This window comes from Legionella qingyii (assembly GCF_003184185.1).
In genome coordinates this window covers 133-57,803 of sequence record NZ_QHJG01000024.1, presented here as the reverse complement: position 1 = coordinate 57,803, position 57,671 = coordinate 133, and the positions used below count along the sequence as shown (strand labels likewise).

Below are 57,671 nucleotides of genomic sequence, written 5' to 3'. Positions count from 1 at the left end.
TTGAAAGTTGAGCTCAGGAAAGAAAAAGGAGTAGAGGATAGGGTTCGGAAAGCGCTCAACGAACTTAAACTCGAAAGTACAGTCGTTTAAATGACCGATCTGCAGGACATCAAGGTAAATTAACAAGTAAAAGAAAACTTATAGAACAATGCTAACTTAGCTCCGTGAGTTCGCTACGAAGTTATAGACAGTAGCTGCTCCTCGGTAAGTAAAATAGGTAACGCATATGTTCAAGTAGTACCTTGCGAACTCGTTAGCGTCTGAACCGAACTCAATTCAGTAAAAACTTATGTAGAGATTTGTTAAAACAAAATCATGATAATTCTATAAGTAGTTCTCTTAACTATAATGAATAGTATTCACGAAATTGAACTACGTGTTATAGCTCACGTCCTTGAAGTACGGTATCTACGAATAGGGGGCGATTTACTTGAAAAAAACTATTTTCAGGTCTACGAAATGGCCCACGAGAAGCATTTATGTGAAACCAAAGACTTTATAGATGCGGTGCTAGTGAATTTATAAGATTTTTTGCACGGTGTCTTATGTTACTTCCGAATATTACAGGTGATATTCATAATTATGATTAATTAAATGGTAAAAAATAGAGGTAGAGAGGGCGACGATTATGTCCTCGTGGACGTAAGTAACTACTTACACGATCAAAAGATGCAACAAATAGGAGAACATGTGGATTTACAAGTTTACGTCTTTCGAGTGGTAAGCGCAAATTTCATTTGCGCTGTTTAGGACCAAACAACACCCGTTAATTAAGCCTCCTTAGTTTTTGGGCCGGAAAAAATACTTCATCCGGTAATACCTAAAGTTAGGCTATGAGACGAGAAACAAGACCACAATTTATCCATCATGGGGTCCTAGATAGTTAAACAAATCTCGGAACCAACTGTAGCTCATCAAGAGGGCGTAGTTTTCGAAAAACTTATAGACGCACACGTCTTTGAAATCTTTATCCACATCGGACATTCTGAGATAGCGAAAGTTTAACTATATAAGGTAAACTATCGTACCCTTACATCAAACCTAACAAAACAAAAAATGAAAGAGAAAGTAGGTAATTTAAAAAATCCTCGACCAATTCAGGTAAAAACAATCACCTTTTAAAGCATTATAGTTTTTGTATTTAGTATTTTAGCTCTCGAAATTCAGCTCGTAAAAATCTATTTTTAACTAATAATATTAGTCGGGTTCGGTCTAGCTCAGCAAAACGATCACAAGGAGAAGATGAACTTTTTATAAAGAATCCGTAAATCTCGGGAATTTTTATTTGATATATTAATTAATATCAAGCTTAACGGATCTAATAATACTCCACCTCCTGATTCTCGGGTGATGTATAGTCAGCAAAAGTCCGGTTAGTAATTAAAATTATAGCTTTACCAAATTATTTCGCTACTGAAGGCCCTTCCTTTTCGCACGAACAAACTAAGATAAAAGTAATCCTAACTAACATATCAACTACCGTAAACATTTTAGTCGTTTTAAATTTAAGCACACGTCTTTATCCGACAAATCGTCCAGCCTTAGGTGTTTCGAACGTACCGAATTTAACCGAAGGGACTTTAGTTATAGTACACGGAATGTAAGAAGGTGTTAGGTTAACCTTGCGGGGTCAGGTATTAATTAAGTCACTTACAAACTAATTATATTAAAAAAAGGCATTTACCACTTCAGTATATAAAAGAGATATATTCACTCCTCATATAAGTCAAAAGACATGGGTACAATGCTTTGAAAATCTAGAGTAAATACGTAGTAAACAACATAGGCAAAGTTACTCAAGGTTGAGTAGATTAAGCTACAGATGACTGAGTTAAAAAACCTTCGCGCTACATTAAAAAAATCGTCTTCATAAATGAAGTGACTGTAGAACTACACGGTTTAATTATACAAACCTCTCGAATAGGTAAGAAAAAAGTTTGGCAACCTTTAGTAGACGGTTTCGGACATCTACAAAAACATATTACACTTGAACAAACGCTCATCGTAGTAGAAACTCATGGCGAAATCGCCATCATTCATGACGGTAATTACATGAACCCCTTTGTTCGGTATGAAAATTAGAAACTCTATCGCTTTAATTCAGACCTATTAACCGTACCTAAAGACGTTTTTACCTAAGACGACCTTATTTGTAGTACCGCGGTAGTCATCAAAGTAACCCTTACTACATAAAAAGACGATACAGAAATTATACAAAAACTTATAGGACTGCTTTAACGACAACGTTGCTAAAGAAAAGCTGACTTGGACGTAGACATGATTAGTCAGCAACCATCCAAAGGTTTCCTTTAAATCGTAGTTATTGTTGTAATGGACATCCAAGTCCGTTTTTATTTTACGTTAGCCGTGCAAAGACTAACGAATTACATATGACGTAACGTTTTACTAACCCTCCTTAGTATAATGATTATTCACAACGGTCAACATGAAGTGGTTTTCGAGGAGCGCGAAAAAATAGCTGATTATGTAGAACGTTTGATTGATGTACTAAGCTATTAAGTCACTAAAAGAAAACGCGAAGTAGTTACTAGCAATTGGCAAAGTGATGTAGCTATTTCCATCTTCTTCAAAAAAGTTTCGGAAGTCAATTAAATACTAATTGAACAACCCAATTTGGTACCTCTACTAACGCTTAAAGAAGCCATTCGTCGACATTTACCCTCCAGTCCCTCGATCGTACAACAAACTTTGATACTGAGTAAACGAGGGCTTGTAGCCAGTAAACGAAAACCTGGCATAGTACCTAATCAACAACGCAGTAATTAACAGGAACCCGTTAAAACAGTGAATGTAGGTTCACGTGAACCACGTCAACGTACCATTTCCGGAGTTCTCAGAAAAGTAAATTGACAGATGAGTCAAAAAAAACGACTGAAACCAAATTGTTTTCGGTTTAATTCTAATTTTTAACTTCCCGATTTTGTGTACGATGCGGGAGTTCATTCCATTAACTTCTATTTTTAACGTAAGTAATCAGGTTTTCAACTGACTCAAATTAGCCAACTAGTATAACTATGTGACCAAAATTAACGGGTATTAGTCAGTCCACGTTTATTGGTTGTCTCTCGTCTAGGAGACGATTTACACGTCTTAACAGTTTTGATTTAAATTAATAAACGAAAGGACCAAGCTCGGTAACCCGTGAGACCCGACAAAGTTATCCTTATAAGAGAGGGAAACTCAAAAAGAACATATTTTGCGAAACATTTCGTATGGATGAACGACATCGTTGGAGATGGCATCGTCGATCTCAATTTCCTCGCCTACTTTAAAAGAACTACGATTGATCTGACCGTCTACCTTAACGTATCCTTTTTCGCCGCGCAGGTCACGCTACATACTCCGATAACAGTGATTCAAGCGTGTTATGTAGTTGTAGCTATATGGTTAAATGAGGTCCTCGTGAGAGTAGTCTCCTATTTTCCCGCGACCGGACCTTAACCAACGCGAAATGAAAAAAATTAAATTCTCCCTAACAGACCAATAGTCCCGGATAATTCCTTCGTAACTATAGTAGACGTCCTATCCTACAATATAATAGGAAATTACATTACTCACGCAATTTAACTAGAGGTATAACTATAACGTTACGTCTGCCGAGCTAAACATTTATTTAGTTTCTCATAAAAAGTTTTTGTATTTAATCTATTAATAGACGAAGTAAACGTCTTAGACAACACAACGAAAACTAATACTTTAATGGTCGAGGATTAAGACCAAACTAAACGTCGTACCGGACTACACTAGGCTAAGAGTCGCTAAGTAGATACCGAAGTAGAACTGATATATCTCTTCTACGGAGAAAATTTGAGTACTTTAATGGTCTCCGTGAAAAATCAAGATTAAGTCCATACCTAAATAAAAAAACGTTTCCTTATTACGCATAGTGTCGAAGACCACGAACTTATCCATTCTATTGTGGAAAAACATTAACCCGTCGTCATTGCGAAACAAGTATTGACATTGAAAAAACTTACAACGAAAAAGAAAATAAGTTCCTTCAACGACGATACGAGGTCACTAGGACATCCAACAGTACTCTATTTCATAGCGTTTAAAGTGTTAGTATTCTAAATTGACCTAAAACGCCATTTCACTTGCGCAATTGAACGCGCGTTGTTTTATTTCTGTCTTTTCATTCTCACCAAGAGTATCACGTCGAGGAAGACTTAGATTACGTCTTTAGTCATAAAATAGGTCGGGTTTCGTACTCACTGCTGAAACCAATACTGAGTCACAACAAACTAGTAGTCAAAAAAGAAATAGCATTTTGGTTTGGCTAGGACGTCGTCAAACCCTTGACGTTAAATTTTTTGGTAGGCGTGTTCTTAGGTTTATCTAAAATCGTTCGGAATTTGATGACAACTCATTTATTGGCAATGTCATTGACCGACTTCTATTTCCACTACTCTACTGTAGTCATGGATAGTGACTTAATTTTCCATACCCATTCCTCCCCGCTAAAAATCACGGTTTATTCTCGAGAAGCAACATCTATACGTACAGTGGGTGTGCAACAACGAAATGTCGTAGAGGACATATAGGATTATTGGTTGAGTTCGACCGAAGTTTTTACGGCGGCAATTCCTCGTATAGTCGCTCTCCCCAAGGAAGTGAACTTCCTCGATTACGCTGTTAAAAGAATTAAAACGAAAAATTTACGTACATAGCAAACAGTATCCAACCCAAGCTCTCTTAGGTCGCGTAATGTAAAGGCGGTAACCTTACGCATATCTCTTAGTCCCTCAGTTAAAAAAATACTAAATATTTTAGATTATTGACTAAACGTCATGTTGGGCGGCGTAGAAGTAGGGTGTATATAAACGACATTAGTGTTACCTGATGTATCATTAAAAGTCCTAATCCTTCACGAACTCGTTATAAAACCTACTTTAGTCAAAAGGTTATTAGTGGGAGCCGTAGAAGAGCCACTAGTAAACAAGGTACTTGTTTTCGTTATGGATTTAACGGTATAGGTACTCTGACACTTTCCCGTATTCAATTACATCGCCTACGTTCATTTTTATGACGCTGATTCTATGCAAATTTTAGGTAAAAATAGTGCGGAGCCAAGGTCAACTTAGCTATACATAGATATCGTATAAAAAATTACTATTTGATTACAAAATCCTAGTAACGATTGATGGACATTCCAATATTTAACTACGTATTGACTCACTTCTGTGTCTTAGAACCTCTGTTACTGAAGAACCAAACTTAATACCTACCTTTACTTACTCATAACTACTCTATTTTCCTGTTTAACGACTTGACTTCCTATTTTATTCCTTCATACTAATAGTGATAATACAGGACCTACTCGGTAATCAAGGACTACGGCTTATGCTATCTACAAAAGCACGTAATGTGCTAAATCTTCACTTCATGGGACTTAATAATTGCCGCCTAAGTGGATGAGTTGCTCAACCTCCATGAGGACATCTACGTAAATACGGTCATTGAGTAGCCGTTGGGTACAACAGAAATAGCTTGCATAAATGACTTCTTCTCGACGTTCGTAAATAATTTGCTCAATGGCTTTTCAACCTACTTGGTTAGGTCGTTAACCAAAAATGAACACTTGGATTCAATCTACCTAATCGGCAATTAGAGTGGATGCTTTTACCTTGAAATCAAAGACGACGTTGTGCACCCCTACCCTGATGTCCACTTTTGTAATGACGGTTATAATTTTGTTAGCGACGCCAAGGAAACTAAAATTCTCATGGCTTAGGTGGTGCGGAATAGCTTTAGGCACCGCTTCACATATACGGTTTTCGTCCAAAACTGCTCATGTTATTTTTTCGATTTCTTCGCCCCCTTTTTCAAAAACGATTAGGAGCATTACGGCGTCGACCCTCAAATGCCGTTAATTTAGGACGTCACTGCCGTTCATCTGGAAACCGATAAATGACGATACCCTATCCCCGAACGCTTCCCATGTCAAATGGTTTGTGAGTAACCCTCGTTAACGTTAATGAGTTTCTTAAACCAAAGTCCCAGAGAAATCTATGGGTTTTTCTCCAACCGTAATTTCCCACAAACCTTATAATGGTACTATAAAATCGGTTCGCACGAGTTGAAGGGAAGCTTTAACTACCTCAACAAATATTCCAACTGTCATAAAGAAACGTTGTTGTTGACCCAAAATAGAGTTCCCGTGGAGCGAAACGAACACGGGTATTTAAAGGACGATGTCTTCTTTACTGACTTGAAAATCGACAACTAAAAGTTCATCCTTCTTGCCCGCGAAATTGAGGTCACCGTGCAAACCGTGGCCAATTACAACGGCCGCAATGACATTCATTACGCTGCAACGTATTATACCTACTTTAGTAATCTTTCCTGTAAGCATAGCCACTATAACAGTAATAAGCTGCACGACCACTACAATAAGGTCTTCATCAAAGACAACAAGAGCTTGCTGCAGGACGTGTATGGTCCCTCTAAGTAAATGGATTTTGTACAGGACAAACACCTAGACTTCATCACGCACTCCTTCCACTTCGTCAACGAGCAACACAACCACCAAATAAAACGTTCCGGGTTAATTTTTCTTACTACACCGTGAAACGAAGAGCATTCCGGTACATATATCTCCCTAATCCCAGACACGAATAACTTGTCAACCAACTACTCCCTTAACAGGCAGTAAACGGACTAGACATATCCGAACTACAACGATGAAACCGTTTAGAAGGCGCCTACCCTCTTTTCAGTCGTTTTTTGAATAACCTGCGAAATCTTGTTTCATTCTTTTGTTGCAAATCAGCAAAAGAAATACGCGAACCTTAAGCACTCTAACCACTCAGCTCACGTGCCTACAACCGTCTCGTAATACCTCTATAACTGAGCTAGAGATTTCGTTGTCTTCTTCTCGACTACCCAAACGTTCTATACCCTGGACATCCACGAAAATTACACCAGGTAAAAAAGCGGGTTCTAGTATTGACGTTTCAATAACTCCTAAATAATCGTGAACCTTAAGTAACCGGTTTCCAACTCTTTTTCTTTCAATTATTTCTTGTAGAAAATAAGCCTTTTTGAGATCACAATTGGCCCTGAAACTCATCATACCCCGCGCTTCTTCGGTTTTGTTTTAACAATCGAAATCCGCGATTTCATTCACCGTCGCAGAGTAGCTTTTGTCTAATACACCAACGACCTTCACTTCGACCGAGGTTTGACCTATTTCGTTTACTAGACCCCTAGCGACACAACCTACTTCCTGTTAAAGACCTTGACAACCCATCAATCATTCCCGGACTTTAAAGAGAAAAGGGTACCTCTTCCAAGGCGATAACAGTAAAATTATTTCGTATCCGACTTCGGAAAAAGATTATTTCTCTTCCCTATCCCAACTCCAATCTAAGGGCAGACGCGCCCTTACTGTTTAATAAATTGAATTACCGCCAATTTTTCAGTAAACCAAAACCTACTCCCGTAACTAATACTGCGAGTAAAGTGAGAGAGTATAATTCTCTTCTAAAAAAACCATGATTAACCAGCAAGGAACTCCGCCGAAATCTATTCCTATAAAAAAACTTAGCATATGTCGCTTATCAAGACTAACAAGACGAAAATTTTTTAAAATCGAAGCGAATACGAACCAGGACCCAAAATTTATTAGGTATAGGAGTTCTCGTTAGCTTTCTTTTATAAATAATAAGTAGTAAAAGACTCGTTGGATTTTGAGACCTAGGTCGCGAGAGAATAAGTAGTTTACTCAGATAAAAACAACGAGTTTATATACTTGGAAACAACGTCATACTAATAAATGTTTCCGGTATAGTTAATTAAGGTAATTATCGGTGTGTTTACGGGGTCAATTCTATGGAACTACGTGTTCCTTTAGGTAATAGACTTTTGTCAGTCGTTTGTGGACGAAAATCGCAAATATGTCATTTATAATTTTTTCCTTAAATAATGGTTGGAGTAGGCCGCAAACGATTCCTGTTATTTCCACGCATGGAAATAGTAGTACATTGAGGACTTATAAATCTACTGCTTCCATAATTAGTTAATAGTCTAAAATTCGTATGACCGTGTGCTCTTAACTAACAACTACTAATATAAATGGTTTATTTCGCGAACCGGTTAGGAGTTAATTCAAGGGGATAAATACCAAATTACTTACTGATATAACATCCAAAACGACTTATACCTGTCTGTAATGGATTTCTATTATTTATGTAACTAGACGCATTTATAGGAGATTTTCCAGAATTTTTTTATCTACTAATAAGCAAACTCTAGTGTAATTTCCCTCTTATGTGGGTTAAAGATAAAACCAACCGATACTCAAAAAAAAGTGGTCAAGGTACCCTTCGACTAAAAAAAATAAGAGTTGGCCCGTACAACCTGTTATTGTAATGAAATTCAACCAAAGGCCATCCATGACCAGGAAAATACAATTAATTTTTGTTAGGGTTAGCTTCGTACCATAATGTTTTTTTAGGTTTAAAAGCGCTTCTCATAATAGGTTCATATCCAAGACTACTTCTATCCTTTAATCCTATAAACCTATTACGTCCGTTTGCAAATGGAAATTAACTTTTTCGTCAAAAATGAGAACTTTTTCTTAGATAAGGAGCTACCTTATTTAAGAACGTTCCAATGATACTATTAAGCCATCACCCACGCCTGTCAAAACTAGTCCGATAGGTATGCTTAGCTATACCTTTACGACTTGATAGTGGGCTCTACGTTTTTTTTGTATACATAGAGTGCCTTCTTAATGTTGGATGATGTATGATATACCCGAAATTATACGATCTGTTTCATCATCCACCTAGGTCACTCGCACGCGCGTTCAATTCTTCTCGTTAAAGTTAGCGCCATTTGATACTACTTTTATATCGTTAAAAAGTGTTACCGGCTCCATAACGACGAGTTCCTGGCTAAGGAGGGCCTTAAAAACCGATATTCCTGCCATTTCTACCTTAATTAGGAATACAAATACTTACCTTCTTACCTCTCCATCTTGCTGCGGGGTATTCGCTGCGGTTTTTTGAATACCAACTTCGACCGATAGGACTACCTCAACTAGGCCGATGACCTTTAGTAAATTAAAATGTAATACTACACTGCTGTAGTCCACGGGGAGTCCTGTTTAGTAATAAACTAACCTACGCATTTGTTAAACGGGTCTATCCGTAACTAAACTTACATGCACGTTGGAATATATTAGCAAAAGTCCTTTTTTACGCGTGACCGCTATGTGTTTAGAAATCAACCCCCACCCACCGTCTAATAGGTCTAGGACTTTTGAAAAATAAAGTTAACATACCACGGTTACCGTTCCACTTCAAATCACCACTTTTACGACGTTTAATAGTTTTAGGACTTAAACTAGCGGAGAAATTAAATTACTTTTTATCCTTTTTACTACTTGTTTCTGTCGTCTAATAACTACTCTACGAAGTCTAACAAGCTTCACTACGTGGTACCTAAACCCCCTATGTAGGACTTCTCGAACAAAATAGGGTCCTGACCCAAAGTGTGCAATTTGGGTTATGATACGAAAGACGTTGAAATTTTATATAACGACAGTTACACGGCCTTGCGTTATTTAACTCTAATTAGACCTTGGTTGGACATAAAACCGGTAACCCATACAACAAACACGAATTAGATTAGGATCAAGAAGGAAACCATCAACGTATAATGTTCTTTCTCTCTTTTGGTCGTCTTTCCTTCGAATATAGTACTAGTTTATAAATAAGGCAGCTAACCGAATAAGCTAAGGATAAGAAGAACCTTAATTAGAGTAATGGAAATAAAATAAAAAATACCACTTATGTGGACTACTGTAACGCGCCTACGTAAATCCCGTCTTTGTACAGCTCGTCGTTCACTAGCTACTAACCTTTTGTCGTGTACCAATATTAAATGGGAATAAAATATTACTTGTTTTTTGTCCCTAGGTGTTTTATGTTCGCTGTAACAAAAAAGTTTTTAGTTACTTTGAGAAATGAAAACTGAAACCACAGAGACTAAGACCTGCTCTATAGTCACTCCTATAATGGATATCTTACACCGGGTCAGAAAGTTAACGTAAGGGTCAAAATAATGACCTATAACAACGATTATAATAACACCGATACCGGTACCGAAAAAAATCTCCTTGAATGGAACTAAATTGACCGCACCACGACACATAATAAAATTACAGCTATAGGTCAAATAAAATATAATAACCACCGGTTATAGAAAAACCCTTTAATAACGCAGAACACGGGTAAAGTCCCATGCTGCCACCAAAACTTCGTAACTTCAAACAATAAAACGGTTAATGGCAACGTCAAGAATCGCCAAATCCTCGGCCACCAGCAACCATAGCGTGCAACAAAAACCTCCTTTACGTGTTTCTGATACAATTTTGCCGGTCTCGATTCCCCGATAGACTCGTTTTTCACTACAAATTTGTACATAACTTTTTACGTTACGAAGGTTATAATTGGCCGTAGCATCACGAGTAAGGAAGTAATAAATACCCGTCAAATTAGGACCTCAGGAAGAAACCCCACGGTCCGAACCCATCAATATGCTAACTACGCTAAGTTGTTGTTCTAAAACGATAACACTCCCGATACCACAAGAACCCAAGTTAAGAAATGTAACAACCGAACCATAATTGACTATAGAGAATGTACCACCGGCTAGGGGCTCACTCCAATAGAATTTTTTACAGACCCATCCCCGCCTCAAGCCTAACTCGTTAAATAAGTTTAGGTATTTAGGGCGTAAAGTGACACAACGTGGGTCCAATGCTTTAACTACTCTAATCAACTCTTCTTTTTTACTGAAAACTCAAAGATACCTGACTATTTACGAAAGAGTGGAATAACCGGAATTCGTATAACCAATAAAATAGTTCGAACGCATTCGTCGTATATTCTGCAAGGAAAAGGTATTAAAACGTATTTGGGTATCGACAATCACGTCCGTAATAGAATAATAAAAAATAATAATAACCCCAAAACCTAAGCTAAGTACAATGGAGACATGCATTACTTAGTCTTGGCCGTTGATGACACAACCTGGCCTAAAACCGAGGTTAGCTAGTCTAAAGGCTTTTTTGGATAAGCCGGGGTAATCGGAATTGCGTCAAATAGTCACTTAGGTGGAATCACTTACCACAACAATTTGTTTGAATAGGTAGTAATTAAATAGGACGCGTTACCCATTTTTGGCTTCGTCTTTTTTTATTCCAATATTTCTCATGTTAACCTTGACGTAACTTTACGTCATATAATTGTCGTGAAAAATAACCTTACCGCGACTAAAAATAAGCAAAATCGTCCGCTAATTTTGGAGTAAAACGAAATTCACGATGTTCGAATTCATGGTATTAATGACAACGACAGGAATGTAAAAAACAACACGAACCTATACTCGAAAGCTCTCATAAAGTACATAACCCATGTCCTGTTTAACCCGTTCTATAAAAAATGAAATGTTAATTTTCATAGGCGTGCCCAAACCAGTAACCAGAAAATTGGTGGAATAAATACAACGGAAACCGAAATAAAAACCCCCAACAACGCCCCATAAAACCACCAAAACGTCTACTAGACTAGGTCATACGAATGTGATGAAATTCAAGCTATGGGCCGCAAAATAATTAATGGCGGAGTCAAAATAGAAACGTTCACATATAGCGGTTAGTGGGGCTCGTCAAATGCTGAAACCGAGTCTCGCGTCTACGTGCAAACAATCGCGAAACAAAGTAAAATCCCCACTGCTCAACCTGATCGAATACAGCCGAAAACGCACGTCTCTGAAACTTCAACGCACTTCACCTAATACACGTTCGCCGTGCACGGAATCCCAGATTAACCAAATGGTAATAAGCGTTTGTAAATAATGGTTTACACTACGTATAACACCATTAATGGGACCAAAACCTAAAATCAAAAGATCAGTACCGACTCCGTAATGAAAGAATACATCCCCATCCGCAAAGAGGGTACTGGTAATCAACCCCTTTGTACTAATTGTCACGTGCAAAACTCAATCGTGCGTTAGGGCACTAAACCACCGGATACGACCGCCGCAAACAAAAATACAAAAACAATCAAAATCGTTAATTGAATAAGCGTCTACGCCAGTCCCTACGAAAACTGGGTGTAGTTAGTGTATAAACTATATTTTTCATCGGCCCATAGGTTACAATATCCGAGAACAAATAGCACTACTACGTCCATACGTTTTGAGAACTAAATCCAATTTCAAGTAGTTAATTCGAATTACTCAATTAAAGGAATACGTTGTTGCAAAACAGGTAAATGCACAAGTGTGACTTAAAAGAAACCAACTACCAAACCAAGCCCAATTCGGTAATTACTTCCGAAACGGAAGAGCTCCTTACACACGGCAACGCTATTGACTAGTAACGTTAAACAAACGTCGTCACTTCGTAATATTTTCACGTCAACTACGCCCTTAATTCGGATAATAACCTTCACTAAATGGCACAGTACTGGGACTTGTCGGTCTCGCTCAAAGAAGATATCAAGAAGATACGGAATTAAGCCTTCCCATATTTTTAAATTGGACAGAACAAAGATTTCGCATGGTCCTTCCCGTCATAGTTCCCGTTGGATCTCATGTTTTATTCACCTAAGTTCTTATAAGTCGCCCCGAATAACGAAATAGTCCACCTGCAAAACCACTATAACCTGTCCGAAATAATCGGTTACTACTACGAAACCGGTTTTCGGCTCGTAATATAACCGTTAGTGACAAAGGGTTAGCAAAAATAAACCTTTAAGTTGCATGTCCTGCTGGGCTACTTAGGGCAATATTACTTTTTAATTAAAGTAATCGCCTACTCAACTTTAATGGCAATCAGCGATGGTTACTACATGCAAAAGAACTAGTTCTTCTAAAACTTCGTGTACTTCGAGCACAAACGTAAGTACTTCCGATAAGTAATCGTCTAGGGTCTTCTTGCGTTTTCATATCACGTGTTGTCATGAATGCGAGTCGACTACTTTACCAGCGAAATAAAAGACTAAATGGGAGACGTTATCTTTTATGACAACTTTAGTCATTCGCGACGTGTCATTTTGACTTGAACCCATTATTAATAGATGGATTAAAGGGATATGGCCTACCTAGATGACAACTCCTCATAAATAGAGTAAATAGTGTTCACCCAAACCTTCTCGCAAATGACGTTTATAAATTTTTGTTTAGTGGACTTCTCGACGTCCGTAGAGCTCTTCGTATACTATTTGCGAACGTTTAGCTCAATTTGCAATAATTATTGTACCCCAAACGACCAATGAAGGAATAGCACCGACTAAAATAAGTTACCCGGTTTTTATTACCGCACGGACAACCTGGACCTGCTCCTAGCCCTCGGCCTAGTGACCAACGGATACGCGATTTTTAATGACTAAACCTAGGGAATCTCATACTTAATGAAAAGCTTGCAAAAAACTTAGGTCTTGCCCATAGGTACGGACTGAAACTATAGCTAAAAACATACCTCCCAGCGCTAGCTCAGTAACTAATACACCGCCTCTTTATGCCCTCTGTTTCACAAAGTGTTTAATAATGGAAACCGTGGTACCGACGTTTTCGCCACCATGCACTACACCCAGCACAGAATCCTGTAGGAATACCTAAACATCTGTTTGATCGATTTAATTAAGGAAAACTTTAACCTTAGTGTAATTCGTTCCGAAATCTTGTCCTTCTTCTCGAGTTTGCAGCAATATGGCTCCTTCTTCTTCAGTTTCTTGACTAACTAAATCGGAATTTCGAGCTCCCTTAATGGGCATTACGTCCTTTTGTACGACCTCCCCATCACTAACGTGGTAGTGTCGAATGTCTAAAATGACGATAAATAACACTTCTCCCGAGGTTAGTTTAACAATCGGTTAAACTATTTCTACTGCAACTCCGTCGTCCAAACCAGTTTAAACTGAAGAACCCTGACGCGTGGGATTGCTAATAACTAACCCGTAATCGGTGTCATTTATTCTTTTACCGACGCCTTCCCGATGGTGGTCAACTATAGTCAGTTTATGGGTGTCTACTACTTCGTTGAAAACTAAATAATTTTCGCACATTCTGTTGTCGCCACAAAGTCGACCTTAGGGCGCCATACTTCCTCAATTAACCAGCGAATGTTGGTCTAACGAAACTTCTGTAATAGCGAAACCACCGAAATAAGTCTGGTCCTGGAAATGTTAGACCTTACCACCTACTAAAATAACTAGCATTCGTACCCGCACGACGTCAACTGATAGGTGTAGGACTAAACCTTGGATAAAATTTTGGTTGAATACCGCAATAGAACATGGTTCTCGTCCACTACGTTTAACGAGTCCATAACCGTTTGATATGAAATCCCCGACGACTAAATAATGCAGCGCGGTACCCTTTCTTTTTCGGTCTTCTTTACCGTTTTGTTGCTCTTTAAAAATGACTCCCTCGTTGACGGGCTCCGCAACTACTTTTTCAACGTTGAGTATAAAAGCTAAATTACCTTTTTAAACGGCCGATACCAAAATTATTTAGCGTAAGCCGTCGAATACGGAACCAGCGAATAGTTTGACGAACCAATTTCCGTGTAATGGGCCGCCGTAAATACCGTCGTCATTACAGTAGTCTATACCTATTATGTCTATTTCATCAGTGGAAATAACTACTTACACGCGTATACTTTAACTTCCACGACGGAGGAAGTTAGTTAGTGAGGTACATAGTAAAATGATGGCGGCTACTACGATGGTAATAAATACCAGAACCACGCTATTTTCCGCACCCTCTTAGGCGTTAACTAACGTAATGGCTTCTCGCCTCACGGTTTCCTTATATATGACTGAATAAATCAAAAACGGTTGCAGAGCTAGACGCATTTCAGTTAGCTGCACATAACCTTCGTTGGTAATTTTCACCACGAAAACTACTAACCTTACACCTTGCGCGGTATAACTGACGAAGAAACCTTTTTCGCAATTTTCACCGCCTTTTCCTCGTAGTTTTAGTTAGGTCACCGGTCAAACTAAACAAAAGTAATAACCTTCTGCTCTCGTTACTACTATTTATACATGGTACGTTTGGTACCAGACTCCGAGTTGCGGACCTTCCCCTCGCCCTTCATAATCCAAAAATAGATTGGCCTGTAGGTCGTCTAGTTATAGCAGCACTCAAACCACTAAAATAGCAAAGTTAGTCAGTCGATTTAGGAAGATACGTGTTTTTTCGGTATTATACACGCGTTTATCATCCTTAAGCATTCTAACACTGGTTCGCACCATTCTTCAACCATTAAGACCCATACCTACTAAGATGCCGCGCTGAACTACAACAACATAAACCTCTCGAAAAACTCAGAAGACGACGCTTGAACCGCTGACCTCTATACGAGCACTAGCTTCCGCTTCATCGCGTACTACTAATATTACCGCCGCACTTTTACTGACGTTTGAGAGAGATGCTACAGGGATGTCGCGCGTGATTTAAACGAGCTACAGACCTCAACGCGAACGTACGGCCCTCGGTTCCCTAAAATCGAAGCTAATTCAGGGACAATTCGCGAGTACAACCAGTAACGAGCCACGTCAAAAGTATGTCGTTACTAATACGTTTTCGCGTCAACTCAGACCGTGGCGTTACCGTTCATTACGGGTCACTACTTAATGAACTCGAAAACTCGTTAGAGAACCCACTACTCGTTCACCACTACTTCATAATCATAAAGCGTCGTTCCTCGAACCCCCCCATACACTCTCTCGTTCGGGCCCAAGGCGAAAAAACGGCAAGGGCCCTATAAGTAAAAAATCAGGCGATTGTTAAATAGGTAAAAACGGCGTGTTTATTTTAGTAATACTGAATTCGGTAATTCACGTACCCAGTACTTTGAGTGCACTGTTATTAATATTGGATGGAGATTTAGTCCTACTACTAAAAGTTATAAACGATAGGTACGGTCTCGTAACTGTTTCCGGTAACAAAGTATTTTTAACAATTTTCTATTTGATGCGAATTACTGAGCCAATAGACGCGACTGAAGGGTTAAAAATAAATTAACTCCGTAATTTAAAAATTAAACAAGACGTAAATTACGTCGGGGATACGGAAGTGTACGAAGCGTTACAAACGACGAATTCAGTGATCAGTAAAATAAAGGAATGAGTGAATGAAGTAAATACGACGCAAAGCCACGAGATTTTAGGGTGGTAAAACCGAGTTAGATCGCTTAACAGTTATCTGAGACTATTAATGAGTTACATAGATCTTTGGCCGACAAGACGAGGAACCAAGGATATGACTGAGCATCCATTAACAAGTAGAATATACCTACGTCACCAGATTGCTACTATGGAGATAGCTCATCTATCAATATCTCGCTGTACGGCAGAAGGAACGTCAGTTATCAGTCTTTTAACGTACGCCTCCCATCCATTAACTATAGGTTAACTAAATTGCGAAGAAAGTAAACGTCGTAAGGGAGCCGTAATCAGGCATTTGAATTAACTTATTTAAGTAGTAGTAGGTCTCGGCGTACCCGCCATCACTCCCGATGAACTAACTGCCATTTACCATCAACATATGCGGCGTACTCAAGTTACTAACTCCCTACTCGGTAGCGTATTGGATCGGCATGCGGTCGATTAGGTATATAAAAACTTTTCCACGCACACTAATGATTTAACCCTACTACCCGCTCGGTAGGTTACGAAAAAAGCAAATTAACCCTGCGTCGTATAAGTATTATTCGAAGTAGTTGATGGTTATTCCACGAAAGACCTTATAAAAGATTGTCCGCAAAATAAAGAAAGCCCGATTATTCATACGGACATCCTAATAAGCCTAAGCGATCTTTTTAATATCGACAAACCCCCCATGTACGAACTTAGTTAAATAGATGCAACTGTACGGTTAAACTTAGTTGGGGTTACCATACTTGGCCCTATAAATTTCATAAACGAACTTAGCGTATCCACGATTTACGTATAAGCACCCACTACTACACAAACAGTAATACATTACGCTTTGTCAAATTATCTTAGCACATATATATTAGACTTGGTAATGAATGTTTTTCGACTAGGCATAGCTAAAGCTCAAATACGCGGTCAAATCCTTAATCCCCTACTAAGTACCCTCTCCCTATGCAACGGTCTCATACTCTCCTGTAAAGAAAATTTCGCCGGTTTCGATTTCCTGATGTCGGATTTCCTAAAAGCAACGACCGGTAAAACTATTATAGCACCAGTGATTAGGAAAAAAGGGCTCGATTAAGAAGATACCTAAACGGACCAAATATTCCCTAATTTCTAACATACGGACCTACTCCATTAACGACTTTCAATTGGCAGTATTAAAAGGGATTGATTTTTAAAAATAGTATAATAGGTTCGAAATCGTAAGACAGTGCTCGGATAATCCAATTTTTAGTAAATTAATTAGTGGCCTACTACTTGTAGGCCATACTCTAATAAAAAATCTTTTTAAGTAAACCCTACGGTTCAGTAGTTTCCGTGCTAACCCCTAATTTAGCCTAAGACAATCTATGACCGCTAGTTACCCTGTACTTACCAAAACCGCATGGGTTTTAGCTTATGGAAACCGAGGTTAAGGAACTAGTAGTAATTTACATACTGGTACTCCTAGTTATTGACATCCGCAAGGTAAATGAGGATCTACAAGCTTACACTACCCTAGGTTTTCAAGTAATAAACTAGGTCTTAGAAAAAGAAAGAATCGTCTTCTACGAACAGGAAAATTACCCGGTTTTTATTCAACACGGGTACTTCACGCGAATATTACAAGATGAACTAGTTCTTTAAGTAGACTTACTTGACGAAATAGACCATGCGTTGTCAGGCTGGCTACAGGTCCCCGTGGCTGTCCTCGAAGGGGACTAAAACGTATTTGTTCACGTTGCGGGAATTTATAGCATAAAGACGGATCAAGTTAATTCAGCCATGTAGATAAATCATTTATCCGACCGTATATCTCATCACGAGGTTATCGGGTCGGACGGTCCGGTGGTTCAAGTCTTGGCTACATTCGTTATCCCCGTCTATTCCCATTTTTTCCATGCTTTTTAAGTTCACGAAAACGTCGTTATATTCCCTACCGTCAATTACGGTACGGATATCATCGATGCGGTTCTAAGGTACGAAAAACTCTTATTGACGAACCATGAAGTATTTGTAACTCCAAAAGCTTTTTTCAACAAAACGGTTATTTATGTCGTTTGAGTAGTTCACTTAGTATGTCGAAGCAAAATTCTTTTTCTTTAGGAGCCTTATCATTTAGTCCTTTTTTATTACGTCATGGTTATTACCGAGGCTGTCCCCGTGGTTAACGTTACGGTTTATATAGTGGATAGGTTGGTTTTTTTGGCGCGTAGTGCGGTACCTCTGCACACGGTAGGAGCATAAGATATATACGCGATAAACATAGGGTTATTCTCCATATTAGTCCCTCGGTCTTGTTTCGTTTATATTCTAGTTCTTAATAGGGCCCTTATGAACATTAAAGAGAATTTTGGGCTGCCCAATTATTAACTGGATGTCAACGTGGAAATCGCTTTATTCGTATGTAGCAAACAGGGGAAACTAAAGGATTAATAAAACAAACATAAAGAAGATCTGAACATAGGCCGCAGTAAAATTCGTGTAATTTCTAATTATTGTTAGATTACCCTATCTATATCTAGTAAAACCAGGCGAATCTCTGAAAATATCAAACATACGTCACTACGTCTAGAACTTAAAAATAAAGGTCCCGCGATTGGACACGGACGTTTGGTTGGTGTCCTATTACCTTATACTTAACAGTTTTCCCTAAAAGGGAATGACTTCATGACCATAGAAATCATGACGATTGATGAAACTGAGATCGAAATAATGTCGTTGTCAGCGTCTCGTTTGTTAATAATTTAGTTGACCAAAAAGCTTGTGTTCCGAGAGTTAAAGAACTGGTTTAACTCCTTTGCAACCATCGGTCTCAAAGTTTTGAAGGAGGTTAAGGGCGAAGTATAGTAAACCTTTATGTTGTTTTTGTAGTGGTCCATGACTAAGTAGAACGTACCAAACTTGTTGATCCTTGGTATTGAGCATTTGCGTTAGGGTATCCAGTATAATCTACTTTTTTGTCTACCCCGAGTCAAACTGGCTCCATAATTATTCAGAAAAAAACCGTTCGCACTAATACTGACTTAATTAGGTTGAAATAAATCTTTCATTCGTAGTTATAGAACTCTGTCTTTTTTAAAATCGTTACGCAAAACTAAACGTTACCCACTCACTAAACGACTCACTATCATAATCTGCTCGTCCAAAATGCGGTACAAATCCCAACCTAGCGGACGTTTGATAACTAGCTGCTTTAGTAGTGTTGTTCTAAGCACGTAACTTATAATCATTAATAGGCTTAGTTAAGTAAGTTTATTTAGCGTACTTACTTGTAAAACGTTTTTATCAATTTTAAGTTTTAAGTTGTCCTTATAACCATGTCTTAAGCCACTATAAAGTATTTTCCGCAGGTTATGACTAACGTCTAACACTTGTACGACTCTATGTTCTTTATAAGCTATAGCTTGGTGTTTCACTCGTAAATGAATAATGAGAGTTGTTCGGAGACATAAAAAGGATATTGTGGAGTGGAATACAACCACTCATAGAACTCCTCTTTACCAAGTAATTCTTGTTACGTTTAGTACTCCTATGCAATGTAATAGTCAACCAGGTATGTCTTCTTTATTGAGGCAATTAAGTAAAGTACGTATGGGCTTTAGCTGCGCATTTTCTCTTCGTCAAAGAGCTTTAATCATACCCGAACCTACTCTTGTTTTGCGTACTCGAATCCCAAAACCACGCGCCTAGTACTCAGCATGCTACCTTTGTTTATTTCCAAAATAAAATAATCATTGGAACGAATAATAACCACACTAGTCAAATGACCATAACTGAAGTTACGTCGTACATAACGAGATAATATTCCGTTAATTATTTGTTCTTTACAATGTAGTCTTGAAAATAGTTAATCTCCTACATTGAAACGTTAATTACGTAGTTGTAGTTCGTAAGTTAGTCCTAACAAACCAAGTGAGTCTAAGACGTTTAGTCCGCTATGTAGTAAACGAAGTAGTTTTTCCCACAAGAAACTACTCACCCAATTGGGTCATGTGCATAATGTAACTCCTAAACCCCCTCAAAGGTACAAACCATCAAGCCATATTTCCTGCTTTTAGACGTTGTGTAGTAGTTGCTTAATGCCATCATGGGTACCTTCTACCCCGAGGACGGAGCGATAACGTTCATGCGAAATAGTCACGCCCTTCTCACTAGGGAACAGAACGTTTCCTCGCGTGTTAAAGAAATCCTCACTCATCAACCGCCATAAATGGTAGATAAATAATTTTAAAAAAATATAACTTATAAATACCTTAAAAAAACAAACACTCAAGGTATTTATAATAAATTTTAGTTAAAGAATAATTATCTTAAAAAACGAACGGTTATCAAAAGTTATTCTTGAATTACCAATTTAAGACGATATGAAACAACGTTTTATAAGGTATTGCACATTTTTAACAGGCGATACTTTTGCTTTTAATAGAGATAATGTGAAAAAAATCGGAACTAACGGAATTCATCAAACCGTACCACCAAAACCGGCCGTTTTGTCGGGAGTTTCTACAAGTCTGTCCGACTAAAACTTGCAAACGGACCAACCTTTAGTCGTCTAAATTTGTTTAGGAATGACTGAAAAGTCTGTAGTACGGCACGAAAATAGTTCGTTTTGGGCCTCCGTCAACAGCCCTGCCTAGTATATCTAAATGTTCATTTCCTAACCGTTGGCCGAACATTTCGACGAAATTTTTAAAGAGGATGTAGTCTTGTCCTTTATTTTGTTAAAAAACTTTTTACCAAATGAGGCCATCTCAAGTGACTATAACCCCTTTTTGGACCTAATAAATGGCCAATAATACAGGGATGTTAATTTCCTTCAATATTTTTTAGGTTTCTTAAAGTACAAGGAGACATACTTTGTGGTCTACTAGAACACTGAAGACTAAACCCAGATAAAAAATTGCTGGATTTTTCAGCGGCATAACATCCGGCCAATCTCCCATTTTTCGACCAAGGAATAATATGAGCACTTCTTTAATTATTACCTCGTGAATTTCCATTTCGTGCACAAAACCATACCTAATTATCGGGATATCTAGCAAACAAAAACCTTTAAGTTCCGAGCCCTCACTAACTTGAACTTCTACCGTCGTTAGAAATATATCCAATACTGAGGGTTTTACCTTTTGGAATATGACGTTAACGGCCTCATAACTAATTTTTTCCCCACTACTGATTTCTATTACGGAGGTACGTCCGTTATTTCGCAATAAACCTTCGAGTAGGGTTCGTCTACCTATTTTATTAATTAGTTTTATTTAGGAAACAAAAAAAGGTATTCTACAGAATACCCCAACGAAATCCAAGTGTTCCACACCGTAATTGAGGACCAATAAGCGAACGATAACTATTTGTTACCCATGGATACCCTCGAGGAGAAACCAATTGATGATGTGCGGGACTATCGTTGTTGGGTTTGCTTTTATTCGGGTACGTTGCGAACTACTAGCGAGTTCTATGTCCACCTCGTTATGCGCCATTTCATGCGCCCCTACAGAAAACCCCCCCCCCGCTATTTCGTTGAAATTAGCGGCCTGTATACTTCTTAGTACCGGTAATGACCTAAGAGGACGGGTTCGTTCGCTATAGAGCAAATCTTTTTTTATTCAACTAAAGACCTATTAATGGGAGTGGGGATCGGGAGAGGGCTATTACCCTCTCCCCTTATGAAAAGAACTCTTTGAATTCATAAAGGAAAGAGAAACAACCCTCTCCCCCACCTCGCATAAAAGAAATATTGAATGCATAAAGGGAAGAGGGGACACCCCTCTTCCACAGGTATTCCCGCCTACGCCCTACGCTATTCTAATTGACAATACCAATAAAAAATAGACGACATCTAACAAGGTTTAAAGGAACGTTGCCACCATATTGTGATAAATTGCGAAGTCATAACGATAAGTTACCGACTTGGCGTAGCAGAGAATTTCGTAGTCGGTTCGAATACTTAAACATAGGTAAAAAAGATATATTAAGTTATTATAGAAGATTTGTATTTGACAATTCTTCCAAACGCACCTAATTATTCTAAACAAAATGCCCAACCGGTAGTTGAAAAAAACGAGAAGCGAGACGCTCATTACAAACAAAGGTCTACATTCGGTCCATCGCAAAAAATTTACGACCTTCTGAAACTCGAGAAAAAGATATTCCTTAAAACATCTTTGCTCGTAATTTGAGTATTAGAAATGACAGCTAACAATGCCCTCGCTATCATATAACTACCCGTCGGTCCATCAGTATGTGAAAAACAAAGAAAACGGGTCAGGGAAGTCGCTCCATACCCATCGCTTTTATAAATCCAAGACAGTAATGTCCCCGATTTTGGCATAGTCGTACTAGCTATAGTCGTTACATAAATAGACGCGAGTATGATAAGTTCGAAAATACTCATATTCATACTAAAGGATCTCGTTTTGGAACTAACGCCTTACAAAGGTCTTCTAGGGTAAGTGAAAAGCCTTACCGTGGAGGTTAACGTTTAGGTCATCGCCCCTGAACTAACAGTTGTTCACGAAACTGATATCGGTATTTAGCCCGAACCCAAGAAAAGTTCGAACGGCCACAACGTCGTGGTCTCGGTTGTTTCCCATTTAGTAGTTAACATTAGCGTTAAAGAAAAAGAAGACGTTTTGTACCTCTTAAGTCATACGTTTTGTTTTCCCAATGTCGCGAGGTAGCTTCATTGTACTATAGGGGATTAAATAAAAATAATAAATTTTTATTGATATCATCTGTTAATAATTTTTTCATATTAAAAAATTATTAAAGAATAAATAGTTCTCTTAACAATCACTATTTGACTTTTTAAAAAATTAGTTTCGTGGTCCCGTCTTAATTTACTTTACAAGTGTCTGAGATCTTAATGTTGTGATTTTAGGAATAGGTCAGGCTCAACTAACAATAAGATTAAAAACAAAACAAAAAGCATTAGGAAGTTTATAACTGAGCCTTTACACTGAGCCTTTAACCCTACCATTAACGAAACGTTGAAGGACTTATTGTCTTAGGCAAGCAAGGTTGTAAAGTAACTCTTACTCAAGTCGAGCAAGGCTTCTTATTAAGCGTAGAAAACGTCACAGATATTTTACAGCTGCAACGTTTCATACGGTTACCATTACTAATAAAAAAGGAAAATTTCGGTACCGGTAAAAATAAAAGACCTAAACATTAACCAACAAGAAATAATCACCTATCCGCCTGTACTACAGCATATTTCCACACTCAGATATAAAAGGAAGACCAAGTTATTTTTCTGACTTTAAAAATCGTACAGGTAGTTAAGGCCGTTATTCGGTCTTCTTATGGACCCGCGCTATTTTGTATAGTGCTAGTCGTTAGCTTAAGCGACTTGGCTCGTTATTGAAGTATTATAGAAATTATGGTCCTGGAGGTAGACTAACTATAAACTATAACATTCTTTGCGGATTACGAACTGTACATAGAAGAACTCCATTAGCGTATTCGGTCGAAAATAGTGCTCTGTTAGCCGCTAGTTTTGCAAGATGACTATTTTGAAAATATAGAAGTTTAACTTCTTAAAGTGTTAGCCGACACCCGTCAGGTATCGAAAAACGCTCATCGCTCGTGTTGGTAAGTAAAAGTGTTGATAGAGCATTTAGGTAAACAACCACACGTTAGTACGGTTATCCATTAAATTTTTACACACACCACCCACAGAGAACTTCACCAAGTGTGGTAACTAAGACTACTATATCTTTTCGTCAAAAAAGAACACGTGGTCGTTATCTTTAGGCCTTTAGGAGTAGAAGAACTGAGTACGGATTACCTAAATAAACTATTAAAGCATTTTATCTCCGTTAAAAAACAAGACAATTACCAAATTTAAATTAACAAAAAAGTTTAAGTCAATTACCGGGGCAGTACTCAACTTACCGAGGGTGCGTTAGAGACGGTTAGGGACGTTCATTTAGTTTCCCGACCGAGCAACGATAAACTTTTGCCCGAACCTAAGCACGTGCTTAAACAACCAATAGTCCCTCGTTTAATAGTTTTTTTAATATATGGTGTAGTGGTCATATCCAAACGAGTTATTCACCATTTCTATTACTTTACCCCGCTCGAGGACGAACTAAATTGGTCAGAACTACTATTCATTTAAAGTTAGGGGGGACTCTGTAAAAGAGTTCGTAAGGGTGGTTTTACGGTAAGTAATTCTGTATTTCTTAAACTAAAAAAAAATGGTAAGTAGCAAGGTAACTAACCAACAACATAACCTAAATGAAAAACAACTACAAAAATTTAGGTTTAGGTCTCGCCTATTATAGGATTTATTTCATGAATTGGAGTATAAAAGACCCAATAAAAGCTAACGTCTTTATCAAAAAACGAAATTTGGGTGATTTAGCCGTTGAAGTCGAACCGAGTCCAAATCAAAAAAAGCAACTAAAAAATAGTTGTCCCGGTCGAGGTCTCCACTCACTTAGTCGTATTTGCGAGGACTATTTAACTATGGAATAACCCCTATAAAAATTAAGATATGGGATTTTACCTATTAAAGTTAAAATAGGAAAATTCCCATATTTTTACCGAACGCTTTTGGGGTTCCAGCTCCGTTTTTTACAAAAATGACTCCCTCAAATCTATCTGATTTACTGGCTTAATTTTTGTAAAAAATTGCTTCTCTAACCCCAAAAAAGCATTCAGGACTATTTAAACTTAGCTATGGAATGGCCCCTATCTAAGTAACTCATTGCTGCAAGATTTTGCGAGTTAACCAAATTCATTAGATATGATTATGTTAAGCGAACTGTGCCTTACAAAAACAAAAAGGATCTCATACAACTATAAAGTAAATTAAGGCGGATGAAAGGCGAAATACAAGACCTAGCTATGTCTCTGTGTGATTTAAACCTAAGACGCGTATTTCGTGCCTTACATCCACCGTGTATTGTTTTAAACTCCCAATTCCTGAATTTAGCTCGGATTTAAGAAGACTTAGACTTAGTAGAAGAAGCAGTATTGAGGTTAAGAGGGTTCCTAGCGGTTATCTTTTACGATGACGATTAAAAAGTATAACAAGAGCTTGATTTCTTACACGCATTAGTTTTATAAACGTTAAATTACAAGATAGTGATAGTCTAACTAGGGTAAAGTAACGCTCGTGTAATAGTACCTTAAGAAACTCCCTCAATACATCTAAGTGACGATTAAATATCAGAAGTTATAGTTTAAATGTTAGTAACTTATTTTATACAACATCGTATTTAAAACAAAAATTAACGTCTTATAAATGGACATTGACTATTTATAAAAACTCATTTGTAACTGATAGAAAATATTTTCTTGGTCATTTCAATCTTTCTTCTAATAATTAAAATAAAACATAAAGAAGTAAAAGAAAATTATTTAGTTTTAACAAAAACAATAGCGCCTCTTAAAGTAATATTCGACTAAGCTATACATTGTTTAGAAAGAATTTAAGAAATGATTAGCTAAATATCTATGGATAGTAAAAAGGTTATCTACCCAACTATTTTTTTGCGAAACTTATTTGGTACTTGTGTGGTTTTGTTGTTCTATTTTTTGTCAGTATAATATGTTTTTATTATAATTCACTCATAATTCACTAGGTACCACCCCGAACATTTTACCAAGTTAATAAAAGAGTTTTACAAAATATATATACTTATACCACAGATAAATAAAAGTTCATTAGGGAAACAAAAAGACCCATCAGAAAAAAAAGATTTTAACTAAAATTTTGAGAATTAAGTCTAAATTTTTGTCCTTATTTAAAAAATAGACAGTATACGTATATTTATATCGAAAAAAAATTTAAATAGAAACATTATATTTATGTTTGAACTATAAGTATACACGATACATGGGTAAATATCTAATACGTCCGGCAACTGAGTAGCTAAAAGAACTAAAATCATAGATTTGATATTGCTCTGGAACTCGCTTAAAGTATTATTGGTACAAAACAACGTTAATATCTAACTACCGTTCAGGTATCTCCGTACAAAAAAACAACCCGATGTTTTAAATGGTTAGATCTGTAACCAAACACTTAAAGATATGGCTGAAGGTAACCGTGGAGATTTAGCGGAAAAAATATGATAGACGTTCAGAAAAGTACAAAACAAGTCATTTCAGGAGAAGAAGCCAACGTCTTAAGCCACAGGAAAGATAATTAAGCTATTTTATAGGTCGTATTAAAAAACATTATTTTTTAACAAAATTTGGTGAATAGCCTAGTTCTTATTAGAGTGACCTTCAGCAGAGATAAAATACCAAATGTGTTTTCAGGGTGAGTCTAACATATAGCAATTGAAATTTACGATATACTACTTAAGGCCCTGGTATAAAAAAATTTATAAATACTTTATGACACAGGAGTAAGTAGGGGACACAGTGTTGTGTTTTATAAAAAAATAACACTCCATCGTCGTCCTATGTTAATCAGTATAGTATTAGACCTCGTTGTTGACACGGCCATAATTATTCAAAAAGTATAAACATGAATTTCGGGTTCATTAAATGTACTTTTAGTCGGTGAAAAAAACGTAGAAGTTGATAATTCCACATCACTAGGTATAAAGGATCACATTCTGTTGAAACAAATAAAGACGGGTATGTTAGAGGAGCAAATTTAGATAATTATTTAACTTTTAGGATCTCTTATTTATAATAAGCCTAGTTTACAAAAAAAATCGAAATTCTTAAGAAGGGTCGTTCTTGGTATTACTAAACCGGTTGAATTCCAAAAATTTCTTAGTGTTCCTATTGCTGTACGAGGTTCACGTTCGCGAAAAAATATCTTTAGGTACTAGTCTATTCTTTTAACGAACGAACGTTCACATAAGTATAAAGCTCTATTTTATGGATTATTTTTTGTTATTCAACTAACTCCGAAATATTTTTTCCCCGAAAAATAATGGCTCGAAAAGTCTCCTTATTTATCCTATCATGGTTTAGGATTAACGAGTATCGAATCAACTAATTCGTTTCATATTTTGTTCAGATCCGTAAAAACTAATATCCCTTTATCATCTCATCGAAGTCATACTCATCTTAGAACAAAAAGATTTGGTCCTAGATTTTACCCACCTTAAGATATTTCTATTAGAAATTATCTTTTCCTAAGAAATTCCGTTAGAAATTTATATCCCCCCCTACTTAAACTACGTCTTTTAAGACATTGGAGATTTTACCGATCGGTAAATCTCGCTCTTTTCAGAAACACCATTTAAAAAAATATTAGTGAGGGATCAGCGGCAAATTAATTAAGTGAGAACAATGTGAGTTTCACGCGTTAATAACGTAGTTGAGACCAAAAGAGATATTCGAGTTTTGATAGAAATTTTTTACACAGTTTTAACCACATTTAAACAAATATGTGGCATGTTAAACATCCCGAAAAAGAATTCCAGTAAAGTTGCGATCAATATTAGGGTTTAACCGGATTGGGACGCGCACGACGCAATTTGTTAAGTCTCACTACCCAGAACAGGTAAGATATTACGACAGGTTTAAAACATTGTTATCTGCGAAATTGTTCTATTAGTCTAACTTAAGGTATTGCCTTTCTCCGTGAGGGTTATGGAGGGTATCTATAACAAGGCGGCTCACTATTCAGGTTGGTTAGACATTTATGTATCCCGTAATCAGGTATTAAATTTGTCATCAATTAATTAAAAGCGGTTGAATGGGGTCTTAGTCGTAAATACGTCATTTACAGTAAAAATCAGAAAAAATTTGACACTTATGCTAAATTAAAAAAATATAACTAATTTTAAGGAAATAATCAAAGTACGACCAATGGACAACTTACTGGTTTCGGAAAATGCCGATATCCGTAAAATATACACAAACGTTCAAAATGTTAAAATTCTTATAGTAAGGACGAAAGTCCAAGCTGTTATTCCCAACCTCCCAATTTTCCCGGAGGTATTAATGTCCTTATGCTTTAATCAACGGAACCGAGTCATTACGTAAAATAAAAAACTAAGACATTTAGGAATTCCTACCCGTTGTATTGAAAGCGAGGAAATGCCATTTAAATCAAATATATCTCTATAAGAAGTTTAAAAAAATAGAGATGTACAATTCTTCGCCGGTCAAAAGTGAAGTCCAACCGGTAAGAGAAATATTTCCGCCTGGAATAGGGTTAATACGCGAGGAGATTAGTCAGTCCTGAATGCTTTTTGGGGTTAGAGAAACAATTTTTTACAAAAATTAAGCCAGTAAATCAGATAGATTTGAGGGAGTAATTTTTGTAAAAAACGGAGCTGGAACTCTAAAAAGCATTCAGGACAGTCACAAATGAGCGCTTAACTTGTGAGAATCTCGTAAAGGCCGTAGAGATATAGGACGTAGATAAGAGGAAGGCTCTCACAGCCTTCTTTTTAGTTTCCCCCGCAAATGTAAGAGCCCTAGAAACAAAAGTTATATTTCCTATAAAACTTACATAAATATCAAATAATCTGCAACTATGGGACCGTTAACGAACTATCCTGATAGTTACCCCTGTTAGACAAGTTAAAGTAACTAATGAAGCTATATAAGTAATTAAAAAAGGCAATTAAGAAATAATTTCGCCTAGAATAATCTTTTAACTTAAAGTTTTTAGGACAGTTTTTGTAGTTAGTATAAAAACCCATAAACCGGAAACGAACCCTTTTCTAATTAATGTTATTAAACGAAAAGATGCGATCCTAGTCCTAATTCCGAGAGATTTTGTCCCCTCTCGCCACACAAAAGTTTATTCGGCGGTAGGGTTATTGTCCACAAAAAATAGCACCAGTATCCCTTTGGTCCTCCATTTGACGGCGAACGATTTTGTACGTCACCTCATTAAAGACAAGCTAGTAATGGAACTAAGCTTTTCCAAAACTGAAAAGGACAACGTTATAGCCAACGCCATTCTTAATCTGCGTATCTGCTCAATAAATGAAAAAATTTTAGTTACATAAAAAGATTATCAACAACGTTTCCAAACCACTCCATTTTCGTTCAGGTTAGCCGATTTAAGGTTATCAGTCACGCGCCCATCTTTTTCCTGCCTAAAGGCTTATTCCGATTTATTCTTCGCTCAAATAGTAAGTCTTTTCCCCTTCTTTTTTCTCGTTTAAGCAAGGTATAACGAAGTTCTCAACGTTATCCGAGTAGAAACCGAGGTTGATTCCGATAACGTAATTATCGTGGATATCTTTGGGGACTTTGTTATAGATCACTTTTAACTCCGAGAAGTATCTCTGCAAAATTCCGCGGTTTGAGTATTCGAGGATCACGTGGCGGAGGAACGTCGTGGTAGGGACAAACAAAGTACTATAGGTAAGAATTATAGCTAACTTAGATTAGGAATTCATATCTAATAAAAGTAATTGAGCTTTAACGTCGTTCAAGTATCACATTTAATACAAAGATTAATCTCTAGGTGTACCCCTTAGAAAGCTAAGAAGTATAGTGGCTAGTGATATTGGCGACCAAAACGTAGTCAGACTCATAACCACGGTAGGTATGGATCTTTTAGTAGTATCCTTTTTCGCATCCTTAAATTTATTGATCAAACACCTACTAGATATAAAAATAGCTTTGAGTTGCGTACGTACCGGAGTCTTATGTGTAACTACGTCCCACGTAGAAAACATCGTGGTGTAACTAACTATTACATTAGGTGGCTTAAAAGTTGTAACAATTTCATCATAAACTCATCAACAACGTAAACAACAAATAAAAACTTTTGGCCCAATGGATCACTTAGTTTCTTTAGGAATGGTTACTTCCGTCTAAGAAACGCGTAGTTGTACGGGCTTTGTTATCGTCTCCAGTCTAGCGCGCGTTACCAACTTAGATGTCGCAAAGCTAATATTTTTCCACGAACACGAGGGTAATTATAACTTAACGACCGAACACCACTTGAATCTAATATTCTGTTGCTAAGTCTCGAACTCGGGGGTAGGCCACTTTTCTGATTACAAACTCACAAGCCAAGTTTTCATGGACTGGTCTATGGAAATAAGTTAAGCGAATTTAGTTAAAATTACCTTGCTAACTATCGCCTTCTTATCATAAATGATTCGAGTAACTATATCAAACATTTTATAGGTAATTTAGCTAATGGTTTAGAAGGTCCTCGTAGTTGAGCGTAATTATGTAAACGACTTAATATATGGTGGTCTGACCTGGTAAGTCTTAACAAGGTAGCATCTCGCGTAAGCCCTCTCAAATAACAAAGTGGACGTCGTGCTGTTTGTTACCAAAAGTATAAAAATTACTGTGGTAGATCCGGCGGGCGTACAGGTATGAGCACTGGGCGAACAACTTAGCATATCCCCTATCGTTATTTTAGTTGAGGACAACCCAATTATTGGCAAAGTAGTGACCACGACATTAATTTGAGTTGGAATAGTTTTTCGCAAGGTAAACATCAGCAAAGCCCTAATAAATGTAGTCCAACAAAACCTCAGTCCCATAAGAAAAGACATCCGTATAGGTTCCGTAAAGGTTTTCTTTATATTTGAGATGGTCTTCATTCTACACCTTACGTCCGAACTCGATAAGGAGGACTTGACCCTTAATTAAGACTGTTACTTTATGGCATCAGAAAGGGTAAGTATAACCGTAGTAATTATAGTTGTTCACACGGGTGAACTAAAGGTAGTAATTTAAAGTGCATTCGTACAAACAAACAACATCCTAGTTATGGGTTTTGATGCTATATGCATAAGAATAAAAGTTACGAACATAACAAGCAAAAACTATTCAGTTTCGCTTGGCTGTAAGGCGGCGGGAATGTACTCAAAACACGCTTTCGTGTCAATGAATATCGGTTATTTGGTCAGTTTGGCTTGTAATTTCGCAAGTAAGACAAGTAAAACCTATAAAAGTAACATATGGAATAAATAAACCTTTATAAATTACGTATTACGCGTAATTAATCAAACTTTAAAATAAAATGTGCAGAAAAACGTCATTAACATGAGTCATTTAGTTTAATTACTCGTATTCCATATATCGTATAATAAGAATTTATGCTTTTAGGGACCTTCATTCGTTCCAATTTATTTGAGATTCTAATGCGACAATAACAAACTGTCATTCCTATGAAGCACTTTTTTTATACCTCCTCTATTCAGGTTAAGAAGCCACCATTACGCCGATAGTATAATGAGTACTAAGTAGATATAAATATCTACCCTCAGCTTTTACTTTAATTCATTTTTTGACACAAAATACGACCGAATAAACAACCACTATAACGGAAAATAACCAAAAATAAAACCATTAAAAATATGAAAGGAGGGTAAAAAATATAATAAATGGTACCAAGGAACCTACCTACAAACCAATCAACTAGGGTCGTTAGGACTATCGTGAGTTCTTGTGCATAATGATTTTCTGTTTATAAAGTTTGAAGAATGAACCTATATACAGGGAAACGTTACGACGAAACATTAAATACGGCGAATAAACCAACGTGTACAAGGAAATTGTCGTTATCTCAAATAACCCAAATCGAATAGTTATCCCGAGAATTGGCCACCTTAACCTTAATGAGAACGAGTACTCGAGTACGTATTTTTGAGGTACTATCTGGTTGAGAATTCATTTTAAAATAATCAGTGACATACAATACCAGTAAAAAAATAACTTGTACAGGCGCCAGTAGTACAAGTGCACCGGTGTGGGTTTCTAGGACGCTGTAGAGCTAATCCTCTTTCAAACATAGTGAAAAATGGTTCTTGTTAATAGCCGAGCAAAGCAAGACGAGACTTGGATCTCGCATTCGCAAATTTAGCAGATCCCATAGGTACCATGGTAAATTGGTTAGTTAAGACCACCTAATAGTCATACGGCTAATAAGACCGTTGACGAGAAAAAATAAAACCGCCTACCTACCAGGAAGAAAAGAAATAATAAGTCAGAAACTGGCGGAAATAAAACGACCTTTAGTAGTTGATATAGCTTGTAATACCAGACCTTGCATTTTTTGAGCGGTTACCTCGGATACTCTTGCAAAGTTAAGTTGTGAGAACCTTACGCTCAGTAACCGAATCGTTATACGAAGATAAAGTGGACGTTTCTGTAAGACTAGTAGTACAAGTGCCTCGTGCAGGAATAGTCAATAATTCCGTATAGCTCTGTTCAGGGGTTGAAGGAAGTCCAATAAATCCTTACTATTAGGATCGAGAAAAGGGAAGTGAGACCGCCTTCCATTACCTATTCGCTCATGAGCGAGTAGCGAGCTTTTTAATCACTTAAAATAGAATACCCCAAATAGTTCTTATTGCGGACTCGGAATCCGAGTTTGAGACCTTAAATATTATTAATTAAACTTATTTGCGCTTTGTTTAAAACCTAGTTACCTCATAAGTAATCTATCTCTAAGTATTTTGAGGTTTAAGAAAAAAAGAACGAGCTCTAGCTATTAAACAAAGGGAAGAAAAGAATAATTACACGGGTAAAAAAATGTATCTAGGACTGCTTCTCGCTATATAGATTATTACAGTACTAGATACAAAACTTAAACGAGAGAATTAACAAGCTAACAACTGTATACAGCGAGATTCAAGGCATAGTGAGTCAGGTTACTGCCTAATTTATCGGTACAAGGTTAACTAACTGGAGAACATATAATCGTCGTTAAGCTTGTTGTACTGGTGATGGACCCCGTGCTAACTAACTTATAGGGAGCCACGAAAGTTACCGAAGTTCAGATTTTTACTCTAATGGTAAACCTTCGTACTAAAGTTCTCATAGTGGTTCTCGTTTAACTAAAAAATGATTATGAAGTTCGTCAACAAATGACGACAGTATTAATTCATTAAGTGGATGTTGGACGACAAATTATGGGCAAAGTAACGCTAGAAATATTGAAACTATAAGAAGGCCTTGTACTGCTGCCATTTTAGGAAGACACATTGGAGACTCACTATCAGGAAGGTTACATAGGTACTCTAAGGTTAGTTTCCCCAATGGTCGTTGGCGTAGTAGCTACCGAAAAGCTATGTTAACTCAGTGCGCTCGGTGTATTTTCAGACTAAATCATGCTGGAAGATAAAAATTTGTTAGTTATGGGTAAACACGTTCACAAAGTTGTACAACTTAACGGGCATTTAGAAAACTCAATTTATCTATTCATGGTACAAGCAGAAGAAGCTACTCTAAGTAAAGAGGAAGTGCGACTCCGCTAACAAGTTTATCTTTTCATAACCCAAGATGTACACATAATGGGGTAAGTAGAAGACACGGAAGAAATTATAATATAAAGGTGGCTGTACTTAACCACGTACGAGGAACTAAGCCCAGCGCCACTAATTTTATCGGCCTATTCTCTGTTGCAGGGCTTACCCGGTATGTATTGCGCGGTACGTGTTTATGAAGATTAAGTTATAGACCTGTTAAAAGAGCTTAACGGACCTAAAGAAAGTTTCTGTTGAGAGCTCTATTTTATTAAGCGAGTTCTGGTTATCTAACGGTTTTAAAATGCCGCCGTCTCAAGTAGTGTAATCTAACATGACTGTTTACTTAGCCGACTAACCCGGTAAAAAGAGATTGGTAGTATTACTCCGGGCCCAGACAGTACTAATTTCGTAGACCTGGCCGAAGTTAGTGACCTCGTTCTAGTAGTTCCATTCACAAATAAAATAACAACCCTCGTTACTATAATGAACGCTGTTTTTTATCAAACGGAACCCGCACTCGAAGTGATTACGGGTTGTGGTTAAATAGTACCCTCTTAAGCAATAAAGACCGAGCATCTGATATTGCTCCAACAGGACGCATCTGTCGTAGACGAGGTATCCGTTTGCGAGCAGCGTATGCGAAATTTCTTGGACGTCCTCTATTATTAAGACCTCTAAAGTATAATTGACAAATTGGGAATATTTTTATTTAGTTACTTGTAAAACAAACCATTCACCGGTTCTTCGCAGAATTCTTCTATTAAGGTAGAACAAACTGAAAGACCGGTATTTTCTTGTCGTCCCTAATGTAACGGTAGTACAAGTACAGGTAGAAAAGTATATTTAATATGTAATAGGTGTATCATGGATAATGGTTATGGTTGTGGTGTTGATTCCACTTCTCTTTTGAATTATTTAAGGTTGAACAAAAACTTAAACATAAATTTACCTCTTTTTTGTGTTCAACGTGTTTTTCAACATAATATCGTTCTTGGGGATGACGATACATATTCTAAAAACCTCCGTCCCGTCTTCTCCGTTGGTTTATTTTGCTCTTGTCGCAGTTTTCTTCACTCCGTTGTTTTGGTTATCATATCCTAACTATACACGGTATCCTGCGCGGACATAGACGTAGATTTTATTCAAGTACAAAACTGTAAAATTTAACGAGGGTAGTTTATCTGCTGACTTTTTTGTTTTTAGGTTTGTTATAGGTCTTTTACGGTTTTGTTTGGCTCTGTTCATTTAAAACAGAACCACTACCCCCATTATGGTACGTGTAATTAAACTTAATATTACCGATTGTAGGTCTATTCAGGATGCCACTGTACATTAGGTACCCACCGTTGATTTCATTTTTTACTACTATTTTTACGTGAAAATCAGGTACATACCGGAAGATTTATATTTACGGCTTTGAGTATTGAAAGGTAACGTTATTTTGTTTCTGGGTTTTGTTCTCAATGGGTGTAGGTAGCCCAGTGAAAGAGACTCCTCGATGAGAGCGCTCGCTCGTAGCGTTCTGGTATTCATTTCGACGACCAATTATCATCATTGCAAAGTCAATTCTGTTTCCCGTCTGATTTTTCAAGGAACCGTACGCCGGGTGGCTTTCATACCCATACTTCTTGCCGTATATGACGTTTATTCCTCCGTTTATTATACGTTAGGCAGTATTACATATAGGTTTTCGGCTTATGTAAAAATCTCGGTAGTTTTACTAATAGTAGCTATACTCACAGAGCAAGACGGCGCACTGACGCTTCGACCCTTACAAACAGCGATGACCTAGGACAATTGTACAGTGCTCATCACCAGCCTTAACGCCAGCTCCGGACTTATAGAAAATAATCGCATAATGAGTAGTAATCGAAGGATGTTATCTAGCAACTATAAATTAAAGTAAGCGAAGGTGAAGTAAACGTCACTATACTATTAGGCACAGCATTAATTTTCTAGAGTAATAGTCTCTATCCTGTTACGACGGTTCCGGATTATCCTGCTCGGTGGTTTATACGGTATGGTACCGTTTTGATTTTTACTTGCGTTTCTATGGATATTATTTAGGGTGACTGCACAAGAATCCGTATACCTATAGGACCATCCAATTTTAGAGAAATAACCAAAATAGATTAGATAAATAAAGAAAGACAAAAACAAGGGTTTTTAATAGTTATAGTGATTGTTGCCCCTATACACGCTTCAATATTCCTCGTCCCCCTCTCCGACATAAGGTAAGATTCCACGCTGGTAGGGTACCTAGAGGTCTTTATAGTGCTATGAAGAGAAACAAAAATTACGAGTGATACTAGACATTATGGACTTTCTATTGAGGGTTACGTTACTAAGGACGTGGTTACCGGCGATGTTAATTTATTCCAACTTTTGGACACCTTCGTAGTATTACTATGTTTGCTGCTCAGTAAGGGTAGGGTGGGTCCTATATCTCCCCCCATTTACGCTGTTTTTTCGGTTGCTCGGTTGTGGTTTTTCGCGTAAATGGGTCACTAAGTAAATCCCACTTTGGTTTGTAAAACCCCTTGGTCATGCGGTTCGGTCGTTTTATTGGTTTGTGTTGCGGTGGTTACTAACACAATACTTTTACTGGCTGATTTTTTCATGACAACACTTGAACTTTTAGTTACGGACCTTGTCGTTCGTACTGCGGTCAGTAAGGTGGTTAGCATTTCCAATGTTTTTTAGGGTAATCGGTCATGTAACCCCATCATTTAGATTAGGCAGGAGCTATGTAACACTTGTCGGTTAATTTCTGAAAGTGTGGCCATCCCTGCCTCTATTAGTAACATTCCTAAGGTTTTTGTCGTAAGTGCAAACGTGGACGTGGGTAGCATTTTTTCACTACTCGGGTTTGTTACTTCCGGTTTTTTCATTAGTGACGTCATCGGGTCTGGTAGCAAAATATTGGTTTATTACGAAAAGCTCTTTTGCAACGTTGTTAGAGACTTATTTGTGGTTTACGCCCATTTTGATTATGTATCTGAAGACCTACTGGGGTTTAGGTATGATTTAACTGTATATCGTAAACTAGGGGTGGTCGAGGTCACCATTTCTTTACGTATAGTTCCATAGACAGATTTGGTTCATTACGGTTACGTTGTCAGTCATGTCCCTTTTATTCGTACTGATCTTAACTTCTTGTTTTTCGTCAGGTACATTTTTAGCCATAAAAGTAATTCCTGTAAGGTCCCGTTGCGTAAAATTCCTAACAGTGCTTTTTTAAATAAGGGCTGTATTCCGATGGCTACGGCCTTTAAACCTATCGGGTTTACATTATTAGGTAAGGTTGACAACCTGACATACGTTCAAGTCTTTTCCCTCCTATACGATCGGTTGGCCGTACTCGCTTTAGTGGCTAGTTATTCCTGTGTAACTGATTATCTCGTGAGTGACGTTTTTCGGTTTTTGATTCACTCAAATTTTTTCCTTTACGTTGCAGTGCTCGGGGTTAAACATCACCATAATGCTTCAATTTATTGCTTTTGTATTCACCGTAACGGTGCTTCTTATAGTAATATCAGGGTACTCGTCATTTATAAACTAGTTTTACGAGCCCTTACTCTATCGGTATCCTTAGTGGTCTTCGGTATCGAACGACTCGGGAGTAGTATTGGCGTAGCTATTTAGGAGATTGTTCGTAATGATCGCGTTGTTTTTCTATGTAAAAGGGATACGCAAATACTAGATGACACTAATGGGTAAGTACGGTTTCTATTGAGGTAAAAAACTTTATTCACTAAGGAGGATTGTGCCGTTGTGGCTGTTATTACTACTTGCAGTCGTAACTTTTATATTATTAAACGACCGACTACCCAAGTATTTCTATTCCCTTTTGGAGAACCTCTAATGATTCAAAAGGATTATTACAAACATCGTACTGCTAAAGGAAAAACATAATTGAACCCATGTATTTGAATGCCTCTTAAACGAGATACGAAAAAATACTAGAAACAAACCGTAGTACATTACGTATTAATACGACAGTTTATTAGGTCGTAGATGTGATGGCTTTATGGACCGCCCTAGTAATTACCTAAAACCATGGTCGACGAGGGTTTTATGACTACTCCAGTTAACCAGTACACTGACAAACTAACTTAGTTGGGTGAACCATTTTAGGAGAACTCTTCATTGAAGCCACAATTTCAAGTAAAGACGTTTTGGCTATGGGCACATCAAACAACGTTCGGGAGCTATTAAAGGACCTCATAGACGTTATTCTACGTTGACACATCAGTAAGGACAGTAACGTATTTAAACAGGGGGTTCGACACCTTACTGCTTCCTTAAGTATCCACTACGTCGACATTAAAATTTTAACTGTCCCCATAGTCATCCTTAAAATTCTATTAATTCCCACCGATAAACTATGAGGCCCATTTATTTGTTGGTGAAGGTTAGTTCACTCTGTTGGAGTTGATTCTGACCGAAAAAAACACTTAGTTAACCGAATATCCCTAGATTTGATACTCACCAAAAGGTTCAATGACATGGATTCTAATTCTATTATTACGTACCTTAACAGGTGGTCTGATAAAGGTTTTATCATGACACCAAGGTAAGCCCACATATAAAGGATAATGAAGGGAGCGCTATGGCGGTAGGTTTGGTCGTACGGTACTTTTATTGGCCTTAATGCTGTTAGTCGTACTCAAATTAACTTTTCTAGTAATCTAAATTAAGTCAACGACGTTAAACGGGAAATCCACGATTACGAGGCCTTAACGTTGGCAAATTTTATTCATTTTAGTAATATTCATCTTGTTGTGAATGTCCGGAGTAATAGGTAAATGGACCTTTAGGTATGAGCCGAAATACTTAACCAACATAGTATGAAAATTAAGAGGATAAAAATCTAAGCGTCCGCCAAAAAAATATAAAGATCCCAAGATTATTCTATAAATGACATAATAAAACTACACACCTTTTAGGAGCTAATACGCCGGAGGAATTTCCAGTAGGTGTTAAACAAAAGTTTTAGTATATTAAACGTCAAGAACTTTTATAGATTATGTATTGCGTTGAATTTTAATATAAGTACTTTCATAAGCGGTATAAATCAAAAATCACGGAATACTCGAACGCCATTCAATATTTTTCCTTAAGAACCTAGATTTACCACTCCATATACATGGTAATATAACACATTATTATGAGAACTCTAAAAACTCCATACCTATTGTCATGACGTTATATTTCGTGGTTGTCTTACTCTGGTAAGTCGAAAATCTAGTTTCTTTCCCTGTAGCCCTACACATACTACGTTTATATATTATTAACTTTATTTTATTAATTTCTGTTACTTGCCATTTTAATGCCGATATCGATATGGTTGTTATGGAGGGCGTTTTTATATACGGTTCTGTCTGTAGTAATCGGGTATTTTGTCGTGATATTCAAATGGTAAGGCTATTATAGCCAAAACAACAAATAGAAATGGTCCTAATTTTGTATCGTAAACGAGGGTGGTCTAAGCCGCATTTATTACCTTTCGTGTTCACTTTTTCGTAGCGAGATAGGCTATTTCATGCGCAACTTTTTACCTCTCACTAACTATAAGTCATGCTCAGTCACCTGCGGTATAGGTTAGTTAACCTCTTTTTCTCCGTTTGGGTACCACTTGGAATAATACCGGCATCCTGGTGTAAGCTATGTATAAATTACTCCCATTGTAGCGTTACCAAGGTTCGTGAAGCCTTTAAAATCACGGAAACTTGTTACGGGGTACACGGCGTAGTACACGGGTTTGTTTATTGTAACGACATCGATGTGGACTTTAGTGTGGCGGCTAATCGACATTAAGGTCTACTCTTAATTTTTTCTGGTTCCTGTCAGGTTTGTTTTTGTCACAGTTTAGTTTTTTTATGGTCTTATTGCAGAACTGGACACTAACGAATATTGTGAGTCATCCATACTACCTAGCCCGATTACTACTAAAATAAGGGAAATGAACAAAGGTACTAAATAGACTTACTCGCAAAAAGTATTCTATGATGGAAATATCTTAAGGCTGATTTTAACTGCCTTAAAGGTTCAACTATTTTGGTATTTAACTTGAAGAATGAATTTCTAGGTCTCTTAGTCTGGAATAGCACTTGTTAAAAATCATTTTATCAATATCTAAACGTAATTTTTTTATCACTAGTCTTTTAGGCTATTAACGGCCATATTTCGGCTTACTACGTCGGATATTAGAAAAAAATCCATAAAATTAATTTAAAAAAATCTACTGTAACTAGATGTAGTACCTTTTCATTTATTGACAATGTATAACTCACATTTATCACACTAAAGTTTAACTTAACTATAATAAGCAGTATAAAACTTCGCTGGCAGCAAGTATAGCCGTTATTCGACATTAACAAGGTTAACATCTTTAACTTAAAAGAATACTAGCTAGCGTTATTAAAATAAAAGAAATTTCACCCTCTCTTCCGCCGAATACCAAAGACGACACTCGGAATTTATTAATGGCTACAGAACTGCTCTGTACCCGTCATCTTTCCAACGAACGTAAAGACTACCCGAATTAGCCATCCTGTTTAGTTATTCTTTTCGCCGTTCGGCAACGAGACGGCACTAACTTTTATTTATTCTAGGATGTAAATCAACGACTGAGTAATTTATGTTTTATACAAAAACGTCTCCCCCCGAATTTACGTCATTAAGGTCCTTTAATAGTATTCCTTAAAGTGTTTATTGTGATAGTCTATTACGATGACGACTTTTTTCCATTACAGCACACATTTAACGAAGTTTTGGTTCCTGAAGTGGTCTTTTTATTTTAGGAGCTTAATTAAGTAAAGGTAGGCGTAGATGAACTATACAAAAATTTAAAGGTGCGACTTAGCGTATATACAAAGCTTTCCATAAAACTCCTTCTATATTCCGAAGTAAAAAAAAATCTACCATCACGACAAAATGACGTGCTAATTAAACTAAGTAGGTAGCACTTAAAAAAAGAAGCCACTACGTTTTTCCTCTCTTCCACGTTACAAGTGTACAACCTACCAATAACAGCTTCAAATAGTATAGCCTTGATAGTATGTCTGTTCGTTCCAGATTTAAGGTATAATATTTAGCGTTTACGTAAAATATTATGTTTAAAAAAGGTACTACATCTAGTTCCGCTATTTAAAGTAGCCGAGTATTTTAGGGTTATTTCGTTATGAATCCTATTGTTCTCGATAGTACTGAAAAATAGTCCTGAATGCTTTTTGGGGGTAGAGAAGCAATTTTTACAAAAATTAAACCAGTAAATCAGATAGATTTGAGGGAGTAAGTTTTGTAATAAACGGAACTGGAACCCCAAAAAGCATTCAGGACAAATAATTATTTTTAACCGAACTAACGTTTTATATTTATTTCTTATAGCGTTATAAGACTGTAGTCCTACTAATTTTACAATCATTATGGGGTTAAATCGAAGGGACTTAATTGTTTTATAGTTTTCAGGTTTAAGAACGCGATACGGGTTGTCCAAGAACTTCGCGTTGTTGTTTACCAATGAGGACTTCCCGCTTTACAGTAAGTAATATGGAACCTATTATTATCAGCGGTAGTTGTATACCTCGTAATGGGTTTCCCTCTAGCCTAACTAATGCTATGCCCACGAGTTATAAAAATAGTAACAGTAGCACTCTTAAAACTTTGTCTTCTTGTACCTGTAAAAGTAACAAAAAACGCAATATTTATATAAAGCTTTTTTTAATCTGGTTGTGAAAATGGACTAACCTTATTTTTGTAGCTGTTAGGCTACTGTGTGTAACAACGATAACGTTACTTAGCAATACCGCTTGGGTAAGCAAATAAGTCGTAGTTAGCTACCTATAGGTTACTCCAAACCATACTACGCTTCGTATGCAACTCAAAATAATTTTTTAAATTTTACTTCTTTTTACTATCAACAATAACCGTTCATGACCTAGCGACCCATCTTCCCTACGAAGTAAATAAACGGGGTGTTTAAGTCACCTATTTATTACATGCCCTATACTGATAGAGCGTAATATTCTGTTAGATACGACTATCATTACAAATACTTCTAGGAGCTAACCTAAACAATAGACTTTAAGGTTAATTAAATTTGTTTGTTTAATCTACCCAGGACCTGGAACTAAGCTGACCTTTCGTCTTGTTACATTCTTGATCTAGTTGAGGTCTCCTCTTTTACTACCGTATTTTTTATCTCGCATCGGTTCCCGCAAAAAACTCATTTTTTAAAATCGTATAGTTACAAAAAACGAGCGTATTGCGGAGACTACTACGACTTAATTACAGATAAAGCCCTCGCTGTACTAAAGTAGGAACCCTCGCTAAAGAGGCAATCGTCTCCATCATTGAACTCTTGGTATATAGTAAGATCTGTACCCTAAGGTCTTCTTTCTTTTGCAAGAACTTTCTTGCGACGAACAGAGATATAAATGAAAAAGTCTAAGAAATAAAACAAGGAAGGACGCTAGTTGATACGGTTTTACGAATTGCCGCACAACGAGATGGTTGAAGTACTTAAGACTAAGATGATATCCCCCTTCACTGACGCCGGACAGAAATATTTTTGCAAGACGTCGACAACGTTAATTAGGTAACTGAACGAAATCGTTCATGTCAAGCAGATCAAGTTAAAATAGCAAACCATGGTATATTGCGTATCGTCGGTTCAGTATCTCTTCTCAGACTTAAACAACTATTTCGAAACGTTTTAGAAGTTATCATAATCGTTTAACGAGAAGTATCGACAACCATTCAACGAGCTATAACATAAAAAGGTCTGGAAAAGGTAGGTCAAAAAATATCTATACTCAATAAAACTAACGACTACCTACCAATCCATTATAAAATATAAGGAGCCTTAAATATTAAAGTAGGTCTTATTGCCTCCCTGATAAAAGTAAGACTAAATGAACGTAATTATTTCGTGATTTTTTTACACAATTTGCTTATAGATATCTGAGAACGTTCGTTAATTTTAGGAAAAGATTAGGGACCCTAACCTCGTAGTCACATACCAAATACGCCCACTTTGAATTCAATTCTTCAAGAAGGTGTTTGAAAAATTAGCACTGTAAAAGACTATGTCTATCAAGAAATTTAAATCAATTTTATAGTTCTTAGGGAACTACATCGTAAAGAAAAAGAAAAACAAAAAGTTATCTTCAGGTTAGTAGTCAATTTTTAACGACCGATTGGACAACTTAGTGATACGGTTTCCAAAGGTTGTGACAAAACGCTCAATGGAGCCTTAGGTCTTATCTACCAAGAAATAACCGGTAAAAAAATTACAAAAGAAGGTCCTGACTCGAACGTCACCGTTAGTATAGTCGTTCTAAAAAAGAAAATCATAGATCCGGTTTTTAAAATTTCTTTACACGAACGTAATTATTCCGTACGAGAAGTAATTGTATCGGTCTTATACAGCTTTTCTACAGTAACTTCTTAGGTATTTGTACGGGAAATTCGTTACAAGATGCAACGAACCACTCAGGGTATATGCTTATCACACAACTCAATATACGTAGTATGGGATAAACTAAAAACCGTTAGCGCCGTATTTCAAAGGAATTTTATCGTCCTTTTAGCTCAAGTCGGTGTAATTAACTAAAACCAAGCAATAACAAACGGTTTATAAAAGACGGATTTCGTCATATAACTACTTTCTAGACCTACGGTAGTAATTTGTGATGTAGGACGAATGAATTCTTTGATTAATTGAATATATAGTAATTAAAAACTTGTACCCAACAAAATATTGGTAGTCCTCTTTGTTAATAAGGAACGACTCTTGGTAGTAAAGGTAAACTCGGTCACGGCACTACAGGCCCGTACCTTATAGCTTGCTTTAAAACAAAAAGGAACCGCTGATGAAGTCCTTTTTAACCTCATTTAGGGGTCAGTCTTGCAAGTAAACGTATTATTTAATTAAGTTATAAAAAATCTTAAAGCCCATTACACTTTTTAGCAAGCAGTATGGTCCATTAACCTTTTGTTAGAGGACCCTGCCCCAGATATGGTTTTTTTAAATAACTACGTAATCCGTCTATACAAAAATTGACTAATTTGGTAACGAGAACGAGAAGAAATCCATAGTCTAATTAAACCCTAAAATTACCGAGTTATTATAGACCACATAATAAACAGCCCCATGGAAAAACAGAAAACTGAACGACAAGACTATTGACAAAATTGTGAAGAAGTTTTCACCGTCTACTACATTATTAACAAACATAGCGAAGATCAAGTACCCGATAATTTTAGCTGAGTTGTCGCGGAGATGATACTCGTTATTACAACTAATCATAAACGGGTGCTCGATAACGAAAATCTTACCGGCGATCTGGCTTCGGTTAAAAAAGAGGATGTAATCGTGGCAGGCAAAAACCCGGTAATTAATGACAGTCAAGTAGTCGGACTTTCCCTATTCCCAGAAACGGTAGATCAAAACTGCAAAATCGTCCATGAAAACAAAATTAATTTCTTCTCTAATGTGAATTACAGAGAGGAAATCCCATTAGAAAATGAAACCGAGGGAAACATATGCCTCATCCAAACCCATAAACGAAATTAAGTCCCCATTTTAGTCATTCACAGGGATTGTAACACTCACACTTACCAAAAAAAAGTTAAAATGACAGGTATCATAGACGGGGTATAACACTGTATTACTGAGTAATATCTCAGGCTTGTTATTTTTTTATTTGTTCAATGCAAGTAAAAAACGTAAGCGGACTAAATTTAAACGTTTCTTACCAAAAACTGGGGGCGGTTATTTCTTATACTGTAAGGTCACCTACTAAATCTAAACATCAGAATATACGCGGTTTTCCCTACTAAAAGGGTTAATTTTCTTACTCTGCTTAAGAAATGATATTATAGTTTCTCGACATTGAATTTTGGTTTGATATAGTTACTTTAAACTACGTCTTTTTAAGATAGAAAGTGGATATACCTCCATCACTACCTTGTACTTTTTGTTGTTAATCCACTTGTCACGTACCGACCAAAGCTCTTAGGAGGTGAGGGATTTTGTGGTAGGCTTAAGTAGTGGCATGACCGAGTAATAGTAGCTCGGCTCTAGCGAGCTTACCGGCCTACCTCTCTGGCGTAACTAGCTTGCTGGTTGACCCGTTAATGGCGACGCCGACGTTACGAAAGCGACAGGAATAGCTGAGGTAGACGAGTAGTGCCACACTATAACAAACGTTACGACGAACAAGACGACGAAGAAGAGTATCTCAGCTCCGCTATAGCAAAGAAACTGCAGATATCTCGTGCACACGCATACTAACTTGCTATAATAAAACGCGGATACAAGTACCGTTGGTTTTGTTACCTTCTCGGAACCCGAGCTCAAGAACCTGTTCTGAACGAACTCGGTGTAAAAGACTACTCGAAGCCCCGCCGTTAAAGTGCTTCCAATGCCTCTTTAATACACACCTACAAGGAGGAAAATGACTACCGTACCTAGAACTTTTATAGAAGGAGTTTCGATGTTGAGCAACCCCCCGCAGTCCTTTACTGTTACAGAAAGGACTCTCAACATCTTTTACGCCGTAACCCCGGTCAAGGACCTACCCAACAATACAAGACGCAACGGGACAAGAAATATACCTAGCGAATACGGACAGACGTAAGTGGTCTTATATGACCGCTTAACAATATACCACTACAAGTACAAACTATTATCCGTACGCATAAATCTCGACTTTAGATTATCTATGTCGTTCCAACCTAAATTGTCGGAATCCATAGCAGTGAAAAAACATGGAAAAAATCCAATTAATTATCTATTTCACAAATATATAGCGCAGTAAGGGCGCGTCCGCCCTTAGATACGTAGTTAAACCAAATAATGAAACAAACACTCCACCTAAGGGCGAACGCGCCTTTACTGTAATTAAATCTCGTTATACTTAATAATTATAACTCCAATTAATAATTTTTAAGAACACAATTTATTTTCTGCTATGGAGTCCAAATTGTCGGGTTGTGTTCTATCTCTAATTTGATTAGAGATAGAGAAATCGATAAGACACTAAAAATGCTTAGGAAGAACTTGCTCAAGCTAATTGGAACGGTATCGCAGCCACCACTGAAACTAAGGCCCCTCGTTTAGTCACAAAGGGGTTAATACTCGGAATCGACATCGCGGTGTATCAAGCTGAACGTGTGGTACGAAGCAATTTAGCCGTTACTCAAGAAATATTCCTAACGGACATCGCTATAAAGCAAGCCACAATATGTAAAGTAGCAAATCGTGGTGCACGGGACGTAAGCACACTTTTTGTTGTTAGTGAAGTCTAAACCGTGGGGTTAGTCTCTACAGTAAAAAATACTCGACTTACACCTTTTAACTACGTCCATTTAGCGGAAGCTTATGCTCCCTTGGTTGTGACTTATGTCGAAAATCGAGAAACTCAAAGTGGCCATGTAGCTATACTTCGCCAAAGAAACTTTATCTGTAAATACTAAGGAAAGTTCTCGGCTGCAAACCCCAACAGTTATTTCAGCCGTCCAATTTTATATTGCAAAGACACGAAATATTGATATTTTTCATATCTAATTCGCAATCGCTACATGTTATAACTAAGTTCAAATAGACAAACTTTAGTTCACCTTGATAGAACTTGATCCTTGCGGGATTTGAGTCTCTAGCGTACCTTTGGCTCGGTTTAACTTAAAGGAGTTTAAGTTTCGCATCATTCAGTAATCATAGTCTTCGAGGATTTCGTATGTTATTTCCCTTTATTACCAGGCCTCGTCCTTGTGAATTGGCTGGTCGGAGACATTTTCCATTAAGAAGCTCGTCTCCAAATATTAGAGCAACCTATTATGTAACAAAATGAACGAGTAGTTTAAGTTATCGGGTACCTATCCCAAAGCGTATAACTAATAGGGTTTACTAGTAAAACAGTAACACTTGTTATAAAGGTGATGGGTGCTACTCATAAGGTACTAATGCGTCAACAAATTCCGCTGACGGGTTGAGTTTTACTATAAGACGACCGAGACGGTATAACTATGATTCAACTTATTATCCATATAGCCGTAGTCCTATGTATACCTATTTTTATGAGGTTTACGGCACTAGTTTAGGGGTTACCAGTAGTTCAACTTATACACCGCAACCTTAACGACGAAACTAAAAAAGACGATTGAGACCTCGTGGAGACCGGCCTATCAAGTGACATTTATTTAGCCTTCCGGGAAACACTTTTAGTACATAACAACATCCGCATCCTCACACCGATTAGGTACATGCACGTCAATCGGTTACTCGTCTTTATGTTTCTTAACGGAGACCTGCTCCATTAAGAAAACGATTAACGCATTCACAAAAACACTTACCTAACAGTAGTTAACGTAACTGTCCTGAAGGTACGGGCTATTTATTTTGCCCGTAGGATATCAACAAGTATTAGAGAGGTAAACAACACTTATTCGGTGATATTGATATTAAAATCTTATTTTTTATTCTCTCGTATACTCTTTGCGCTTGTACTTTAAAACTTAACAAGACCTGAGATTCAGCACCCACTATACATAAGCATTAACCCTTGCTAGGTCTTACTAAATCGACAATTTTAGTTATAGTCTCGTCGTCGTTTAGTATTATAATAACACTGCTTACAAGGACTAATATCATGGCTGTCACAACGCGTTGTACACGACCGAAATAATGAATGAGTATGGTTGGTGCAACTCCGAGTATTAGTTAGGTAGGTTCTACCACTTACCGTTTGGGTTGGAATAAAAAGCATAACCAATTTAGGGTATTGTCTTAATCGACCTTATTGAAATCCTAATTACCCGATACCGTCTCACCGGGGTTTTCAACGAGAACGTCGATTACGAAATCCTTACTTTCAATAACGGGTGTTCGGCTACGGAAAAGTGCTATTCAATCGTTGCGCCCACTCAAAACGACTAGAAAACTTTGTTTCGCTACATAATTCAAACGTATCAGGTGACTGGCTCAGATGTTTTTTATAGTAGTTGTCGCTATGTGACTTTGTTTACTTCCGCTGGCGATAAGAGTAATTATGACCGGCGCCACCAAACTAATTACTCAGTCGAAACCGCGGATACGCAATTTTTGTTTTGTTTAATCACGGCGTATAGAACTACAAGATTCAGTTCTTGGAGGCCCATAACTATTAGGAAATTAACCAAATAGGTTAACGTGGTAGTGTGGGGTATAACGAACCCGGAGCAAACGTCGTGCTTTTGCGAACAATTTATGTCATACACTTTTGTAACGATTAAAAGAGTTACCCGTTGGGTGATTACATTATACATGAAGTATTACTCTCCTTATACGTGATACCGGTGAAACTTTTAATAACAAGATAGTAAGATAAAAATATCATGAATCCAATCATCATAGATAATTGTTAGCTAACTTCATTCGGCCGGCTCAAAAGCTAACACAGATCAGTTATTTTTTATGGCGCCGTTCGGCGCCATAAATCTAATTGTTCGTTTTATTAAAGTCGTATTAGAAACTATTCCAATGGACAAGCTGGAAGATTGTTTTGTCTCCGTATTCTTACTTGAAGAAACGACTCGGAGAGTTCTCGTGTTTAATTGAAGCACTCCAGCAAGGTTTATAATGGGGTTTAATCTTATAAAAGTCAAAAAACTTCGTGAAATTAAGAGATTTTCTATACTAGATAAATCATATTTTTTTCGTGTTTTAGGAATACCTTAATAATCCGTATAGATTGAACCTAATGAACTTTCACAGACTAAACGGGGATGTATACTTTATGAGAAAAGTTTATTATATTTCAATTTCTCATGAAAATTTTAATCCCACTACTGATAAACTAGTATTAACGAATAGGTTTTTTGAAGTTAAAAACTATAGGATTTAAATATTTCCTCTAAATCTACTTTTTCTTTGATGAAGGATAAAATTAGAGACAATGAGAATAGAGATACTATAGTCGTCCTCGATACCGTGAACTCCGCTTTGTTTTATTAGTTCACGTTTTCTCATTAGTCGTTCATTGAAACCTAGGAAAACTATTACTAGGGAAAAAAGTTAGCGGACTACTATAAAACTTCGTTTACCAAGTTTACGTTGCTCGTTACCTAGTTAAATACTTTTCAGTTAAAAGTGTTTACGTCGTATTGAACCGCTTAGTTAGGTTAGTTTATGGTAAACCATCATGTTTATTATAACTTTAATTTCTTTCATTTTTACTCTAATAGATATTTTATTTTAATGGTTTTCCACGACTATCATTTCAACTACAGAGACAATTTCTCCCTGTTAATTATCAATCGAGTTTATAATGCGTTTTTTAATGTGCACTTGACCTATTATCATTTTCACATTCGATGAGAGTGTCGTTGATGTCGGTTCGTAAAGTTTATGGGGTCCCAATACTAGGCTCGAGATACTGGTGTTTTTGCTTTCTAAGTTTAAACTAACAATGAAAGTTTTTTAATTAAGGGGGTAGAAGTTATGAAATCCTTTAATACTCAAGTTCGAAAAGTGTCATTGCGGTTTAAAACCGCAATGAGATACCTGTACGACGATTATAACCAAATTTTGAAACTGATAAACATGCACGATTACTAGACTACCAAATACCCTCGTGTTACTCAAAAAAGTTTAAAAACAAGTAATGTTACAATAAAATATATTAATTAATGAACAACTCATAACTCCCACTTAATTCACGTATTTGATCAGGTACAAGATTATAGTCCACCTCCATATAGCCCAAATTGGGACCGATTAAATAATCAAGCACACTCATCTTTACATTTTAAAGTGCAGTGTTATAAGCTGAGAGCTGGATTAAATTCATTATTGGTTCCGTCATAGCCACCCCCATAACCAGAAACCGGAGGTTCAGTCTACCATAATTTCTTATATGGTTTGATAGTTTTAAAACAAGTTGTTATGCCAATAGGATACGGTAAAGGGTCAATGGCCCTAAGCTTACCTTCCTATAACCGTTCTCGTTCACTACTAAAACCATTGGCTAAAGGACAAGTTACAAATTTAGCTCTACTAAATTAGTTGGACGACAATCTTCCAAATTTTTTATCTCTACTACAACTTTAATAATGTAGTGTCTTTTAGTTACCTATATTTTCTCTGTTTCTACTTTAACACCAATGAGAACTACCCTTATTTAGTATAGCTCCTCTAAATAATTAGCGAACACTACCTTAAGTAAGTTTCTAGTCTTTAACAGACTACAGACTCAATCCTGATGGTGGTCAGGTACTCTGGCTAGAACCAATATGAATAAAAGCACGTTTACAAGTCGAGGGACTTCTATGGGTTGTATTTACCACCAGTAGTAGTAAACTTTGTACCCCGTGCATGGTTAGATTTTTCATACCGTTGGTACTTCAAGCCAAACCAATACAAGGCAATTTTGGTGGTTTACGGAAAACCAAGTAGCGACAATTTTGTGTTCTTTTAGTGTTTATAGATAGCGGTTAATTGCCTCAAGCCAATCAACTGCTCCTATGATTTTTTAAAGACTTGCTAAACCATTCTCTTACCTTTGGATAAGCCTGTCTGAGACCACTACAACGTCAACTAATACTTCTTAATTAGTTAAACTGATTATTTTATCAGTCTTGTCTATAACGATTTTAACTTCCCCAACTTGTTAAAGGTACCTGTAGTGCGCTGTTAGCTCAGCACAACTACCCCCTGAGTCGAGTACGATGTCGCGGCTTATAACGAGTCCCTCGTCCGAACACATAGCTTCTACGCCGCACGAACCGTAGATTTAACTGAGCTCAACTGAAAAATTTCCCATATAGACTTATGCTTGTTCTTGCTTTTGGTGCACGATTTTGTCAAGTTTTACAACGTCTAAACCAACGGAGTCATCCTGTTCAAGTTTTAGGTAATGACTCTTACAATTCTTTGCCGCGGTACGCTTGACGCTGAGTGAAAAAAGGTAGTGAAGTTGCTCCATATAAACTTATAAATCATAGCAAATCAAATCCACCTAGTTGTTTCAGTTGTATGACCGTCCGAGGAGGTAATAGCTATTGACTATTAGTCGGTAGGAGAAATAAACGATCCCGAAAAGGACTACGGGTAAATGAACTATTGGTCCATTTTCTAAAATTTTGGAGTTCGTAACCTCCTTCACCAAATCCACGACAATGTCATCTTTTCGGAAGTAGAGATCGTTTTTATTAACCTATAAAACGTCCAAAAGGGTCACTATACTTCGTCTTCGGTAAAATGCGACTCCATTAGTTAAATAGATTTTTACACGTTGCAACCTTGTCTCATAAACCGATATTGTGCGGCGTTGTCTTTTGTATAAGTTGGTGTGTAAGCGACATGTGGCCTAAATTAGCTGTTTACGTAAATTCACTTCCGTAACCTCCCCAAGACCTGTTCCGCTAAGCAAAATAAATGTCGTATGTTGAAGTTGGTCTATCAAGCAATTTTATACTTAGGGTTCCATATTGTAAAAAACTAAGTAAGTTTTATGGTAATGGATGCAAAAATAATGGTTTTAGTCTCACCTGGCTTTTTGGTTGTCGGGTTCCCACCTTTAAACTGCCGTTTTAGAGAAAAGGATACTAACCGTGGAATAACGTAATGATACCAGTAAAAGTTCACTTATTTTGGCTACAACACTTCTTATTTTCTCATTAGTATCGTCCACCAAGACCCTACTAGCCTTTTCTCCAAACAGACCTCAAATAGTTTTTTCCCATACTGCATATAACGAATTCGGCGAGAAGCCTATGTGTTTATTTATAACTTCCGCAGTTTCAGTCTGTTTAACTACTTCTAACCAGTCTTGATTAACTATTGTTATGTTAGTATAATTTGAACTCACCGCTTTTAGGTCCTCGATTTTCTACCTGGAGAAGTCATTTTAGCCTATATCGTCTTAGTGCGCAAGCACATTAACTATGTTATTAAGCGTTGTAACTATTTCGAGTGCTTTTTGGTAATTTCATAGACGTTCGAAGTCGACAACCCTAAATACCTTTACGACCCCTATGGTAAAACTGACTTCTTTCACTTAGTCAGCACCCATCACTAGGACCTTGTTTTAAGTCTCACCTACAGACATTCCTATAACTTTTATCTCGTTTATTCCGCTTAACGTTGCACCAATTAAATTCTGACCCTGTACAAGATAGCTTATGACCACCTGAAAACGGAATAATATCTATGCGCCCTAAAAAACCACGTCCATTTAACCCAAGACCATTAGTTAAACAAGGAATACACGTACAATTCCTACAACGCTTTCGGTAACTTAAATAACGATTGTTGCTGTTATAATAACTACCTCGTCATTTGTATTGGCGAGGCGTTGGTAGATGATTAAGACTTCAAAACTTTCTCAATGCTAACCAATTTAGTCCCGGTCCTTATGGCGACGGTCTGAATCAAAATTTTAATGATTAACCGCTTAGTAGACAATATAATTGACTGAGACTCGCGCAGTGTGGCTTTTCTAATGAGCTCTTACCTAAACTTAAACTGATGTTGTGGTATTGACTTAGGAATGTACCTAATGTTATTATTTTACCAAGATCGGACTAAAAATATGAGTTCCGCGATAACTGTTAACGAAGTAATCGGTCATTTACGGCGATTTTATCCATTAAAATTACACAGAGACATATTTCGCGTATTTCGCGCTCTTTAGCTTTAATTTACTTTAAAATGTCTGAGATTGGTGAGAGTTATTTTCCTCCAAACAACTCTAGAGTACCATGAAAAATGATAGTCCGAATAAATACAATACCCGTATTTGCTTAACTAGTATTAGGTGAGTCTTAGTTTAACCACTAAAAAAAACATATGATCCACGATAATTTTTATTCCACAATTTATCAACTTTTTATTAAACTCAGTTCTGACAAAAAAATTAAAAATTAACATATTCTATCGGAAGGAAATCAAGAGAAAACATATAGGGACCAGACACCTATAAATAAAGTTAGTTATTAATTAGTTATTTGTTGTTCTAATTTATTCAGGAACGAAATATTCGAAATAAGATTTAAAAATATGGATAAACTACTAATTTCAATAAGTGTAAAAGACACCTATTCAGACAAACATAAGTCAAATTTATGAACACCCATAAATTTCAATTAGCCTACTAAGTAGGAAAAGGTTACACAAGAAGATTAATCTTCCTCCCATTTTAATTTTTAACTATTAGCTCTTTAATTAAAATTTTACCGACTTAGTATCTATGGATAGTTATACTATGTAGTGTTGTAGATGGATACTGCTTTGAATCGAACCTGTATATACGGACCGTATCCACAACGCCGTTTAGTCCATTGTTCAATAAGAGTCGGAGGGGTAAAGGCCTTGATGATACTACCTCACTGCAATACCAAAATCAAGACGTTGTCGCTGTGTTAAACGTCCGAGTAAACGACGTCCTGAACTAATAACCGATTAGCTGTTCTCAGTCTAATCAGTACCCCATACTTAATCGTACAATACCTATTCGGTCTTGACCAATATCGCTCCAGAGAATCTAGTCTTAGCAGATCCCTTATTAATATTACGATTACGTCAACGAAATTGCCCGCGTAAAAAGAAATTGATCGTGTGTTACCGAAAAACCTCAACCAATTCGAAGTAACAACATTAATAAAATTCCTATCCAAACACTGTATGATATATGCAATAAAATAAAAATGGTAGAGTTAAAAAAATAGCTATTGACCGATACGTCAACTAGGGTAATAAACGTTATCGCGTTTATTACCCTGAGGACGATTGTGAGTTCTACCGGTCTGAATAAGTTTACAAATATTCACAAGATTATGCATGGGTCGAAGAAAAGGTAGATAAGTCAGACGGGCCTAATGGACCGGTCCTATATTGTCACGATACCGTGTTCATCTATTATGACTTTTACCAAAACCATCAAAGTGGCGATTACGGTGTCTGTCAAGGTTAGTAGGACAATGGATACATATACTTTATTAAAGTCCTGGTCCTTGCCACTTACCTTGAGTTTGTCCCAGTAAGTGAAATTGACCCCGTTTACCAAGGTGTCATCATTCTTATTGACGATGTCGTCTACTACGACGAGGACATCAACCTTGTGGTTAATGACAAGTTCATAGTTTCCATGGATAATTTCATGAGCGAAAAATGTTATTATGAAGTCTCTGATAGATAGGACAATAGCTCCGCGGTTGTAGACCTCAGCATGGCGGGCATCGCAATGGGTCTCTAGGAACCTACGTCCCTGATAAACGTCACTGGCTACATTTATGTAAATCTAAAGTTCGATGTTTTAATGTAGCTCAGATACAATTACCTTGGTTACCCTATCGAGGATTCGTTTGTCGTAACCATAGCCATGGTAAAATGTCGGTAAACGAAGGGCTCGGTAGTCCGCCTCTACATCGACTAGTTATGCAGCTAACCACCAGAAGTTACGCACATATAGAGATACTACACGTTAGGTTGGATTATGTTTGAGTTTCGCTCGGTCCGCACTCGGGTCAATGCAACATGAGAGGGCCGGGCTGGACATAATCGCCAACAAGCGTTTGTCTCCATAAGTCACGTTGTCCTTAGAACGGTTGGTTACTAGGTGTCGTTGAGTGTCTTATATGTAAACGACTGCAGTATTGCCGACGGAGTCGAGGAATAGGTTAGTTAGAATCATATCACTTAATACTAATAAGTCGACATCTAGTTCACATGAACGGTCACCGTTACCTCGGGAAACCAAGTTTGGATCAACCAATATGACCCTGACAAGACCTAAATTGCTCGAAATCTTTATCAAACTCATGGAAAAATCGACTTTGTAGTACCGGACAAATGCGTCCCGAGGGAATGGGAGCTTAAGGACCTCGGATATTACACCACCATCTTTTGAGTGTCGATTGAGGATGTCCAGGAGTTTGATGACGCGAATGTTTATTAACCTTACTGACAAATCGTTTACAAAGCTTAGGTTTGGTACATTTAACGGACTGTCATTTATTCAATAAACACCAATTTTTGATAGTTTTACGAACACCATTAAACCCAAGTGGTTGCTGCCGTGTTGAATAAGTTGTGTAAATACCGATACAAAGCAAGACACGATGAGGAAATGGTTCATCGCCTAGGCTAAAACTACGAATATGTCGGGACGTTATATTGGAAAATCCAATACGAGTTCTAAAATTAGGGATATGAGTCGACTATGTATCTCGTAACGCCTACTTACATATACGTATAAGATATCTACTACGTCACCCGAAATAATCCAGCTATCCTTTACCTGAACATCAATGTCAGCCTCCTCTATGTCCAAATTGGTTAGGAGTTGTTATACTATCCTTTTTTCATTAGTGTCACTCAGGACCGTGTGGCGGTGGACCAGGAGAAGGATAGAAATGCGTAATACCGCATACGAGATTCTGCCGTAGTAGTCCAGTTGAACCTTCCCCTCTCAGTAAGAGTAAGGTTGATGGCTTATCAAGCAAAGGAACACTTTATTGGAATCTCCTAAGTTTATTTTATGACATGGTGAAGTCCAACTTTCGCGGACGCGGTAATTGTAGATGGCGACGTCTGTAGCTGACATGACGCCGTCTATTAGGAACCACATCATCACAAGTCCAATGAAGCCGTGTTCCCTAATCATGATATCGAGGATTATGTATCAAACAGACACTAGCCCCTCAGTATCCGGTTATATGAGCCACCGGTTACTGAGGGCTAGAATAGATGGCCGTGTTTTAAATTTTATAAGAAACGTAGCTTATTTAATCGAATAGAAGTTATTTCAAGAAAACTCCGAGGGGACGATTAGACGACTATACAGTGCTAAACCGAATATTGGAATTCTACCAAAAAGTAATTGAGCCAATTAAAAAAAACACGTGTTAGCAATAGGACAACGGGCTAAACACGGATTTTATATATTCCGGTTATAACATTTACTCACACGAATTCAAGTAGGTCATAGACATTTAAAAAGACGGGCAGTTAAAGTTTTTGTTAAACTCTACCTTTTAAAATAATTCTAGTACAATCTCTTTAAAAGAAACGTCGGATCGAAGGAGCTTTACCTTCATTGACTTAGTGTTTACTACTCACTAGGATTTGCGTCGTACCTCCACGACAGTAGTGAAGTCTTTGAACCACAAGTTTAGAGATAACTACTAAAACCACAACCTATATCGAGTAAACTTATAAACTTCTTCAAGGCTGGGTGTCTTATTTTTATCTATTTAGTAAATAACTACCCAATGGACAGCTGGTACTTTTACGCCCGTAACACTCTCGGTAATAACGTAATACATTTTCGAATTTATATTCCCATTAACGACTTCCGCAACTTGTACGTCTAGTTAATGCCAAAAATTAGTTACTTTTTACGCTACTTTAAGTCCCTAAAATAAAAAGTTTTGGTAATGGAGAGATACTCCAGTCTCTAGATTAGCTATCTTTTTACTTTGACCGTAATGGATCAGCTTAACTTACTCTTATTGCAAAGCCCTTTTTATCGTATCGGAACCAGTTAAAACTAACTAATTAAAACCTACTTTAAAAATGATATGTTAAAATCATACCGACGCTTTAATCGGACATTGCTCTAACGTTACTAATTATTTCAGAGTCTGTATATTTTTTAAGATCGTTTTTCACGATAGACGAGTTCAGTACTATACGTACTATTAGATGAGAACCCTAAGTATAGATAAAATGAATCATCAAGGAACTATGTTTCATAACTCTCGTTTAGTGAGATAAAATAGCGAGTCTATATTTTATGGATTCTACTTTTATTTTTAATGAGATATTATTTCAAATCCTCTGTTAATATGTAGTTCCTTTTATAACACGGAACAGTTTTTACACTAAATCGCCGGAGAATAGTTAATAGTCCTTGAATAGTAAACGAGTAGAGTCGGGGGTCTCCGGTAAGAATAAGTTTCGATAATTTAATAGATTGAGTCTTATTAATACTACAGTTTTATTTTTTTTCACGTCAAGAGCTCAATTAGAAAAGGCGACTCCTTCGTGTCCCGTATCCGGTACAGGAGCTCGCTACAAAAAGCGTTCGCCTTGAACTCCTGTCGTTTCGACAAAACGACGGTTAACTATAGCTCCTATCTTCGTATCTCTTGCAAGATTTAATATGTGTAAGTGATTTCCTCTAACATCCCAACACAAATAGTGTTACCGATCAACCTGAGTAACTTTTAGTCCCTGACAGTTGCAAAACGGTTAGCTATCATCTATCATTATGTGAAGTTGGGATACCAAAACTCACGGACGATTCTCCTTGGGTCCCATTATGATAGTATGGACGTAATCTATATAACCCGCGCCGTTTTAGGTCACCGTACGATAAAAAAAATCTATTTTTCCGCGCATATACGGTATAACTTTTATACTTATTTTAACTATAAAGACTATTTTTTTAAAAGTAATTAAAATTAGGTTGTCGCTAAATACTAGGAGTAAAAACGAATTGCTGTTGTTTAGTTCGGGATTTTTTTTGGAGATAGTTCGGAAGTGTTTAACATAAACTTCAGTGACTTTCACTACTCCAATTTCTATTTTTCGTGAACAATTTTTATTACCTAATAATGTCTCTCGTTCCTATGTCACAACGAGAACTGCTAAACCCGAGGCCAATATCGAGAAACTTGAATGAATGTCTCAATGTTGGACTAATACAATTCGAACTAGTTCTTAATCACTCAGTTTAGGTGAGTTTACTTAAATTCGTTTAGTATAACCTCTTTTATACACTCTACCGATGTTTCAATTTTTATTTTTATTAGACACTTCCCTAACTTTGTTTTCTCGTTGACGTCTAATAATTTTTAATACTGTAACTAAAAATAGTTCCAAAAAATAAACTATTTGGATACGGTATGCTTTATTATGGACTTATATAGTTTAGTTTTCTATTTATTGCACCGATTTTCTCTAATATACTTATCGTTTTTAGTTTAATTAACTAGTTTAGTCACTACGAGAGTAATATTGGTTCCGCTAGTGAACTACGTGGATTACCGTGTTTTCATCATATCTTTTAAAATAAAAAGTCAATCAATCAACTTTTTATTAATCTCAGACAACTGCGAAGTAAATCAAGGCGGATGAAGGGCGCGAAATACGGACTCTCTAGGAGTGTTTTAAATCGGTATCACTCCTGAGAGAACAACTCAGACTTATCGTGTGACTATGTCGTACGAATTTTCAAAGAGTTTTTTAAGAACTCTCTATCATTAACGAAAAAAGTTTCGAGAAGAAGGCTCCTTTTGCTACCTATTTTGTCTCCATACAAATCGTCTGACCCGA

4 protein-coding genes are annotated in these 57,671 nt (G+C 37.0%); 1 reads left to right on the top strand and 3 read right to left on the bottom strand.

The window, feature by feature from the left end; genetic code table 11:
- Positions 1–6,205 precede the first annotated feature (6,205 nt).
- From DGG96_RS21070 to DGG96_RS20900, 3 genes are all read right to left on the bottom strand, one after another.
- Positions 6,206–6,499: a hypothetical protein gene (locus DGG96_RS21070; RefSeq protein WP_110143367.1), complete on the bottom strand. Its 294-nt coding sequence runs from the start codon at positions 6,497–6,499 to the stop codon at positions 6,206–6,208.
- 5,312 nt (positions 6,500–11,811) lie between these two features.
- Entirely contained in the window at positions 11,812–12,027 is a 216-nt protein-coding gene (locus DGG96_RS14475) for a hypothetical protein (RefSeq protein ID WP_110143365.1), read from the bottom strand.
- 1,649 nt (positions 12,028–13,676) lie between these two features.
- Positions 13,677–13,814, bottom strand: a complete 138-nt coding sequence (locus DGG96_RS20900; RefSeq protein ID WP_165831624.1) for a hypothetical protein — start codon at positions 13,812–13,814, stop codon at positions 13,677–13,679.
- 29,820 nt (positions 13,815–43,634) lie between these two features.
- Here DGG96_RS20900 and DGG96_RS14440 point away from each other — a divergent pair.
- Positions 43,635–43,928, top strand: coding sequence for a hypothetical protein (locus DGG96_RS14440; protein ID WP_110143358.1), 294 nt, complete (start codon positions 43,635–43,637; stop codon positions 43,926–43,928).
- The last annotated feature ends 13,743 nt before the right edge of the window (positions 43,929–57,671 follow it).

Excerpts from the sequence above, each read along its gene's own strand:
- DGG96_RS20900 (WP_165831624.1), bottom strand. The coding sequence starts at position 13,814 with ATGCCCATTAAGGGAGCTCGAAATTCCGATTTAGTTAGTCAAGAAACT.
- DGG96_RS14440 (WP_110143358.1), top strand. The coding sequence starts at position 43,635 with ATGATACTCGTTATTACAACTAATCATAAACGGGTGCTCGATAACGAA.